This is a genomic window from Microvirga massiliensis (assembly GCF_001006805.1).
Taxonomy (GTDB): Bacteria; Pseudomonadota; Alphaproteobacteria; order Rhizobiales; family Beijerinckiaceae; genus Microvirga; species Microvirga massiliensis.
Genome location: NZ_LN811358.1, coordinates 348,905 through 404,621, shown reverse-complemented (window position 1 = coordinate 404,621; position 55,717 = coordinate 348,905). Strand labels below are relative to the sequence as shown.

Here is a 55,717-nt window from a genome sequence, read left to right as displayed (position 1 = left end):
GCGACTGACACCTTGGCGTCCGGAACGCGGTCGGACGGGCCGAGCGGCCGGTAATGGTCCTCCAGGGCTGCTGCGACCTCCGGGGCCTCGCCCTGGAGTTTCGCATAATAGCGCCCCATCAGGCCCTGCAGCTCCGGGAACTCGCCGACCATCTCGGTCACGAGATCCGCCTTCGCGAGGCGGGCTGCCCGCTCGGCAAGCCCGCGATCGGCGCCGATCCGGCCCGCAATGGCGCCTGCCAGCGAGACGATGCGCTCCACCCGGTCGGCCTGCGTGCCGAGCTTCTCGTGGAAGACGATCGACGAGAGCTTGTCGAGACGCTTCTCGAGCGGGATGCGCCGGTCGGTGTCCCAGAAGAACTTGGCGTCGGACAGGCGCGCCTTCACGACACGCTCGTTCCCGGCAACGATGACTTTGCCGCCGTCCTCGGCGACAAGGTTCGACGTCAGGATGAAACGGTTCGCCAGTCGCCCGGTCACGGGGTCCCGGACCACGAAACATTTCTGATTCGCCCGGATGGTTGCCCGAACGACCTCGGGCGGAATGTCGAGAAAGGACTCGTCGAAGCTGCCCACGAGAACGACCGGCCATTCCACCAGCCCGGCCACCTCCTCCAGGAGCGCATCGTCCTCGACGAGCTCGAGCCCAAGCGCGAAGGCAAGATCGCGCGCGTCGTGCAGGATCGCGTCCTTTCGACGGTCCTGGTCCACGACGACTCGCGCCCTCTCGAGAGCCCGGACGTAATCCTCAAACCGCCGGACGCGGATGGGCTCCGGCGCCATGAAGCGGTGGCCACGGGTGACGTCGCTGGCCGTAATGCCGTCGACCTCGAACGGGACGACGACCGGCTCCTCCGTTTCGGGCCCGAAGGTGCAGACGATCGATTGCAGCGGCCGCACCCAGCGCAGCGAGCCCGTCTCGCGCGAGGCCGCTCCCCAGCGCATGGATTTCGGCCAGGGGAAGGCTCGTATGATCTCGGGAAGGATCTCGGCCAGAACGTCGGGAGTCGGCCGCCCCGGGCGTTCGATCACCGCAACGTAGAACTCGCCCTTCTTGAGATCCTTCTGAATCCGAGCCTCATCGATCGATGAAAGCCCCGCGCTCTTGAGGAAGCCCTGAATGGCCGCGTCCGGCGCGCCGACACGCGGCCCACGACGCTCCTCGCGCACATCCTTGCCGTGCGGCGGAAGCCCATGGACCTGCAGCACCAGGCGGCGCGGTGTCGCGTAGGCGCGCGCGCCCTCGTACAGAAAGCCGCGATCCACCAGCGCATTCGTGACGAGCGACTGCAGATCCGCTGCAGCGCGCCGCTGCATGCGCGCGGGGATTTCTTCGGAGAACAGCTCAAGGAGAAGATCGGGCATTGGCAGAAGCCTGTCGTGATGGGCGCGGCGGATGGACGTGACGGGGAGAAATCTCCCGGTCAGCGCTGGGCTATGCGGGTGCTCCCCCGCCTTCCGTTCTCAGCCAGGCGGCCCCGCACGCCTTGGCGAGCTCACGCACACGCAGGATGTAGCTCTGCCGCTCCGTGACCGAGATCACGCCGCGAGCATCGAGCAGATTGAAGACATGGCTGGCCTTGATGCACTGATCATAGGCCGGCAACGCCATCGCATGGCGTTCCGAATTTGCGTCCATGGCCAGCTCGCCGGCTTCCAGGTAGCGCCTGCAGGCTGCCTCGGCATCGCGGAAATGCCGGAACAGCATCTCCGTGTCGGCAAATTCGAAATTATGGCGCGAATATTCCTGCTCGGCCTGGAGGAAGACGTCACCGTAGGTGACGCGCTCGTCACCATCGAGGCCGTTGAAGTTCAGGTCGTAGATCGACTCGACGCCCTGGAGATACATGGCGAGGCGCTCGAGCCCGTAGGTGAGCTCGCCTGAGACGGGCGCGCATTCGAAGCCGGCGACCTGCTGAAAATACGTGAACTGGCTGACCTCCATCCCGTCGCACCAGCATTCCCAGCCGAGGCCCCAGGCTCCGAGCGTCGGGCTCTCCCAGTCATCCTCCACGAAGCGCACGTCGTGCAGGCGCGTATCGATACCGATCGCCTCGAGCGAGCGCAGATACAGCTCCTGGAGATCCGGCGGGTTCGGCTTCAGGATTACCTGGAACTGATAATAGTGCTGCAGCCGGTTCGGGTTCTCGCCGTAGCGGCCATCCTTCGGACGCCGGGAGGGCTGCACATAGGCGGCCCGCCACACCTTCGGACCGAGCGCGCGCAGAGTCGTAGCCGGATGGAAGGTGCCGGCGCCGACCTCCATGTCGTAGGGCTGCAGGATCACGCAACCCTGCTCCGCCCAGTAGCGCTGGAGCGTGAGAATCAGCCCCTGGAACGAGCGCGCGGGGCTCATGGACGCGGGTTCGGTAGACATTGTCGATCCATGTCGGGAGGAGGGGCACCCTTGAAAGGTGCCCCGGGCCAAGTCAAGCAGTTACGGGCTATTCTCGGGGCTGCAGATCAGAGCCCGAGCCGTGCCCAGGCCGCTCTCGCCTCGATCGCCGCGAGGATATCCTGCGGGTCGATCCGCACCTCGGGACTGAAGGGCTGCGGGCGGAGCAGGCGCGAGAGGAACGAGGGACGCGATGGCGGAACGGTCCGCAACCGGACCTTCTCGCCATAACGCTCCCTCAGGATCGTGCGGATATCCCCGATTCCGTCGGCCAGCCCGAGTTCGACGGCTTCCGCTCCGACCCAGATCGCGCCGCTGAAGAGATCCGGCTTTTCGGCGGGCAGCCTTTCGCCTCTCCGGCTCCGGACGAGGCCGATGAAGGTCTCGTGGATGCGCTCCTGCAGGCCCTTCAGACGGCTGACATCCGCCGGATCCTCCGGGCGGAATGGATCGAGCATCGCCTTGCTCTCGCCCGCGGTGTGGACCCGGCGCTCGATCCCGAACCGCTCGATGAGGCGATCGAACCCGAAGCCGGCCGACACGACGCCGATCGAGCCGACGAGCGAGGCCGGGTCGACGAAAATCTCGTCCGCCGCGCAGGCGATCATGTAGCCCCCGGATGCGGCGGCATCCTCCACGAAGGCAAAGACCGGAACCTTCTTTTCCTCGGCCAGCACCCGGATCCGGCGGAAGATCAGGTGGGACTGCGCCGCGGATCCGCCGGGCGAATTGATCACGAGCGCGACAGCCTCGATTCCTTTCATCCCGAAGGCCCGCTCGAGCATCGGCGCCACGCTGGCGATCGAGAGACCGGACCGCAAAGGCATCACGGCGCCGATCGCACCGGCGAGCCGCACCACGGCGACCGTCGGTGCGCGGTGTCTGAAACGGGCGGGAAGAAAGGGCCGGAAGGTTGTTTCCAGGATTTCGAGAAGAGAGAAGGCCATTGTTCCGATCTAAAGACACGCGACAGCGGCCACAAGGATCCAGGCCCGCTTCCAAGATGAAGCCTCCCTGAACGCTGCCCTGCCCCGTTGTTCAGCTTAACCATTCTACCGTAGGGAGACCGAATCGGGCGGCACGCCGTTTCGTCGCCGCCCGGGAACGAGAGGGTAAAGAGAATGCGCAAGATTTTATTCGGCCTCGCCGGAGCGCTTGCCCTGGGTGTCGGTGCCCTGGCGAGCGAGCCCGTGCAGGCGCAAGGATTTTCGATCACGGTCGGTTCTCCTTACGGATATGGGCCCGCCTACGGATATCCCCCGCCCCCGCCGCGCTATGCGCCTGCCTATGGCTATGGACGGCCGGGTCCGGCTTATCGCCGCTACTCGCGCCATCCGCGGCGCGTCTACTACGCCCCGCCGGCACCGCGCTGCGTGATTCGCCGCGAGCGGCAATTCGACGGCTTCGGCTGGGTCTCGGTGAGGCGTCGCGTCTGCTACTGAGCCGAGCGGCCAATGATGTCTCGGGCGCCTTCGGGCGCCCGCTTCATTTCAGGCTTGCGGCGCCCCGGTGCACGGCCTCGGCCTCGGGCGTGAATCGACCGCCTGCGTGGAGAACGAGGGGCGGCTCGATGCGGATCGGGGCACGGCTCCCCTTCACGGCGGTCAGCACGAACCGGATGGCAGGCTCGTCCGTCTGCGGGTGAACGAACCTGAGCTGCAAGCCCCCGAAGCCCCTGCCCAGGGCGGCGAGACATTCGGGAAGGCGGTCGGCCCGATGGATCAGGACGAGCCGTCCTCGAGGCTTCAGGAGCGCCGCGGCCGCCCGAAGCCATTCCCGGATTCCACCGGACGGCAGCACATGCGCGCTGGCACGGCGCCCCTCCGGAGACGAGCGCACCCTGCCAGCCTCGAAGAAGGGGGGATTGGTCACGACGACATCTGCGGCTTCGGGAGCGACGCCTGCCCCCGCCCGGGAGGCCGGATCGAGAAGATCCGCATTCGCGACGAGACCCTCGACGCCGTTCAGGAGCAGATTCTCGCGGCAGAGGGCGGCGAGATCGGGGTCCTTTTCGAGGAGAACCAAATCGAGACCCTTGGTCGCCGCTGTGATCATGAGCCCGACGGCCCCCGTCGCGGCTCCGACATCGATCACACGTTCGCCCGGCGATGCCACCGTCGCGGCCGCGAGCAGCACCGCGTCGGTTCCGGCCCGATGGCCCCTGGCGGGCTGCAGGATGGTCACCCGGCCGCCCAGGAACTGGTCTCGGGTGACGTCGTTCCGCCCGGTGCAAGCTGCATCGCCCGGTTCAGCCAAGGCGGAGTTCCGCCTCGAAGCCGGCCTCCCGCAGGATGCGTCGGGCCTGCCTCTCATGGTCCTCGGGTACCATGAGCCGGCGCGGAAACGCCCCGATCATCCCCTCGAGCGCCGAGATGTGCGTATCGGCAATCAGGACCGGGATCTTGGCGTTTTCGAGCAGGGACTGTAGGTAGCCCATCAGGACGATGTCGTTGGTGCGGACGATTTCGACCATCGGGCGCGGGTCTCTCCTGGTGGCACGCTTCGCATTGTGGCGCGAGAGCGGCCCGTGTCATCGAACCACCATATTCCCCTCGGCGCTGGCCGCCGGCAACCCGAGATCCTGCCCGTGGGTTTGGTCGTACCCTTCGAGGACAAGAATCCTGACAAAGGCGCGAGCATCGAAAGCCTCGTCTCGCTCGTGTCGGCGGACATGGAGCGCGTCAATGCCATGATCCTGTCGCGCACGGGATCCGATGTCACGATGATCCCGGAGGTTGCGAACCACCTGATCTCGTCCGGCGGAAAGCGTCTCCGCCCGATGCTGACGCTCGCGATGGCCAATCTCGCGGGCTATCACGGAGACGGCCACGTCAAGCTCGCCGCGAGCGTCGAATTCATGCACACGGCGACACTGCTCCATGACGACGTCGTCGATGAGAGCGACATGCGCCGCGGGCGGATCGCGGCGCGAATCCGGTGGGGCAACCAAGCCAGCGTCCTCGTCGGCGATTTTCTGCTCGGGCAGGCCTTCAAGATGATGGTTGAGGTCGGCTCGCTTCGCGCGCTGGACATCCTGTCGTCGGCCGCAGCCGTGATCGCGGAGGGCGAGGTCATGCAGCTCGCAGCCGCGAAGAACACTGAGACGAACGAGGACGAGTACCTCGCGGTGATCCGCGGGAAAACCGCCGAGCTCTTTGCTGCGGCTTGCGAGGTCGGCCCGGTCATTGCTGGCCGGCCGAAGGCCGAGCAGGCAGCGTGCCGCTCGTATGGCATGAATCTCGGGATCGCCTTTCAGCTCATCGACGACGCCCTCGACTACGGGGGTACAAGCGCCAACCTAGGCAAGAATGTCGGCGACGATTTCCGCGAAGGGAAGATCACGCTTCCCGTGGTACTGTCTTTCCGGCGCGGAAACGATGACGAGCGCGCCTTCTGGCGCAGAGCGCTCGAGGAGAATGAGGCGTCGGACAGCGACCTCGAGACCGCAATCGCGATCATGCACCGCCACCGGGCGTTGGAGCACACCATCGAGCGGGCCCGCCATTACGGCGCCATCGCGCGAGATGCCCTGGAGCTTTTCCCGAAGAGCGCGATCAAGGACGCTATGCTCGAGACGGTCGATTTCTGCATCGCCCGGGCGCACTGAATCCAGCACAGGCTCTTTCGGCGCTACCGAAGGATCGTTCCCCTCACCCACCAGCCGGGCCTCGCTTGGCGCAGGTTGCGCGCTGCCGCCGCGGCTGCCTGCCAATCCACGAAGAGACCGAACACGGTTGCGCCGGAGCCCGACATCCGCGCCAGCTGGCATCCCGGCTCGTTCCGCAGGCTGGCGATGACGTCTGCAATGGCCGGAACTACCGACAAGGCTGCCGGCTCGAGATCATTCCTCGCCACGCGAAGCAGCTCCAGAAGCGGCTGCGGAGCCGGATGCGCGATCGCTGGATGAGAGGAATCCGCCCGGACTTCCCCCGGCATGAGGCCAAGCGCTGCGAAAACCCTGGGTGTCGCGACCGGAATTCCCGGATTCACGAGCACGGCAGAAAGGGGAGCGAGACCGAGTTCGGGTCCGAGGCTCTCGCCGGCGCCGCGCATCATTCGGGCGTGCGGTTCGAGGCACACGGGGACGTCGGCTCCCGTCCGCCGAGCCGCCTCGACGAGCGCCGTGTCACTCAGTGAGAGCCCGTTCAGGCGTGCGAGAAGACGCAGGGCTGCTGCCGCGTCGGAAGACCCGCCGCCGATGCCGGCGGCCACCGGAAGCCGTTTCGTCAGGGTAAAGTGGCCGACACGAATCCCTTCGATCCCGTCGAGCAAACGGTGCGCTGCCACCAGGACAAGATTATCGTCCGCCTCTCCGGACAGGTGCGCCGTCGGGCCTCTCACCTCGGCCGATAGCCGAGGCCCTGGCTGCAGCACGAGGTGATCGCCCGCGCCCGCGAAGGCTACGAGGCTTTCGAGTTCGTGATGGCCATCCGCGCGCCGCCCGAGGACATGAAGCGTCAGATTGACCTTGGCCGGCGCATGGCTTGCAAGAGTTCCCGTCACGGACAGGTGGCCGGCGCATCGGCCCGGCGCCGGCCCGCTTCGTCGTGGATTAACATCAGCCGCCGTTCTGGGCCGTTCCAGTCGGCGCTGCAGGACTGTCGGCTGCGGCCGGCTTCACATCGAGTCCGTTGTCGATCTTGCGAAGAATCCGCACCAGATCATCGTGCTCCGGATTCGAGTCACGTGCGTGGTTCCACTGGAACCTCGCCTCGCGCTGCCGCCCGACCTTCCAGTAAGCGTCGCCGAGATGGTCGTTGAGCACCGGATCACCGGGTCGCAACTCGACTGCACGCTCGAGCTCCCGCACCGCGTCGTCGTAGCGGCCGAGTCGGTAATAGGCCCAGCCGAGGCTGTCGATGATCATGCCGTCGCGCGGCGAGAGCTCGACGGCCTGCTGCAGCATCTTGAAGGCCTCGTCGATGTTCATGCCCATGTCGACCCACGAATAGGCCAGGTAGTTCAGGACCTGCGCGCGGTCGGTCGGACGGGTGTCCGGGACCAGTTCGAGAGCCTTCTTGAGATCCGGCTCGGCCTTGTCCCATTGCTTCGCGCGCTCGTAGGACGTGCCACGCTGGAAGTAGAGGAGCCAGTGACCCGGCCCCGGCTCGCCGATTTGCGCAATGGCCCGGCTCGTGACCTCGGCGGCCTCCGCCCAGCGCTTGCGCGAACGCAGCACGTTGGCAAGGGCGCTGATCACATCGACATTGTCGGGCTGCTCCTTCAGGAGCTGCTCGAGCTGCATGACTGCTTCCTCGCCCCGGCCGAGCAGCTCGTAATTGGTGCCGATCGAGATCTGCGCGCTCGTGCGCAGTGGCGAGTTCTCCGGAATGCGGGCCAGCACCTCGTTGGCACGATCATACTGCTTCAGACGCTCGTAGACGTCCGCCAGCGTCATCAAGGCGAGCTCATGGTCCGGGTCCAGGTGCAGGGCTAGCCGCAGATAGACGATGGCGGTCAGCTCATCGCTCTGAGCGCTGCCCACGACGCCCAGGCCGTAGAGAACCTCGGCCGCACCTTCCTGCGCCGTTGCAACGGCCGGTGCCATCGGTTTGCCGAGCTTCAGATCCTCCAGGGCGGCTCGCACGATCGGGTGGCGCGGCACGACCTTCTCGAAGCCCTCGAAGATCTCCTTCGCGGCGTCGCGATTTCCACGACGTGCCTCGAACCGCCCATAGGCGTTGACGATCTGAAGGGTGTTGCGATCCGCCTCATAGGCAGCCTTCAGGCGCCGCTCGGCCTCTTTCGGGTTCTTCGTGAGGTCGGCGATCAGCCCGGCATGGTATTCCCGGAACTGGGTGAAGGCGCGCTCGCTCTTCAGACGGTCCGCAGTCTCGAGGGCCTTGCGCCCCTCGCCTGCCCCGGCATGAGCCCAAGCCGTCAGAAGCGTTGCCGTCAGATCCGCGGCCCGGCCGCGCCCGCCCTTCTGAAGAGCCGCTCGCGCCGTGGCGTATTGCTTCGCGCGCAGGGCGCGAACGCCGATCGTGAACTGCGCCAGCGAGTTCGAGGGATCACGGGCGACGATCCGATCGGCGAGGCGGAACGCGTCCGCCGTCGCGCCGTCGGCGAGGAACGCCACGAAGGCGCGCTCGAGGAGTTCCGGATTCCGCGGATCCTCCTTGATGGCTTCGCGAAAGAACGTCACCGCGGCGGCCGTGTCGCGGGACACGCCGGCAATGTAGGCCGAGAGGAAATTTCCTTCGAGCGTCTCGGCGGGCTCGATTGCCTCGTTCGGCTCGGGATTGGCGGCCAGGACTGGTCCCGCGAGTGCAACCGAAAGCACGAGCGCGGACAGGCCGCGGCAGGCCGAGGACAGAAAGGTGCAAGGCACGAAGGAAGCTCCAGGTTCGCTGCCGTTTCCGCCGGACACGGCGCGCCAAATCTGGCCGGAGAATGGCGATTCAACCCCGGCCCGGCAAGAGCAACGTTGACGCTGAGGGCGCTCGGCTCGCGCAGCAAGCCCGCTCCACCCGCCGGGCTTGCCGCTATAAGGAGATATAGTTCGGCCCCCCTCCCCCTTCGGGGGCAACCCAGGTGATGTTCTGGTTGGGGTCCTTGATATCGCAGGTCTTGCAGTGGACGCAGTTCTGGGCGTTGATCTGGAACCGCGCGGTTCCGCCCTCCTCGATCCACTCGTAGACGCCGGCCGGACAATAGCGCTGCGAGGGCCCGCCATAGACGTCGTGCTCCGAGCGCTTCTGCAGCGCCATGTCCTTCACCTTGAGGTGAACGGGCTGATCCTCCTCATGATTGGTGTTCGAGAGGAAGACCGACGAGAGCTTGTCGAAGGTCAGCACGCCGTCGGGCTTCGGATAGGCGATCGGCTTTACCTCTGCGAGCGGCTTCAGGCATTCGTAATCCGGCTTGCCGTGCTTCAGGGTGCCGAAGGGCGACCAGCCGAACAGCTCGGTGAGCCACATGTCGAGGCCGCCGAGCATCACGCCGGTGGCCGTTCCGTAGCGCGACCACAGCGGCTTGATGTTGCGCACCCGCTTGAGATCGTAGCCGATCTCGCTCGACCGCCAGGCCTCCTCGTAGGACGCAAGCTCGTCCTGAGCGCGCCCCTCGGCGAGGGCGGCGGTGAGGTGATCGGCGCACAAGATCCCGGACAGGATGGCGTTGTGGCTGCCCTTGATGCGCGGCACGTTCACGAAGCCGGCCGCATCCCCCACGAGGCAGCCGCCCGGGAACGACAGCCGCGGCACCGATTGCCAGCCGCCCTCGACGATCGCCCGAGCCCCGTAGCCGATGCGCTTCGCCCCCTCGAACACGCCGCGAATGTGCGGATGGGTCTTGAAGCGCTGGAATTCCTCGAAGGGCGAGAGCGTCGGGTTCTCGTAGTTCAGGTGGACGACGAACCCCACCGAGACGAGGTTCTCGCCGAAATGGTAGAGCCAGGAGCCGCCGCCGGCATTGTTAGGCAGGGGCCAGCCCATCGAGTGCCGCACCAGGCCGGGCACGTGGTGCTCCGGCCGGACCTCCCAGAGTTCCTTGATGCCGATTCCCCATTTCTGGTGATCGCAGCTCTTGGCGAGATCGTAGCGCGCGATGACCTGCTTCGTGAGATGCCCGCGCGCACCCTCGGCGAAGATCGTGTAGCGGCCCCGCAGCTCCATGCCGCGGGTGAAGTCCGATTTCTGCTCGCCATTGCGGGCGATGCCCATATCGCCGGTCGCGATGCCGGTGACGCGGCCCTCGTCGTCGGTGAGAACTTCCGCCGCGGCGAAGCCGGGATAGACCTCGACGCCGAGCGCCTCGGCCTGCCGGCCGAGGTAGCGCGTGAGGTCCCCGAGCGAGCCCACGAAATTGCCGTGGTTGTTCATGAGCCTGGGCATGAACAGGTTCGGCATCCGGACGCCGCCGGCCGGCCCGAGATAGAGGAATTCGTCGCGGGTAACCTGCGTCTTCAGGGGGCAATCCGGATCGGAGCGCCAGTCGGGCAGGAGCCGGTCGAGGCCGATCGGATCGATCACTGCCCCTGAGAGGATGTGCGCGCCGACCTCGGAGCCTTTTTCGACCACCACGACGGAGATGTCGGAGCCCTGCTCGGCCGCCCGCTGCTTGAGCCGGATCGCCGTCGCAAGACCCGCCGGCCCGGCGCCGACCACGACGACGTCGAAGTCCATCGACTCACGCGCGGGCAATTCCATCAGCTCTCTCCTCGGGTGCCGCCGGTATCCCCGGCTCCAGGCCACAGATGAACCATCGCATGGGAACTCTCAAGGCTGGATGGCGACCGTTCCCGCCTTCCGGAGACCTTTTGCATTCGGCGGGCATGCATTGCTCGCCCGCCACGGTCCGCATACATCAGGAGCATGAGCAGCATGGACCTGGACGCGTGGCGGGCAATCCTCGATTTTCAGGTCGAGGCCGGCGTGGACCTGGCCCTCGACGAGACGCCCCACGACCGTTTCGCCCTTGCTGCCGCGCAGGCCCGGAAGCAGGCCGAGGAGCCCAAGCCCCGCACGGCCGGCCCTCGCGAGCCGGTGACGCCGGCGCGGCCGCTTCCCAGGGAGGCGGCCGGCGCTCCCGAAGACGTGGCGAGCCTTGCCCGCGAACGTGCCGCTGCTGCTGAAACCCTCGAGGAACTCGAGGCTATCCTCGCCGAGTTCGATGGCTGCACGCTCAAGCTGAGTGCCAAGAATCTCGCCTTCTCGGACGGCAACCCGGCCGGACGGGTCATGCTGGTGGGGGAAGCCCCGGGAGCCGAAGAGGACCGGATCGGAAAGCCGTTCCGCGGGCGCTCGGGCCAGCTGCTCGACCGTATGCTCGAGGCCATCGGGCTCGACCGGAACAGTGTCTACGTTGCGAACGTGGTTCCCTGGCGTCCGCCCGGTAACCGCACGCCGACGCCGCAGGAGATCGCAATCTGCCGCCCCTTCATCGAGCGTCAGATCGAGCTCGCCGCACCGGAATTCCTCGTCTGTCTCGGAGGGCCGGCGACGAGCAATCTGCTCGGGATCAAGGACGGAATCCTCAAGGTGAGAGGCCGCTGGTTCGGCTACTCCATGCGCGACGGATGCGAGATCCGGGCACTGCCGACTCTCCATCCTGCCTACCTGCTTCGGCAGCCGCTGCAGAAGCGGCTCGGCTGGCGCGACTTCCGGCTTCTCCGGCGCGCCCTCGACGGTGAGGTTTGAGCATCGCAATTACCGGATACTGCGCGGCTATGCCGCCTGTAATTCGGGAGCGATCGGGCCGCCGCCCCGGCCCTGTTGGAACTAGCGGCAGCGCTTCTGCTTTGTCGCAGCGGCTGTTCCGGCCGCCTTGAGGACGACCATGCGCTGGGAAGATTTCAGAACCTCCACCAACGTCGAAGATCGCCGCGGCATGGGTATCCCCGGCGGGCGCGGCGGGCTCGGGATCGGCACGATCGTTATCCTCGGGCTCCTCGGCTGGGCCCTTGGGATCGACCCGCGTCTCCTCATCGGCGGTGCGGAGATGATGCAGCGCGGCGGATTCCAACAGGAGCAACAGGAAGGCCGGCGCGGCGCCCCGACCGACGAGATGGGGCGCTTCGCAGCCAATATCCTGGGCAACACGGAAGATGTCTGGAGCAAGGTGTTGCCGGCCCAGGCCAATCGGCAATACGACCCACCCAAGCTCGTGCTCTTCTCTGGACAAACCCAGTCGGGCTGCGGCTTTGCGCAATCTGCCATGGGCCCGTTCTACTGTCCGCTCGATAAGTCGGTCTATGTCGACCTCTCGTTCTTCGAGGATATGCGGCGCCGTTTTGGTGCCGGGGGCGACTTCGCCTATGCCTATGTGATCGCGCACGAGGTCGGCCACCACGTCGAGAATGAGCTCGGGATCCTTCCCCGTGTGCAGCAACGCCAGAGGGAAGTCGATCAGCGCCAAGCCAACCAGCTCTCCGTTCGCGTCGAGCTGATGGCCGACTGCCTTGCCGGCGTCTGGGCTCACAATTCCGAGCAGCGCTATCAATCCCTGGAGAAGGGCGACATCGAAGAAGCGATCAATGCAGCCCAGGCGATCGGCGACGATCGCCTGCAACGTCAGACCTCCGGCCGCGTCGTGCCCGATTCCTTCACGCACGGCTCTTCACAGCAACGGGTTCAGTGGCTCACGCGAGGTCTGGAATCGGGCCAGATCTCGTCCTGCGATACGTTTCGCGCAGAGCGGCTCTAATTCAAGGCACAGGACCGAAACCGCTGGGCCAGAATTCAGATGTAAGGACCACGGATCTCTCTTACCGATGGTGTGCTTGTGATCGCAGCTTGGCGCGATGCATACTCTTGGCTTGGTCTTGCGATGTGCAGACCAGTGCCATCGCGCACGAAAAGGACGGTCCCGAGCCAGCAGTCGAAGTCATCCGCGATCCGCATAGATCTGTTCATTGGCAGCCTCGATAGCCTCCGGGATCAGGCTTTCGAACGCTTTGATCCGATCCTGGAAGGCAATGGAAAGAGCCGGGCAGACCTGAAGTGACGAGTACAAGTAGGAGATATGGGCATCCAGCGCCTTCCCTTGCTCATCGGACCCTTGCTCATCGGAGTGGGGTTCCTGTTACTGCCGTTCCGGCGTGGGCACAGGAGCCTGAGTTCAGATCGCCCGGAGGGGAGATCCTGATCCCGTCGGAGCGCGCTCTCGAGCGGGAAGCCGTGACGCAGCCTCGCAACGACTTCTCGACCGATGACGCGACGGCCACCCAACAGATAGATCAACAGGACCGCCAGAACGACCGGGAGATCATGAAAGGCATCTGCACGGGCTGCTGAGGGACCGTACTTGGTCAGCCCGGCGCATTGGTGGACGCCATCGATGCGGACCATGGGTCGTGACACGACCAGCGCGGCTTGCGGTTGCACACAGGCCGCGTCCGGAATCGTTCCCGTGCTAATTCCAGTATTCGGATGCGAACAGGGACCAAGCGGGATTGGGACGCCGGTCCGGCCGACCATTCCTCGAAGAGCGGGACGACGGGCCGGCACAAACAATCCGTAGAGCGTCACTTCCTGATCAGCTCGAGGCAATTGCCAGCAGCTTCGGCGGCCGGACGAGCATTGGCCCGGCTGAGGCGGCCCGCCATCACCATACTGCGTGTCACGTTAACGACCACATCCTTGATGCTTACGCCGGGCGAGATTTGCGCCACGGTGCTCGAATAGATCGCAGCAGGTTCCTTCGACAGCTTGGCCGCGCAAGCGTCCGCAGACTTCTGGTCAGCGAGCGCAGTGATGGGACTTGTGACGAGTAGGGCCATGAGGCAAGCGCGTTTCATCGGGCAGTCCTCGCAATCTTAATCCACTTTCTGGTACGTGTTCTGCAGTTCATCCTGCACAATCGTTGCCTGTCCGCGCGAGCCAAGGATCAGATCCTCGCTGATCATCAGCATCGAATAGTGCCATCCCGAAGGCAGCTTCAAGCGTGCGCCGAGCGTTGGGAGGGCTGCATAGGTCAGCTCCTTGTCGACGATTTGCGCATAGGCCTGCATGACATAGCGGCTGCCGTCGGGTGCATCGAGCGCGAACACAGGGCCGCCGGCTTTAAACAGATATCGCGTCTCGCGATCGACCTTCCGCTCCCGGTACGCTGTTCGCGGGAGATCAAAGATGCCGAGGTCCAGAGAGGCCCGCTCGGCCATTGCGAGTCCTCCCGCCTCGATTGTCTTGCCAGCCGCCGTTGCCCCATCCCCGCTGATCGTATCCATCAGAAAATGCCGTGGGCCGTTGAGCAGGACAGTGACAGCACCGAAATGCCTTCTCATATCCGCCTCTGTGATCGCGTTCCAGATCTCGGCTGGGCAGTCGTTCAGCCCCAGTGTGTTATAGACCGTGGCGATGAGGCGAAAACCGTCGCGGACGACCGGAATGATCTCGCAGTATCGCGCGTCACGAGCATTGGCGATGCTATGGGTTGCGTCATCCGTCACAATCGGGCCAGCGGCACGCGCCCCGAAGAACGCAAGCAGCCCGAACCACGCGAGTAGGCAAGGTCTGCGAAAGACCCTTATCATGGCGGTCCTCCATTGCTCTGCTGGCGCTTGGATTGATTGATACTGCACGTTGATTATGTCCGCATCGCGGTTTCCTAGTAGGGCTGGGGTTTGACAGAGCTCCAAAGCCGAAGCGATGAGCCGGATGATAGTCGCCTTTCAGGGGCCCTCAGCCAAGTCGACCTCATCGCGAGCGTTAGGCTATCGTCGGCTTACCCGATGCCGCTTCCAAGGGAACCTGCTCACCTTCCCAGCGCAGGTGTTTGTATTGTGCTAGGATCAGGACGGCCGCTGCTGCTCCGTAGCGAGATCGCATCATAGGGGCTGAGGCTCCGCTACTCGCCGGACGGCACAGGACGCACTCACAAGGAGGAGTCCCTATGTCACGGTGTGAACATGCTGCACGAGCCACTCTGGTCGGGGCGATCTTGAATGTCTCCTTCTTTCTCGGCACGCAGGCACTCGCAGAGACGCGCAAGTTCATCGTCATCCAGGAAGCTCCCGCCCTGACTAACGTGGATGTTGGCCTGAAAGGAAAGTCACATGGTGACATGCTCGCATTTGAGGCCGCTGTCCGATCTGAGGCCGGCAACACCGGTACGCTGAGAGGTATACTCTTCACCGTCGCATTGCCGGGGGAGCGGCATCCGCATGAGGGGCGCATCGGCCAGCTCTACTTCGATCTTGGCAATGGTGACAGCCTCGTGGTCTCTGGCGGCACAGTCTACCTAGGACAGGACACGGAAATGACCGTGAATACGCCGCAAGTCAGAGCCGTGATCGGCGGCACGGGTGCGTTCATTGGCGCCCGCGGGCAAGTAACCACGACTCGGCGATCCGACAGAACCTATGAGCATTCCTTTGAGCTGCTGAAATAAACCGGATATTGATCTATTTTGCCGGGAACGACCAAGGTCATTATAGTCCTGTCGATCCTACCAAACTGGACCGTAGAAGGGTGGATGGACATGCTATTGTCACTCCTGGCCACGGCACCGGCATGGCTGTCCAGCATCCTTCTGATCGGCGCCATGACGCTTATCGCAATGGCCGGTCCAGTTCTCGTTCGCCGACGCGTCAGCCTGGACCGATTGCGCCTCAATAATGAGGTCGCCGGATTCACGTTCGCCACCGTCGGCGTGCTTTACGCGGTGCTGTTGGGCTTTGCCGTAATCACCGTGTGGGAAAAGTTCGATGAGGCGGAGAACGCCGTGGCCCAGGAGGCAGCCGCCGTTACAACTTTGTACCGATTGGCGGAGGGAATCGGAGGTGATTCTGGTACAGCGATCCACAACGGTTTGACCCGGTACATCAAGGTGGCCATTGCGGAGGAATGGCCCGCCATGGAGCAAGGGAAGGAGAGTCACGCCGTGACACAGGCACTTAAGAGTGCCTATTCGGCGCTGATGACGTTCACCCCCGGTGACGCTCGCGGAGCAGCCCTGTTGGCCGAAGCCCTCCACCAGCTTGACGTCGTGACCCAAACCCGCCGCACGAGGCTGGTGATGGCCCCTGGCACTGTTCCCCGAGTGCTATGGTTCGTACTGTCTGGCGGCGCGGTTCTGACGCTCGGTTTCACACTCTTCTTCGGCGCCGAGAACCTGCGTGCTCAGGTGATGATGACGGGCATACTGTCTTTCCTGATCTTCGCGGGGCTGCTCATCATCACCACGATCGATCATCCCTTTGCGGGAGCAGTGAGGGTACGACCGGAGGCCCTCTCGGCCGTGCTGGATGACTTCAGCGCGGCAGCCCCCCGTGACTGACTTGGCAGCGGCATTCAACACCAGCACCATGCCAGCAATCTCACCTCAGCAAGCGCACCACGAGCGCACTCCGATCATCCCCAGCATTCCTGGCTATGCGCGCTGCTCGGCAACGCGCCGGACTCCGGCATCGCTGCGCTGGCGACAAAACCGTGCGTCACTCCACTGGCGACATGGATACCCAGGACCGTGTCATCGATGGCGGTGTTCCCATTTGTTACATCCGCTCCCGGATCAGCGATCTCGGTCCAGTGCACCTCGCCGAAGCTACCGTCCGACTGCCGCTCAACCTGAGCGAAGAACGCGCCCTCGGTTTCGCCACGGACGAAGTCGCCTGTGACGTTGTAGCCGTCCCCGTGCCGGTGATCCTGTCGAAATCCGAGATCAGCGCAGCAAGCCGCTGGTTGTCCAACTGGAAGATCGTAAAGTGGCTGAACGTGTGCATGACGGAGTCGTGGTCAACCAGGTACACAGCATCCGGCCCACGGCTGTTCAGGTCGCTGGAGCCTCTGGCGATCGTATAGGAGGTGCTGCCACTGTCGCCGTGCGCGTTGCGGGAGATCCGCGCAGCGCAGGAGGGGGTATTGGCCGAACTGCTGGAGACTTCAGGATCTGACCATGAGCGACGCCGCATTTGTTCGGTAGGCTAGATTCTGATGCGGTCTCGCACGGAAAGCTCGCGGCAAAGAAACTCATTCCACGAGCACGGTATCAAATTCAGCGAGCGTGGCCCGTAGTTGGGATCGATCGGTCAGGCTGCGCAAACTGTCGATTCGCCGATCGAGCTGCGGCGTCAGGAAAATGAGATAGCAACTGGGCTCAGTGACCCAGTAGGTGTGGAGGGTGCCGGCCGGCACGAAGACTGTCGTTCCGGCCAGGGCGTCAATCTCCCGATCCCGAAAGCGGAACCGCAGCGAGCCATGGAGCACGTGCCAGGCTTCGTCGTCCGAGCGATGGAAGTGCAGGTAGGAAGGACCGGAGTCCGACCACTCGCGAACCACGAAGGAGGCTCCGACGGCCGACATGGCCGGGAGACCGCGCCCAGCCATGATCGGCCCTAATGGCACTTCGTTGTCGTCCTGCATCATTCGGCAATCTCCCGCGCCTCGACTCACCGCGTCGGGAACCGACGTCATGCACGTCCGGCACTTTGCGGCGGCTGGCGCCTGTGGACGAAGTCGCCCCTTTCCAGATACGCCAGTTTGTCTGGCGTGGACCCTCGACCCACGACAGGATTGCGGTGCGGAAACCTGCCGAACCGCTGGATCACATCACGATGGCCACAGGCTTGATTGACGGAGTGCCAGTAGAGCGGCCTCAGATGCACCGGAGCCTCAAGCGCAACGGCTTCAGCTTCCAGGATTGCGCGCTCCAGCCGCCCCAGATGGTCCGGACCCTCCGTGTGGGCCAGAGGCATGAAGAAGAACGTCTTCTCCCACGGCCGCGTGAGCGCCTCGTAGTGGCCGTTCCGCAGTCCCTCCTCCGCGATCCGCAAAGCATCCGGATCAGAGGCATAGGCGTCGGGCATCCCGGCGAAGAGCCTCCACGGAAACTGGCCGAGGACGAGGATCACGGACGGGCGTCCGACCGGGGGGTGAGCCAATCATCCAGGCGTCCGTCCCGGCCCGCTTCGAGGAGCGGAGCAAAGGCCAGCAACTCTGCATGCGATCCCCCGCCAAACCACCAGCCGAACCTGTTCCGGTGAGCATCGAAGTCATCGTCCGCCAAGCCCGGCGGAAACCAGAAGTCGTAAACTGTCTGCCAGTCAGCCATCCTGCTCATGCTGCGCTTTTTGCCGGTTGTCATTGATGCCCGCCCACCCTTCGCCCCGGCTGGTTTCGATCATCTGGAGCCTTCGCGAGCACGCCATTGGGCGATTATGATCGTCCGGGCAGGGACGACTGTGATCCGCATCACGTGCGCGCGCGTGGTGATTGGGGCGCGATGGTTGCGGTCGCTTCTGGCACACCCAGAAAATAAGCTGAGTATCCTTGTAAGACGAAAATCGAATGTTCCTGACGCGTGGGAGAGTTCCCGGTTCGATCTTTGGGTGACCTTGAGTCCGCTCCATGTGCTGTAGCAGTCGCAAGCGCAAAAAGACGTTAAGCCCCGCCGCTCAAGAAATGCCAGCAGGCACTCTGCCCTTCATGTTCGTATCCTGATCTCGCTCAGAACGAGCCGAAGATGGAACCGAGCACAATGACCGCGGCCAAGGCGAGGATAGCGCCGACAATGCCAACCATGACGATATCGCGGTAGCCTTCGCGATGCGTCGATCCGCAGACGGCGAGCAACGTGACGACAGCACCGTTGTGCGGCAGGCTGTCGAGCGTGCCCGATCCAATCACGGCGACGCGGTGCAGGAGGTCCGGACTGATGCCTTCCTCTGCTGCAAGAGCCATGTAGGTCGGCGCAAGGGAATCGAGCGCGATGGTGAGCCCTCCCGACGCAGAGCCCGTGAGAGCGGACAGGGCGTTTGTTGCGACGGCGAGCGAAACGAGCGGGCCGCCTCCGATTGTCAGCACGCCATCGCGGACGATCTCGAAGGCCGGCAGAGCAGCCACCACGGCCCCAAAGCCGACGAGACTTGCGACGCTGAACGCCGGCAGCACGGACGCATTCGCGCCGGCATCCATGCTGTCCCGGAGCGCTGGCAGTCGCCGGCGGTTCACCACGATCACCACGATGATGGCCGCAGCCAGCGCCGTGATCACGGACCAGACACCTCCAACTCCGGCCAGGGACGTGCTGCCCCATTGCGCCTCCGAGAGAAAAGCCACATCCAATCGCGGGAGCACCACGAGAGACATCAGCAGATTGACGGCAACGACGACGATCAGCGGCAGGGCAGCCTGAAGAATCGGAGGCACATCGTTTCCGTGCTGTCCATGCCGCATCTCGGCAGGGTCGAATTCACGCGCGGTGGTTGCGCGCTCTCGCAATACCTGATCCTCCAGGATCGCCTCAAGGGACACCTCGCGTTCGCTTCCAAAGCCCTCACCCGATCGCCTCGCGGAAGCCTCGGCCCGGCCCAGCCACCACAATCCAAAGCCGAGCATGATGGCCGATGCGACAACACCCAGGCCCGGCGCCGCAAAGGGCGTCGTGCCGAAGAACGGCATCGGGATCGCATTCTGGATCGCTGGCGTTCCCGGCAAGGCTGACATGGTGAAGGTCGAAGTCCCCAAGGCGATCGACGCCGGCATCAGGCGCCGGGGAATGGCTGCCGCGCGGAACAGCGCCTGCGCCATCGGAGCCAGCACGAAGAACGCGACGAACAGGCTGACCCCGCCATAGGTCACGAATGCGCCTGCGAGCACGACGGCGAGGACGGCCCGCTCCTTGCCGAGGCGTTGGGTCAGGAATCCCGCAATGGCCGTCACCGAACCGCTGTCGTCCATCAGCTTGCCAAAGAGCGCGCCGAGCAGAAAGATCGGGAAGAACTGTGCGATGAAGCGGGCAGCGCTGCCCATGAAGGTCTGGGTCCAGTGCGCCAGGAGTGGCTCACCGGCAGAGGCCGCAGCGAGGAGAGCGGCTGCCGGTGAGAGCAGCAATACGCTCCAGCCCCGAAAAGCGAGCACCATCAGCAGCAGAAGGGCCACCACGATGCCGAGAAGGCCCATTGCGTCACACTCCCTCGAGCAACTGATCGAGGTCGAGGGATGAGCGTCGGCCCAGATCGGCACCGTGACTAGCCAGGAATTCCTCGGCGCGCCGACGTCCCTCATCGCGCAACATGACGAGAAATTCCCACTCGGCATTCAGTTTCGACGACGAGCCGAGGCTCGTCATCATGTCGCTTGTCACACGATGCATCCGCATCGCCGCCCATTTGGCAGCTTCGGAGCCGCTCTCGTGGGCGACCTGCCGCAGCAGGGCAATCATGCGGAGTTCCTTCAGAAGGACGGCATTGAAGGACACTTCATTGAGACGGTTAAGGATCTCCCGGGCCGTCCGCAGTGAGTTCGTGCGCTCCACGGGATTGATCTGTACGAGGATGGTGTCACTCGATGAGCATTCGCGAATAAGCGGCGTGATGGTCGGATTGCCGGAATACCCGCCGTCCCAGTAGAGCCCGCCGCCGATCTCGACCGCCTGAAAGAGAGTGGGCAGGCAGGCCGAGGCGAGCAGCACGTCGGGTGTAACTTCATTGTTCCGGAAAACTCGGCCGCGGCCTGTCTGCACGTTCGTCGCGGTGACGAAGAGTTTGATCGAGCTCTGTGACAGCCGTGTAAAATTAACACAGGATGCAAGAATTTCGCGAAGCGGATTGGCTCCAGCCGGGCTAAGATCGTAGGGTGAGAGGAGCCTCGCCATCATGTCAGCGGCGATGAACACGGGAGAATAATCGAGCGTCCAGCGGCCGAGCAGTACGTCGAGAGGACTCCGCCGAAACGGGCTGTACATCGCTGCCCGTGAAATGAGTTTCCAAAACGCCTCGAGAGCTTCGCGTGCTCCTTCCGGCCCTCCTTGCGCATACCCGTCGACCAGCACGGCCGCGTTCATGGCTCCGGCGGAGGTGCCCGAGATCCCCTCGATGCGAAGTCGCTGCTCCTCCAACAGGCGATCGAGCACGCCCCACGTGAAGGCGCCATGCGCACCACCACCCTGAAGTGCAAGGTCTATCAAGATCTGGTCAGTCATTTGAGCCTAGCCTTAAGGCAAGACCTGAATATCGTTCGGAGTGCTGCGGCATCCGAAACCGACCCAAGAACGGCACTATCCACCATAAGGGGGCTCCTGGATAGGCTGTCACTTCAAAGTCACGTCACGCAGGATACTTCGCGTTATCGGGCGGACATGATCGGGAGGTCGTCGACAGCGACACAGCCTCGGAGATGAATGTCGAGACCCAGATTGATCATAGCAATCATGAAAGATGGCAATACTAACGGCGAGAAACCCTCGGCAGGAATTCGCGAATGCGCTGCGAAAAATCGGGCGCTCCATCGGCGGCTTGCGCGGCCTCGTTGATCAGTGAGCGTCGGCGCAACTCCTCAAACGGCAGCGTCGTGTTCACGCGGCCCGAGTGGTAGAGATAGCTGTCGACAAGACCGTTGAAGAGATGCCGGATGTCGAACCGGCCCTGCCGGCCGGCGGCATTGGCGTAGCGCACGATGTTGATCGTGCAGCTATTGCTCAGAAGGTGATAGAACTCCGGCCGGTCGGCGAGTTCGTTGATCCGTGCGAGATAGATCAGCAGAAGCCGGCGTGCATCTTCAGGCCTTGTGTTGAGGCGATAGAGGTACACTGCCTCGTGACGGTAATTGGTGCGCACGCGGACGATGTCGCGCTCATCGCCCACCACGTAGATCAGCTCGAACTGCTTAAAGAGGGAGGCGAGCGGGTCGAAGCCCTCTCCTATCTCCGGCCGGGTCTCGATCGAGATGCTCAGTGGTGGCGCATTGTCGAAGAGAAAGCTCAGGAACGTGTGGCCAACGAGTCCCTCGGCCCAGTACGATACGTAGAAGTCGAGGCCGGTCAGGTGCGAAAGCTGCACCTCGCGTTCTTCGTAACGCACCGTGAAATCGTCGAGGCTGCGATAATCGAAATTGCGCACGCCGGTAAGATGCACGCTGTCGCCGTCGATAACCGCTCGTGGCATCACGGCGACCTCCGGCCGCCAAGGACGATCATGTGAGGGCTGGATGGTGATCCACCAACCGACCACGCCCAGGAAGAGGACAGCCAGAACCACGCGCATGCGTCGCTGATACGACCGCAGGTAGACCCATATCGCGAAACCTGCAAACGCAATCGACAGGGCCAAGCGCAGCCCTGGCCACGGAAGATTCGAATAGAAGATCGCGAAGCTGGCCCATGTAATCAAAAGTGCCCGGACCAGAAATCCTAGTCCTGTGCCGAGCCATCCTAGTGGCCTGGACAGAAGTCTGCGGGGCGAAACTATTGCATCTCGCATTGTTCAACGATGCCGGAAGCACGGCGCGGGCAGCGTCGCTCGCATCACTCGCGATCGAGATCGACACCACTTTGCGTCATTGATCTGAGCTGATGTCTTGGTTGCGTCGAACGATCCGGAGCACCAGCAGGATTACGCCTCCGGCCAACAGGATACCAGGAACGTTAAGTCCAGTCGTGCCGTCGCTGTAGGCCAGCGCCGCCAGCAGGCTTCCGCAGATGAGGAGAAGTCCTCCGAGTTTCTTGCTCAAGAAGACGGGCTTGTCTTTTGCATATGCCGCCATGGCGCATCTCCTGCAATGAGACCCGACCTACAGCAACCTGCCTTCGATAGTAGCCCGCGGGAACTTGGCGACGTCAGGGGGTGCGCAAACAGACGCCGCCCAGCGGACCCAAGACAGAAGAGCCAAGCATAACTCGACTCGTTAAGACACGCAATTTTGTCATGCGGACGTCCGGGACGACCAGGAGCCTCCCCTCCTCAGGAAGTGGGGAACTCCAAAGAAAGACTTTCGCTCCGCCGAAAATTATCAAGACGCTTTCATAGCGATTTGGCCAGAGCGCCCGATAAAGCAGTACGAGGAAGGTCACAGCCATGAAGAACGATAGCAGGCATGAAGGCACAGTCTTCAACAGTCGCTGAGTTGGCGGCTCGCCGGCCCATCACCGTCGAACCGGAAATTTGCGATTCGCATTGTAGCGCCGCCGATGCTTTCGTTTCGCTCCGAACACCTGCTCGCATCATCTTGGCATGTTCGGTCCTGACCCGCGACCTGGATATTCGGGCAGTCAAGCCGCTCCCACATGGATTCTCGCCGATAGTGAGGGCTTCATCCGGCAAGGTGGGAACTCATTGCTTGCCGGAGAACGGCCAGGACTCGCGGATCACCCGACTGCGCGACGTTAAAGCGGAGGAAGGAGGTGGCCGTCTGAGAGACGCTGAACACGTTGCCCGGCGCCAGAACAACGTTCTCCTCCACGGCCATGCGGGCGAGCACAGCGGAATCCTGGCCCTCTGGGAGACGGCACCACAGATAAAAGCCGCCGCGCGGCATGAGCCAAGGCCGGATGCCAAGGGGCTCCAGTCGGGTCGCCATTTCGTGTCTGGCCCGGGCAAGGCGCTGGCGTAATTCCTCCATGTGCTTGCGGTAGCCGCCCCCCGCGAGAACGCTGGCAATGAGCTCGGTCGCGACCGGGCTTGGTCCGCCGAAACAAGTGGCAACCTGGAGATCGACCAGACCTTCGATCCAATCTGTCCGTGCGGCGATGTAGCCGCAGCGGACCGAGGCGGACAGCGTCTTCGAAAAGCTTCCGATCCGAATGACGCGGTTGAGCCCGTCGAGCACGGCGAGACGCGGCGAGGGCTCCGGCTCAAAATCGGCGAAGATGTCGTCTTCGACTATTGTAACGTCGTGAACGGAGGCTGCGCTCAACAGCCTGTAGGCGATCTGCGGTGAGAGGGTAGCGCCGGTCGGATTATGGAGCGCGGAGTTGGTGATATAGAGCCGCGGCCGTCCAGCGGTTAGCACCGCCTCGAAGGCCGTAATATCAGGTCCGGAGGGCGTGTAGGGCACGCCGACGATCCTGACTTGGTGCGCCCGAAGCAGGGCCTGAAAATTGAAATAGCATGGGTCGTCGACCAGCACCGTGTCGCCGGGACGAAGCAGGTAGCGGCAGATCAGGTCAATGGCTTGCGTTCCAGAGCCCGTCAATAGGAGCTGTTCGGGCGAAGCTTCTATCCCCTCTTCGGCAAACCGGCTGAGCAGTAACCGGCGCAGGGCTGGCGAACCGCGTGTGCTGCCATAGCCGGCGAGAACTGCATCCTCAGTTCGCGCGAGCGCCCGGAAGGCTCGGCGAAGAGCGGTATTCGGCATCCAGTCCGCCGGTAGCCAGCCGCAGCCAGGTTTCATGACCGCGGGATCTGCATCGAGCGACTGCCGCGACACCCAGAACGGATCAACGGCCCGTTCGCGCCGCGGCTCTGCCTCCGCAAGCGCCAGCGGTGGCAAACCGGTGCCGGCGACATAGAAGCCGGAACCGCGCCGGGCACGGATCAGGCCCTCGGCCACAAGACGCTCATAGGCCTCAACGACGGTGGACGGCGATACGCCCATGGTCGCGGCAAAGCTCCTGATCGAGGGCAGCCGATCGCCGGAGACCAGGGTACGGCCCGACACCTTCGATCGGATGGCCGCCATCACCTCACCGGTACGTGTCAGTTCTCCGTCCTCCACTCGCGCTCCGCTGATTGTATGGCCGCTTGCACTGATACAGTTCCGTCGGATTGTATTGTACTGTCTGGCACAGTCTCGAAATCCTAAGGTACCCCTTCGAAAGAGAGGTGACATGGATCGGACAATGGACGGGTGGGGCAGCGGCCTCCTGGGCGTCATCATCTTCAGCGGCTCGTTACCGGCCACGCGGGTCGCTGTTGGCTACTTCTCTCCCCTGTTCCTGACCTCGGCCCGTGCGGTGATCGCCGCACTCCTTGGAGCAATCTTCCTCCTGGTGCTCCGGCAGGTGAGGCCCGGGCGCGCTGATCTCAACTCGCTTGCCGTGGTCGCGCTCGGCGTTGTGGTAGGCTTCCCATTGCTGTCCGCGCTAGCGCTCCAGCACATCACCTCGGCGCATTCCATTGTCTTCATTGGCCTCCTGCCGCTCGCGACGGCCATCTTCGGTGTCCTGCGCGGGGGCGAGCGGCCCAAACCTGTCTTCTGGCTGTTCTCAGGTCTCGGTAGCGCAACGGTCGCTGGCTTTGCCTTTTTCAACAGTGGCGCAAGTTCGCTCACGGGCGATCTGCTGATGGTGGCCGCGATCCTTCTTTGCGGCCTCGGTTATGCTGAAGGAGCCACGCTGTCACGAAGGCTGGGCGGCTGGCAGGTCATCTCGTGGGCCCTGCTCCTGGCGCTGCCCATGATGGCGGCTATCGCGCTGATGACGATGCCGGAATCCTGGAGCGGGATTGGCGGCCCGGCTTGGCTCGGGCTCGCCTATGTTTCGATCTTCAGTATGTTGGTCGGCTTCGTCTTCTGGTATCGCGGCCTCGCGCTCGGGGGCATTGCGGGCGTTGGACAGTTGCAATTGCTCCAGCCCTTTTTCGGCCTGGCGCTGGCGGGCCTGCTGCTTCATGAGCCGGTCGCGTGGACGATGGTCGCGGCAACAGGCTTGGTTGTCCTTTGCGTCGCCGGCGCCAAGCGTTTCGCCTGAGACGGCGAAAAGAGAACACGAACCATCCTTTTGTTTCGTTAGTGCTGTCTTGAGGAAGGTCCGGAATCTGCCCGAATCCCGACCTCCACCCGCATGGTATTCCTCCATCACGAGGCAAGAGGCTTGGGCAAACGGCTGCTTGGCCGGTGCTCAATTCAACGCCAATCAAGTGAGCGTCTTCTGCGTGGAGGCTGAGAGAAGATACCACTAATCAGTTGCCGCCGACACATGCCGAAAAGGCGCCTTGCTGGATCACCTCAGCGGTGCGAGGCCTCAAGTTGGGGCCTCACAGATGTCCGTCCCATGGGATCAGGTCGGCCGACATCAAGATCTCGTCACAGGCATCACCAATGCTGTGAACTTTCATCTCGTGATATCAGCTACGCAATGCTTTTGAGTCAGCCGGACGGAACTTTAAACGGGACGGATCATGTTCCTGATGTTGCGCAGACTAGGGAGGAGCTAGATTGAGCCTATCGCCTCCGTTCCAGCGACGGCTTTTCATCTAGCCTGCTCCGGTCGTTCCGAGTTGCTCGCGTGTCGGCATGCCGGCCTGGGCGCCATGAGCAAGGCAAGACAGAGACGCTCCGTGGCAGGCTCGCTCGAGAGCCGTCGAGAAGGGCAGCGCCTCATCGAGGCCGCTGGCCAGGATGCCGACGAAGGTATCGCCGGCACCAGTCGTATCGACAGGCCGAATCATTTTCGCTTGGACCGTCTCGCTATGCCCGTCGGGGTGAAACGCAATGGCCCCACGCGCACCCGCCGTGACGACGCAAATGCAGCCGCTCCTCGATAGAAAGGCTCCAGCATCTTCGAAATCGTCGGTCTTGCGGCCGAGGAGTGCGGCCGCCGCAATAGCCTCGTGCTCGTTGACGACGAAAATGTTGGTCTCTGTTACGAGGTCCGAGAGATCCCTGGCCAGAAATGCCGACGGAGCCGGTGCAAAGTTCCAGATGACGCGGCCGCCGGCCGCCCGCACGCGCCGGGCGACGTTGAGGGACGCTGGGAAAGGGACTTCCATTTGGAAGACGGCGGTCGTCGCGGCATCCGCCTCAATATTGCGAACCAGCACTTCCGTCAGCGTGGCATTTGCCCCGCTGGCGACGGTAATCGCGTTCTCGCCGCACTCATCGACGGTGATGAAGGCGCAGCCGGTCGGTTCGGTGCTGTCGGCGACGAGATCGGCCACGACACCATTGCGGATGAGGTTGTCGCGTGCAGACCGGCCAAAGGCGTCGTCGCCGACGCAGGATGCGATCGCGACCCGATGCGGCAAGGATACCCGCGCGGCAGCGATCGCCTGGTTCGCGCCCTTTCCGCCAAACAAGGTCTCATAGCCCAGCGAGAGGACGGTCTCGCCCGGGCGCGTGATTGAGGCTACGCGCGCGACAAGATCAATGTTGATCGAACCAAAGACAAGGATCATGTCACACGCGCTCTCTTCCCAGAGTGGCTGGCTTCAGCCTTCGGCATCCATGATACGGTCACTCCCAGGCTGCTGGAGCCCGCGCATGCATCTCGCGATCATCCCCGCGGAGTTTACCGCCTCAACCGCGATTGGGAGCTGGGGAGTACGCCGGCGGACATGTGCGGCCCGAGAGCAAAGCCGGGAATCGCGTGGATCGTCGCTGGAAGGAGAACCGCAATCCGGACCGTATCTCCCGCGCCGCGCAGGTCTTCGCGGAGGGACGCGCGCTACAACAGCCAGCATTACAGTTGTAGGTCGCTCCATTGTCGTTCGCCGGCATCGCGAAGATGCCGGCGGACTCGTCGAGGCAGCTTCCACCGCCAGTGGACGTCCCTACTGACCAGTTGAGGCTCGCCTCTTGGACGGCTCTAACTCGCCGCCTTCTTGACGAACCGATCATCGAAGGTCGCTGCGAGATCGACCTTGGCGTCCTTCAATTCCGGATCGAGCAGCTTGAGCATATCCATCACGCTCGCCATTCCCTCCGGGGGAACGATGCCAGTGCGGGAATAGCTCTCCAGCGAGTTCTGCACCGCCTTGAGGTAGAGCGGCTTGTCGCCGAGGTGATACTCAGGCGGCACGGTCGCGGCAACATCCTCTGGCGTGGCCGTCTGGAGCCATTTGAGTGACTTCATGAAAGCATTGACGAGACGCTGGGTCGTCACCGGATTGGCGTCGATGAAGTCCTTCTTGGTATAAAGGGTTGCGGCCGGGTTCGATCCGCCGAAGAGCGCCCGTGTGCCTGCTTCGGTGCGCGTATCGATCAGGATCGTAATATCGCCGTCGGATTCCAGTTTTGAAATCACTGGATCGAGGTGCGAGATCACATCGATTTCGCCTTTCTGCACGGCAGCAACGGCACTTGCACCCGACCCAACGCCGATGAAGGCGGCGTCCGTCGGCTTCAAACCAGCCTTCACCATAGCATATTGTGCTGTCAGAGCCGTGGACGAGCCGGGTGCGGTCACACCGATCTTGAGACCCTTGAAATCGGCTGCAGACTTGACCTGACCCGCCTTGTCCTTCTTGACCGCGATCACGATGGCCGGAAACCGGCCGAGCTCAGTGACGGCGCGGACGTCTTGGCCCTTAGCCTGCATGCGGATGGTATGCTCATAGGCACCGGTCACCACATCCACGGAGCCGCCGATGAGCGCCTGGAGCGACTTGGCACCTCCGCCGAAATCGTTGATCTCGACATCGAGACCTTCTTCCTTGAAGAAGCCCTTCCGTTCCGCGATCGTCAGCGGCAGGTAATAGAGCAAGGGCTTGCCGCCCACACCCAAGGTGACCTTGCTCTTCTCGGGCTTCTCCTGCGCGAAGGCACTTGGGCTGAGCCCTGCAGTCAGAGCAATTGCGCCCGTTCCAATGAGAAATGTACGGCGTTCCATTCTGTTCTCCCGGCTTGAATGCGGTTGTGGCGGCGAAGATTGCCTAACCCTGCACGTTTGTCGATGGGGCGGGACGCCAGACCAGGAGACGCCTTTCGATCAGGGTCACGAAGGCATCGATGAGAATGACGAAGATCGAAAGGATCACCATCCCTGCAAAGACCCCGGTGACGTCGAATACGCTCTCTGCCTGTTGGATCTTGTAGCCAAGCCCCGCCGACGAGCCGAGATACTCGCCCACGACTGCGCCCACGAGAGCGAACCCCACGGAGGTGTGCAGGGACGAGAACACCCACGTCAGTGCCGCCGGCCAATAGACGTGCCGCAGAAGCTGGCGCTCGCTCATGCCGAGCATTCGCGCATTGGCCAGCACCACGGGGCTCACCTCGCGCACTCCCTGGTAAACGTTGAAGAATACGATGAAGAAGACCAGGCTGAAGCCAAGCGCCACCTTGGACCAGATGCCCAAGCCGAACCACAGGGCGAAAATGGGCGCGAGCACCACCCGTGGCAGAGCATTCGCGGCCTTGATGTAGGGGTCGAATACGGTCGACAGCATTTCGCGGCGGGCGAACAGGAAGCCGAACAGGATGCCGCCTCCGGCTCCAAAGACGAAGGCGAGGATCGTCTCCAGCAGCGTGATCCAGAGATGCCCCCAGATCTCGCCGGAGGTGAATTCTTTCCAGACTCGCGCCAGCACGTCGGCGGGGGTCGAGAAGAAGAACTGCGTCTGCTTCGTCGGTGCGAGGATGGGATAGGCAGTCAGGATATGCCAGAGCAGCAGGAAGCCGAGACCAACCGCGACCTGGAGCAGGACCAACTTCACCCGGTTCATGCAGACGCCCCCTCTCCATGCGCATAAGCCTTCTGCACCTCGACGCGGAGGCTGCCCCAAATCTCCTTGTGAATGTGGTGGAAGGCAGGCTCGAGCCGGATCTCGGCAATGTCACGTGGGCGCGGCAGTGTGACCGGAAAGTTTCCGATGATACGTGCGGCTGGACCCGCCGACATGACCACCACTCGATCGGAGAGGGCAATCGCCTCTTCCAGGTCGTGCGTGACGAAGAGCACCGCCTTGCGATTGGCCGCCCAGAGATCCAGGAGCAGGTTGCCCATGATCTGCCGGGTCTGTGCGTCAAGCGGCCCGAAAGGCTCATCCATCAGAAGGATTTCAGGATCGCGAATCAGCATCTGGGCCAGAGCGACCCGCTTTCTTTGCCCCCCTGAGAGCATGTGCGGATAGCGGTCGACAAAGGCAGCCAGGCCAACCCGGCGCAGCCACTCGCGTGCCTTCGTCTCGGCATCGATGCGGGATACACCCTTGGGTTCCAGAGCAACAGCCACATTCTGAAGCGCCGTCTTCCACGGCATCAATGCATCTTGCTGGAAGAGATAGCCTGCACGGGCGTTGAGGCCCAGCAATGGCGCACCGAAAATTTCGACGTGCCCGCTCGACGGCCTGAGCAGCCCCGCAGATGCATTGAGCAGGGTGGATTTCCCACAGCCGGTCGGTCCGACAATCGCAATGAACTCGCCCGGCTCTGCTGCAAGATCGATCCCCTGCACGGCCGTGTAGCTGCCAGCCTTCGACCCGAAGGTAATGGCCATACTACGGAGCGAAACGGCTGGAGAAGTCAATGAGGTAGCCATAGAGTGAGTGATTCCCGCGCCTGTCGGCGGCGCTTGCCGCCATCCTAGACACCCACACCTCGATAGCAAGGAGACATGGCCTGCAGGAGTGGCCTGCCCCACAGACTTGTTGGTCTATGGGCAGGGATTCCCAATTCAGGCTCCCCGCAAGTTCAGGGCTGCCGTTCCATCCGGGATATAACGGACACGAATGTCACATCCCGGCACGAGGCTGAAGTTGGCAAAAGCCCTGGATGCTGGCGGTGAGCAATCCTTCCATTAATCGGCCCTACATCGGGCTTCAACCTGATGTGGTCGTCCGGCCTGCGCCGCGCTTGCTCTCTGCGACTGATTTCTTCGTCCCGCAGACATGTGGAAGGCGTCAGCCACTACAGAAAGCGCTCGTGCTTACGTATTTAAATCGCGCGGGACACGACAGACCATCTGAGATCAGCCACTCATAGAGATTGCTGCAATGGACGACCCAGGCGGGCAGACGCTCTCAAAGGGAGCCCAGGGTCCAGAGCACGAGGTCCGTCGAAGCCTTGCCGAATGCTGCATCAAGACCGGCGGCCGCCATCGGTGGGTCAGCGGCCGCAATGGGAGTGTGTGCGTGCAGGAGGCGCGCATCGATGATGCGGCCATCCGCGGCCAGGATCTTAGCCGTGAATTCCACCTCTGCCCTCGGCTCGGGAATCATTACTACCTGAAAGCTGCGGACATCGATCAGGAGCTGGTAGTCGGCCGTCAGGCCCTCCAGGGGCCGCGCCACAGCACGCATATAGCCTGCATTTTCGAAACTCTGGATGATCTTGGTTTGCAGGAGCTTCGGCAGGCTGTCGCTCCACTGCGCGTCCAAGGCCACGGTCTCCGTATCCCGCAGCCGCACGAGGATCTTTTGCGTGTCGAACAGGACGAGCGCGGTCGGCTCGGGGACAACCAATTGCCCATTCGGGGCCTTTTCGAGCTGCGGAAAGTCGCGAGGTGCCGTCAGATCATAGACTGGGACGGGCGCTTTGGCGGGTCCACCCCCCAGGCGCTCCAAGGACGCCAGAATCGTGTCGACGCGATTGGAATTACGTGCAAGCGCTCCTGCGAACGTGCTGAGATTGGTGATCGTATCGTGCAGCGGCTGCGCATTTTCAGCAATGAGGCTATCGAAGCGCCGCAGCGCCTCGCGCGCCGCGTGGCTCAGACTCTCGGTCGCTGCCGGATCGGCCTCAAGGACGCCTACGCCGCCCTGGACTTCGGCGGGTGACGATGTTGCCATTCCACCCCGGAGCGTCAGCGCAGGCTCGCCCAGGAAGCCTTGTGTGTCGATTCCGACCTGTGTGTCCGACCGAACCGGTGTAGTCCGGCCAACGGCAATCGTCGCCATCACCCGGCTGGGATTGGCCGAATCGAGCTCAAGACTGGTGACCTCCCCGACCCTTATGCCGTTGAACAGAACCGACGAGCCAGGCACCAGCCCGGTTACGGGGCTTTCAAAGCGGACTTGATAGATCGCACGCTCGGCGAAGCCACCCCCGCTCCGAAGCCAGTAGGCGAAGCCGAACGCAGCAACGATCACTCCCAGGGTGAACACTCCGATAAGGGCATACCGCGCCCGCGTCTCCATGGTTCGGCCTCACATGCCAGGGCATGAATTTGCACCCATCGTTCGCATCTGGATGCGGAGAGGAGGCTCGAGTCCGGTCGAGAACTCGCACCTACCGCGTCCGGGTGAGATCGACCGAGACTTGCGACAGCTCGGTCCCCTCCGAGCGGATGCTCACCGACTGTCGTCCGCCACGGGTGTTCAATATGATTCTGGCCGAGAAATTCGGACCCTCGGCCACGGCATCGATGCGACCGGCATTGGCTCGGCCGGAGATCCGTCCTTGCAGATTGCGTGTTGTTTCCGCCCACAGGCCCGCGATGCGGCCGCCCTCGTAGTCGATGTCCGTCCTGAGTTCGAAAGTGTAGCTGTCGCTCGCACAATTGAGACTCTGCTGAAGGGTGGAGCCGGCGGAAGCCACCGCATATGCGGCCCGGCAGCGAAGGCGTTCAGTCGTGCCGTTGGAAAGCCCGATCGTGCCGCTGCCCGACCACGATCCGGACATGCCTGCAAAGGGTCCGGGCGATACGGCGCCTTGCTGGGCATAGGCTAGGGGGCCAAACGACAGCAATACCCATGCAAAACAAAGGAGCCGGTATGCGTCAGCAAAGGCCCACTTCGATCTGGCAGCCATGGCGCGGCACCTGCCAAGAGATACCCCTTCAGCGTATCGCTACTGGACCGACTTGGCGAGGCGTTACAGCTCGAGCCATGCTCCTATAAGAAGCCCTCCATCGCGTCAGATGCTGTCACGCTCTCCTGTAAGGAGATGTTCTACGCGGAGGTATCCGAACGATGTGCAGAAACCGGTTTCGGATCGATTCCGCCGCTTTTCGCCGGGGTTGGGAACCAGCTTGCATTCCGGGCAAAGCGAGTCCATGCATGGGCCATGATGCCCGACCATGTTTGGGCAGCATGCTCTGCGCCGCGACCACGGCATAGAATCCGCTGATGAACCACGATCTCCCCCGTGCCGGCCTTGGCCGCACCCAGCGAGCCGGGCAATCTCGCATGCTCCTGTGCGCAGCGCTGCCCATGCCTTTCCTGCGGGCGTGAGCGAGGGCCGAAAACTCCCATGCTCCTCCTCGTCATTTCCGTGGTTCTCCCGATCCTGATCACGGTCGGGATCGGATTCGTCTGGACGCGCCTCGGGTATAAGCTGGACTCGCGAGACCTGACGGCTCTCATTGCCGACGTGGCGACGCCGTGCCTGGTCATCAGCACCTTCCAGACGTCCCGCCTGTCGTTCGAGGCCTTTACGGCGATGGCGGCGGCAGCCGGAACCGCCATCGCGTGCTTTGCTGGGATCGGAGCGCTCCTCCTCTGGGCAACCGGACTGCGCATCCGCACATTTCTGCCGTCGATCTCTTTCCCGAATGCCGGCAATCTCGGCCTGCCCCTCTCGCTCTATGCCTTCGGTCCCGAGGGGCTCGGCTATGCCATCGCGTTCTTTTCGATCTCCTCGGTCGCGAACTACACGCTCGGACAGGCCATCGCAGCCGGCCAGGCGAACTGGCGAGGACTTGTGCGCCTGCCACTCCTGTATGCCGTCGCCATCGGCATTGCGCTGTCCTTCTGGAAGATCGAGTTGCCGTCGCCCATTGACAAGACCATCACGCTGATCGGCAACCTGACAGTTCCTCTAATGCTGTTGATGCTCGGGGCCTCCTTGAGCCGCTTGAAGGTCTCCTCGTTCGGCCGTGCCACCGCCGTCTCGGCCGTGCGGATCGGCGGAGGCGCGCTGGTCGGCGTTCTGGTCGCAATGCTGTTTGACCTTGCCGGGAGCATGAAGGCGGTGCTGATCCTGCAATCGGCGAACCCGGTTGCAGTCTACAATTACCTGTTCGCACAGCGCTGGAACAATGAGCCCGAGGAAGTTGCGGGCGTGGTCGTGCTGTCGACCGTGGCATCCATCGTAACGATCCCACTCCTGCTCGTCTGGCTGACCACCTCACCATAGGGCAGCGACCCGATCAGAGGGTCCAACATCGCAGAGTTCGGACGGGTACGAGAGCCGTGAGGACATTCCGTGCTCGTGGTCATGGCGTGTGGAAGCCCGCTGAAACTTTCCGAGCGCCAATTCATGCGCTCAACGCAATTGCACCGCTGACATGCTTGCTGGACGACAAAACGCACTTCTCGCGGCTACGAGGCAGATCAAATCCGGTCGTCGTTGCGACTTAATGCCGGGTCCACCGAGCAAGGCTGAGTGCCCTCTCGGTGTGTGATACCATGAACCATCACTTCGTATCCCGGGCTGGCGTAGTCGGGTCGTCCACCCCATCGCCAGAGCCACAATCCTCTCGCGTATCACCATGCCGATCGACCAGAACCTACCTTTCATTCCGCTTGCCATCGCGGTCCTCACGATGTCCGACACCCGCACGCTCGAGAGCGACCGGTCAGGCGATACTCTGGTGGACCGCCTCACCGCCGCCGGCCACAAGTTGGCGGCGCGAGCCATCGTGCCCGACGACATCGAAACGATCCGTGCCCAGGTGAAAGCCTGGATCGACGATCCGTCGGTCGACGTCATCATCACCACGGGTGGAACGGGCTTCACCGGCCGTGACGTTACGCCCGAAGCGATCGAGCCCCTCTTCGAGAAGCGGATGGACGGGTTCTCGGTCCTCTTCCACCGGATCTCCTACGACAAGATCGGCACCTCGACCCTCCAGTCCCGGGCCACCGGTGGCGTTGCGGGCGGGACCTACATCTTCGTCCTGCCGGGATCTCCCGGCGCATGCCGTGACGCCTGGGACGGCATTCTCGCCTCGCAACTCGATTACCGCCACAGGCCCTGTAACTTCGTGGAAATCATGCCGCGTCTCGACGAGCATCTGAAGCGCGGCGCGACTCCGTAGACTGCGCTCATTCCGCGAGGACGTCCCGTTCCAGAACGGCCGTGAGCCGGATCGGCCGGATTCGTCGTCCCGCCTGCGCGAGAAGCGTGTGGTGGACGAGATCGCCGGCGCGCACATCCAAGGACAGCCAGGCCGATAGGCGGTCGCCAAGTCCTGACGGGCTCCGAGTGAATCGACCGAAGCGTCGATCCGACGGGCAATGCGCGATGAAGCGCTCGAGCGATCTCTGCCATCCTTCTCGCGGTACGTCTCCGGCATCGAGACACAGGATCCAGTCCTGCCTCGCCCTGGCGGCCCCTCGTCGCCACGGATCCTCTGCCGAGATCACTAGGCTGGCCCCCATCGCGTCCGCGATGCGTTCGACCTCAGGCGACCGGGCCGGAGCCACGATCACGGCGTCGCCAACGAGGCCGTCGACCACTCCGCCGACGAGGGCGCTCAACGTCACCCCCAGGCCTTCGATGGAACCTCGTGCGGATATGACAGCCGTAATCATCGGCGCACGTTAGCCGCTGGTCCGAAGGCTAGCGAGCGGAGTTGATTTAGTTCCTGTTTTGTTCCTATCTAGTGGTGTCCGATCAACGATTCTGTCTGGCGAGAGGCGCATGGGCATGGGGACGGCAAGGACTCACGCGAGCCCGCTCCGTCGAAAGCCTGCCCATGCGGTAGAGGACGCGGTAGCTCATATCGAAGGGGCATCGCGGCGAGGCCGTGGAGCAGTGTCGAATCCAGCCGGGCGTTACGAGATCGTCACGCGCGAGGAATTTTCCGACGGGTGGGATCTTGAAAAAGAGGTGCCCTCGATCGCAACCGAGGTCACGATCGAAAAGGCGCGGAGGATCATTACCCGGAACGACTCGCCGGACATCCTGTTCGACCGCTCGATCAATCCGTATCGCGGTTGCGAGCACGGCTGCAGTTATTGCTTCGCGAGGCCGAGTCACGCGTTCTACGGTCTCTCCTCCGGACTCGATTTCGAGACGAAGCTCTTCGCCAAGACGAACGCTCCGGAACTCCTTCTGAAAGAGATCAGTTCCCGGAATTACGAGCCGCGCACCATCGCGCTCGGAACCAACACGGACCCGTATCAGCCGATCGAGCGCCGTTTCCGGATCACGCGCTCGATTCTCGAAATTCTGTCGCGCGTGAACCACCCCGTCGGAATCGTCACGAAATCCGCGCTCGTCACGCAGGATCTCGATATCCTGCGGAGTCTGGCGGAGCGCCGGCTCGTGAAGGTCGCGCTCTCGATCACGACACTGGACCCGAAACTCGCGCGTCGGATGGAACCGCGCGCCGCGTCTCCCGCGAAGCGCCTCGCTGCGATGCGGATGCTCGCGAACGCAGGCATTCCGGTCACGGTGCTCGTCGCTCCGGTCATTCCGGCCCTCAACGACCACGAGATCGAAGCCATTCTCGACGCCTCGCAGAAGGCCGGAGCAGCCGAAGCGGGGTATGTGCTGCTGCGATTGCCGCACGATCTCAAGGACCTCATGCGCGATTGGCTGTTGCAGCATTTTCCGGACAGGGTCGATCGCGTGCTCTCCATTCTTCGCGAGAGCCGCGGAGGCCGGGATTATGACTCCCGCTGGAAGGCTCGGCAGACCGGAGAAGGCCCTTTCGCGTGGATTCTCGGCCGCCGGTTCGAACAGGCGACGAAGCGCTTGGGGCTGAACGAACGGCGCCTGTCTCTGCGCACCGATCTTTTTCGCGTTCCCGAGCCGGAGCCGGTCCAACTTGCGCTCTTCTGACGGGATGACAGAGCCGTTCCGCTGGTCTCTTCTCGCGGTATGACGATTGCGATTCGATCACGCCGCCCGAGCCTTTGCCTCCAGCGCGAGCACGGGATGCGCGCCAAGGGCTTCCACTGTATCGCCGGCCTCGACGAAGTCGGAAGAGGGCCGCTGGCCGGGCCGGTCGTGGCCGCCGCCGTGGTCCTGGACCTCGATCGTGCCCCGGGCGGACTCGCGGATTCGAAGTGTCTGTCCGCGGATCGGCGGGACGAATTGTTCGCCTTGATTCTCGCGACGTCCCGTGTCGGCATCGCTAGTATCCCGAGCAGCGAAATCGACCGGATCAACATCCGGCAGGCGACCCTCTCGGCCATGTGCAAGGCTCTGGCTGCGCTGCCCTGCCATCCCGACCTCGCTCTCGTCGATGGGAACGATCCACCCGCCCTGCCCTGCGCGACCGAGGCCATCATCGGCGGCGATGCGACGGTCGCCTCGATCGCGGCCGCCTCGATCGTCGCGAAGGTCGTGCGCGATCGCCTCATGCGACGCCTCGCCGACCGGTTTCCGGCCTACGGATTTACAACCAATGTCGGCTACGGGACTGCGGAACATCGGGCGGCACTCGATCAGAACGGACCGACACCGTTCCACCGCCTCACGTTCGGACCCTGCGCCAAGGCGGCCTCGAGCCTGTCCAGGTTAATCGGCGTTAACTCGAAAAATGCAACGGAATCAACTGGTAGGCAGGAATTGCCGACCTAAAAAAGTACGATTGCGAGGGGCGTCTTAAACGACATCTTTACCCTACCGGCCGCACTATCCGGATCGTCAGTTGCGTAACCGGTGATCACCCATGGGTACCTCGCGTACCGGGGCCGCCGACGCCGCTGCCCGGATTCAGGTCTCGCGTACCGGGCGGTCTGCGTCGGCACCTCGGACGGGGCGCATGCGCCCCCATCTCGTACCGTCGCCTCTGCCCCGCGACGAGATTCTGGTCGGAGACTGCATCGCTCATCTAGAGAGCCTGCCCCCGGAGAGCGTCGACCTCGTCTTCGCCGACCCGCCATACAATCTGCAGCTCGAGGGAGCACTCACGCGCCCGGACCAGTCCCTGGTCGATGCGGTCGACGATGCGTGGGATCACTTCGACAGCTTCGCGGAATACGACCGCTTCACTCGGCGTTGGCTCGCCGGAGTAAGGCGGGTCCTGAAGCCGAACGGGACGCTGTGGGTCATCGGCTCCTATCACAACATTTTCCGGGTCGGCACGGCGCTCCAGGATCTCGGGTTCTGGGTCCTGAACGACGTCGTCTGGCGCAAGGCGAACCCGATGCCGAATTTTCGGGGGCGGCGCTTCACAAATGCCCACGAGACTCTGATCTGGGCCTCACGTTCGGCGTCGGAAAAGAGCTATACCTTCCATTACGAGGCCATGAAGGCGGCCAACGAGGACTGCCAGATGCGGTCCGACTGGTTCATTCCCTTGTGCACGGGTGACGAGCGCCTGAAGGACGCAAACGGCCAGAAGGTCCATCCCACTCAGAAGCCCGAGGCGCTCCTCGCGCGGATCCTGCTCGCCTCGACGAATCCGGGCGACGTCATCCTCGACCCGTTCTTCGGCACCGGAACGACGGGCGCGGTCGCCCGGCGTCTCGGACGGCACTTCGTCGGGATCGAGCGGGACCAAGGCTATATCGCGGCTGCCCGGGCACGGATCGACGCCGTCGAGCCGCTCGCGGAAGATGCCGTATCGGCCCCGCCGGCGCGGCGCGCCGAGGCCAGAATCCCCTTCCTTTCGCTGATCGAGGCCGGCCATCTCTCCCCCGGAGAAGGCCTCCAGGACGAGCGCCGGCGCTACAAGGCGACGATCCGTGCCGACGGGACGATCGCGCTCGGCGCCATCACGGGATCGATCCACAAGATCGGCGCACTGGCTCAGGGCCTCCCGGCCTGCAACGGCTGGACGTTCTGGCACGTCGAACGCGAGAACCGGCTCGTTCCGATCGACACCCTGCGAGCCGCCTTCCGGGCCACGATGCCGGCAGCCGGCTGATCAGCCGCTGGCTCCTTGCCGGGGCGGAGTCTTCGACGTCTTCCACGGGCTCAACTCGCCGAGGCCATGCGCGAGCACCTTGCGCATGACTCCGGGCAGCGCCTCATTGGCGAGGTCCCGGCGGGCTACCCACCGCATCCCCTCCGGAGCCTCGGTCCGCGCCGAGATCCGGGCTGTCAGCACCGTGAGTTCCAAAGGAAAGTGCGTGAAGACGTGGCGAACGACGCCGGGCTTTCTCTGCCAGCGTGCCTCGAGCGGCGCATCGAGTATCGCCTGCGCGGGATCATAGTCGATCTCCCAGGCGCTCGTCGGCGGTTCGGCCATGCCCCCGAGAAGCCCTTTCGGGGGACGGGTGCGCAGGAGTACCGTGTCATCCGAGCGGATCACCACGAAGGCCGCTCCGCGGCGAAGCGGATTCTGAACCTTCTCGAGCTTGCGCGGGAAGGTTTCCTGCAAGCCGGTCGCGCGGGCCCGGCATGGCTGCATCCAGGGGCAGAGCGCGCAAGCGGGGCGCCGCGGCGTGCAGATCGTCGCGCCGAGATCCATGATCGCCTGCGCGAAGTCCCCGGGGCGGTCACGCGGGACGAGCGGCTCGACGAGCGCCCGGATGGCGGGCTTCGCTGCAGGCAGTGGCTCCTCGATTGCGAACAGTCGGGTGATGACCCGCTCGACGTTGCCGTCCACGGCAGCGGCGGGCTCGTCGAAGGCGATCGCGGCGATGGCCGCCGCCGTATAGGCGCCGATGCCCGGAAGCGTTCTCAATTCCGCTTCGGTGCTCGGAAAAACCCCGCCATTTCGTTCGGTGACCGCCTGGGCACAGGAGTGCAGGTTGCGGGCCCGTGCGTAGTAGCCGAGCCCCGCCCAGGCCTGCATGACTTCCTCGGTCGGCGCTCGGGCGAGACTCGCGACGGTTGGAAACCGCTCGAGAAAGCGCTCATAGTAGGGCTTCACGGCCGCGACCGTGGTCTGCTGCAGCATGATTTCCGAAAGCCAGACCCGGTAGGGATCGGGCTTCTCGCCGGGCTTGGCGCGCCAGGGCAGCGACCGACGGTGACGGTCGTACCAAGCCAGAAGGTCGAGCGCAACGGGATGAGCCGCCTCCGGCGGGGCGGATCGGCACGATGAGGCTGCAGCGGCATGAGCCATGCGTGTTGCCTGAGGGGGTTGGCTTCACGGGGTTTTCGGGAAGCCGATTCGAGAGACTGGACCGGAAGGCGGAGACCCTATCGGGTGCTCCCGCGAGTTCCAACGCGGTATTTCGGACGGAGCGATGCGCAAACCCAGACCTCTCGCCGATCTCCTCGATAGCTGTCTGGGCCCGAGCCTCGCGGCACAGGGCTTCGCGGCCTCGGATATCCTCGTCGCCTGGCCCGAGATCGTCGGTGCCCGGCTGTCCGAATTCACGCAGCCCGTGCGGGTCCAGTGGAAGCGGCGTTCCTCCGGGATCGACCCGGACAGACGCCCCGAGCCCGCGACCTTGATCGTGCGGGTCGAGAGCGCCTTCGCGCTCGAGATGCAGCACCTCGCGCCGGTCGTCATCGAACGGGTCAACAGCCATTATGGCTGGCGCTGTATTGGCCGGATCGTATTGAAGCAGGGGCCGGTCCGCCGGGCCGAGCCTCCCCGTCGTCCCTCACCACGGCTCGCTCCGGAGGACGCCAAGGCCATCGAGGCAGCCCTCGAGCCGATTGTCGAAGATTCCCTTCGTGATGCCCTCGCCCGATTGGGCACGGCGGTCGTCGGCTCTTCCACAAAAGGAGAACGCACGAAACCGTGACACCCAATCGGCGAGTCTTGTCACGGTCCAGTTCCGGAACTACCCAAATGCAGAACCGCTCAGGAGTTAGGGGAGCAAGTATATGATTACCCGGCGTCAGACACTCGCGCTCATTGGCTCGGGAGCCGCCCTGGCTCTTCTGAGCTCGTATTTCCCTGCTCTCGCGCAAAACGTGTCGATGCAGGACCTCGCCGTGCCGGGCCCGCTCGGAGACGCCGCCCAGGGCGCTCCCGATGCAAAGGTCACGATCATCGAATATGCGTCGCTGACCTGCTCCCATTGCGCCGCCTTCCATAAGGAAACCTATCCGGCTCTGAAGGAGCGCTATATCGATACCGGGAAGGTTCGGTATGTGCTGCGGGAATTCCCGCTCGATCCGCTCGCCACGGCCGGCTTCATGCTCGCCCGGTGCGATGGAGACTCGAAATATTATGCGATCGTCGACATGCTGTTTCAGCAGCAGCGGGCCTGGGCCTTTACCGACAAGCCGCTCGACGCTCTGCGGCAGATGATGCGCCAAGCCGGTTTTTCACAAGAGAAATTCGATTCCTGCTTGCGCGATCAGAAGCTTTATGACGCGGTGAACACCGTGAAGAACCGGGGTATGGAGGCCTTCAAGGTGGACTCGACCCCCACTTTCTTCATCAACGGCCAGCGCTTCGCCGGCAACATGTCCATCGATGAGCTCGAGAAGATCATCAAGCCGATGCTTGGCGCCTAAGTCTATAGGATCGCCGTTCCACCACGGAACGGCGCAGGTCCAGGCGCGCCGATGAAGCTCACGCGCCTGCGGATCGTCGGGTTCAAGACCTTCGTCGAACCGACGGATTTTCTGATCGAGCCGGGTCTCACAGGGGTCGTTGGCCCCAATGGGTGCGGCAAGTCCAATCTCGTCGAAGCCCTGCGCTGGGTGATGGGCGAAAGCTCTCACAAGAACATGCGCGCGACGGGCATGGACGACGTGATCTTCTCCGGGTCCGGTACTCGGCCGGCGCGCAACGCCGCCGAGGTGATGCTCACGATCGAGAACGACGATCGAACCGCCCCTGCAGCTTTCAACGATTCCGACCAGCTCGAAGTCTCCCGCAAGATCGAACGGGAGGAAGGATCGACCTACCGCGTGAACGGGCGAGAGGTCCGCGCGCGCGACGTGCAGCTCCTGTTCGCCGATGCCGCGACCGGCTCCCGTTCGCCGGCCCTCGTCCGTCAGGGGCAGATCAGCGAGATCATTGCCGCGAAGCCCCAGGCGCGCCGCCGCATTCTGGAAGATGCTGCGGGCATCGCGGGCCTCCACGCCCGCCGTCACGAGGCGGAGCTCCGCCTCAAGGCCGCGGAGGACAACCTCCTGCGTGTGGAGGACGTCCTTCGCGAGTTGTCGTCGCAGATCGACAGCCTCAAGAGGCAGGGCCGGCAGGCCTCCCGCTACAAGAACATCTCGGCCGAGATCCGGCGGCTCGAGGCCCTGATTCTGGCGATCCAGTTCGCCGAGGCCCGAGAGGATTCGGCCGAGGCGGAGCACCAGGTCGCCGAGGACCTCAGAAGGGTCGCGGAGTGCACCGAAGAGCAGACGCGCGCCGCGACCGCGCAGGCAGTGGCGGCCCATGCGCTTCCGGCCTTGCGCGAGGCCGAGGCCGCCGCGACAGCGGCCTTGCAGCGGCTCAACCATGCCCGCAGCGAACTCGATGCGGAGGAACGGCGCGCCAAGGAGCGGCAGAGCGAGCTCGAACGCCATCTCGCCGATCTCGACCGCGACCTCATGCGGGAGCAGTCGCAGCAGACCGACGCAGCAACCACCATCGAGCGGCTCCAATCCGAGGCGGCCGAAATCGCAGCAACGCTGGAGAGTGCGAACGAGGAAGAGACGGAGAGCGCGTCGCGCGTCGCCGAGTTCGAGGAGGAACTCGCTGCCGCAGAAGCATCTCTTTCCGCACTGCAGGGCCAGATCTCGGACCTCAATGCGCGCCGCGCCGCTCTCGAGCGGTCGGTTCGGGAGGAACAGGACCGCGCGGCCCGCTTCGCAGCCGAGAAGGGCCGAATCGAGCGGGATCTCACGGCGTTGCTCACGAGCGCCGGCGACGGCCCCTCGCCCGAATCCCTTCGGGAGGAGGCCGAGGCAGCCGAGCAGGCCGCGAATGATGCTGAAGAGAGGGTGATGGGCGCGCGCGCAACTCTCGCGGCGGCGCGCGAAGCCGAGACCCGCTCGCGTGGCCCGCTCGCCGAGGCGGAGCGTCGGGCCCAGCGGCTCGAGACGGAGGTCCGAACTCTCGCGAAGCTCCTCACCGGCACCACCGGGGATCTGTGGTCTCCGGCGCTCGATTCGATCCGAGTCGCGAAAGGCTTCGAGACCGCGCTCGGCGCGGCGCTAGGTGATGATCTTGAGGCCTCGACCAACGTCTCGGCTCCCGCGCATTGGGTCGATACCGGTCCGGGTGAAGAGGATCCGCCGCTTCCTGAAGGCGTAATGGCGCTCGCGGAGGTCGCCTCCGCCCCCCCTGCCCTCCTACGGCGGCTTCGCCAGATCGGTGTCGTGGCACGAGTCGAGGGGGCCCGCTTCCGAGAGGCGCTCCGCCCGGGTCAGCGGCTCGTGTCCCGTGAGGGAGATGTCTGGCGGTGGGACGGTTTCACGGCAGCAGCCGAAGCTCCCTCCGCGGCAGCCCGCCGTCTGGCCGAGAAAAATCGCCTCGGCGATCTGGAGGTCGAGGCCGCGGAGGCTCGGGAAGCGTGCGAGAATTTCCGCGCGGAAGCCGAGGTTGCGCAGGTTGCCATCCGCAATGCGGCCGCGGCAGAGGCTCAGGCCATCGAGGCCGCGCGGCACGCCCGCTCCGCGCTCGACTCGGTTCGCTCGCGGCTTGCCGCAGCGGAGCGCCGCGAGGCGGAACTGTCGTCACGCCGGTCAGCGCTGCAGGAAGGCCTCGCCCGAATTGCCGCGAACGAAGCGGAAGCCCTCGGCCGTCTCGAGGCCTCTCGCCATGCTCTCGAGGATCTCGCTCCGGCGCCGGACCTCGAAGGCCAGCTTCTCGAGGAGCGCGCTCGGGTCGGCGAGCGGCGTGCCGCAGCCGCGGAAGCCCGGGCCAGCCTGCAGGCCCTCCGGCATGAGGCTCAGCTGCGCCGGCGCAGGGAGGAGGCGATCGCGGCCGAGATCGGGTCGTGGACGCAGCGTGCTGCGCGCGCCAGAGCTGCCGCTTCCGATATCGAGGGCCGACGCGCCAGGGCACGCGACGAATACCAAGCGCTCCTCGAAGCCCCGAACACGCATCTGCTCCGGCGACGGTCCCTGACCACGGAGATCGAAGCGGCCGAGGCACGCCGAAAGGAAGCAGCCGACCAACTCGCGGACGGCGAAACGGCGCTCGCGGAAACAGACCGGGCTGCTCGTGCAGCCCTCGAGGCTCTGGCGACCGCTCGTGAGGCTCGGGCCGGAAGTCAGGCGCGCCACGAGGCTGCAACACGCCGGATGGCGGAAATCACGCATGCGATTGCCGAGAATCTCGGAACGACGCCGGTCGGTCTCATCGAACTTGCAGGCCTGAAATCGGAGACCACCCTGCCCTCCGCGGCCGAAGCAGAAGCGCGGTTGCAATCGCTCAGAGGCGACCGCGAGCGTCTCGGTGCGGTCAACTTGCGGGCGGACGAGGAACTCGGCGAGCTGACGACCAAATTCGACAGCATCACTCACGAACGCGACGATCTCGTCGAAGCCATCAAGCGCTTGCGACACGCGATCGGCAGCCTCAATCGGGAGGGACGCGAGAGGCTCCTCGCTGCTTTCGGCACTGTGAACGCCCATTTCCAGCAGCTCTTCACGACCCTGTTCGGGGGAGGAACCGCAGAACTGACGCTCATCGATTCGGACGATCCGCTGGAGGCGGGCCTGGAGATTCTCGCACGGCCTCCCGGCAAGAAGCCGCAATCGATGACGCTGCTCTCCGGCGGCGAGCAGGCCCTCACGGCGACGGCCCTGATCTTCGCGGTCTTCCTCACGAATCCGTCGCCGATCTGCGTTCTGGACGAGGTCGACGCTCCGCTCGATGACGCGAATGTCGAGCGCTATTGCGATCTGCTCGAGGAGATGGCCAGGCAGACGGAAACCCGGTTTGTCGTGATCACGCACAATCCGATCACGATGGCGCGGATGAACCGTCTCTTCGGCGTGACGATGGCGGAGCGCGGCGTGTCGCAACTCGTCTCCGTCAGCCTCGAAGCCGCGGAGACGATCCGCGAGGCCTCCTGAGCCGCGTCTGTGCATGATGGTGCGACGTGCGCCGCGCTCGGCACCCGAAAATCAGTGAATTTACTTGCCTGACAAATACTTAGGTGTTTTTCTGTCTGTCTTGACAGGGGGGACCCCCCTCAATATGTTGCGCGCGGCTTTCGGGGCCGGGTTTCGTGCCTTTTGACTCAGCCGCTGACGAGGAGAACGCCATGGCGGATCCCACCGGGCGGCCGGATCAGGAAGGTGCGAAGTCGACCAGTTCCGACGAAGCCGACCTGTCGGCGAGACTGAAATCCCTCGATGCGCGGCTTGGCAAGGCAACCGCGGATCGGCGGGAAAACACGCAATCTCGCACCCGCGCGCCGTCCGACTCGACCGCTCTCGGCCAAGCCTTCAGGCTCTCGGCCGAATTCGTCTCGGGTGTGGCTGCCGGCGGGATCGTCGGTTGGCTCGTCGACAAGCTGTTCGGCTCCTCCCCGTGGGGGCTTATTGTTTGTCTCATCCTCGGCTTCTGTGCCGGGATGCTCAACCTGATGCGGGCTGCCGGTGTGGTCAAGCCCGCGCGGTACGATGACGACAAGCAATAAGGCTCCTCCTGCGAGCCACGTGAGCGATTGAACACATCCCGCAGAGCGAGCGCAATGGCGAGCCCGATCGAACAATTCCAGATCAAGCCCATCATCCCGGCGCTCGGCTTCACGAACTCGGCGCTGTTCATGGTCGTCGCGACCGGCGTCGTCGTCGGCGGCCTCATGCTGGCCTCGCGCCACCGGGCCGTTATCCCCGGAAGGGCGCAGTCCATCGCGGAAATGCTGCACGACTTCGTCGCCAACACGGTGCGAAATTCCGCCGGCGAAGAGGGGATGAAATTCTTTCCGTTCGTGTTCTCCCTCTTCGCCTTCGTGCTGACGGCAAATCTGCTCGGGATGATTCCGGGCTTCTTCACCGTCACGAGCCATATCATCGTCACGTTCGCACTCGCGCTGCTGGTGATCGGCACCGTCGTGATCTATGGCTTCATGAAGCACGGCAGCCATTTCCTGGGGCTGTTCGTCCCTTCCGGCGTTCCTGCCTGGCTCTTGCCCGCCATTGTCGTGATCGAGGTGATCTCGTTCCTCTCGCGACCGATCTCTCTCTCGCTCCGCCTCTTCGCCAATATGCTGGGGGGCCATATCGCCCTGAAGGTCTTCGGCGGCTTCGTGGTGTCGCTCGGCGCTGCGGGCGGTCTCCTGGCGGTCCTCGCTCCGCTTCCGCTCCTCATGGCGGTCGCGCTCACGGCGTTCGAAATCTTCGTCGCCGCCCTGCAGGCCTATGTCTTCATGGTGTTGACCTGCATCTACCTCAACGACGCGCTTCATCCCGGCCACTAGGCCAGAGCGCGCCGTCCTCTTTCCTCCCCGATCATCACTGTCCTCTAGGAGATCACGATGGACCCGACTGCTTTCAAGTTTCTCGGCGCAGGCCTCGCCTGCATTGGCATGGGCCTCGCCGCCATGGGCGTCGGCAACATCTTCGGCAACTTCCTCTCGGGCGCTCTGCGTAATCCGTCCGCAGCCGACGGCCAGTTCGCCCGCGCATTCATCGGCGCGGCGCTGTCGGAAGGTCTCGGGATCTTCTGCCTCGTCGTCGCTCTCGTTCTGCTCTTCACCTGAAGACGCGACATGATCGGGAGGGTGGAGCACACTCCACCCGCAGGACAATGACGGCGGCTTGGCCGCCGTCATTGCTATCAGGCTGGCTTACCATCCAGGATCACGGCGATGGCTGAAGTTACCTATACCGGCGCCACCGCGCCGGGCGACGCCGCCGAGCACGTCGGGTTCCCGCCTTTCGAGACGGAAACATACGGAGTCCAGCTGCTCTGGCTCGCGATCACCTTCGGAGCCCTCTACGTTGTGCTCTCGAAGATCGTGCTTCCTCAGTTGAGCGGGATCATCGAAAACCGCCGCTCGACGATCGCTCGCGACCTCGACGAGGCCGCTGCGATGAAGACGCGGGCGGAACAGGCAGGCGTTGCCTACGAGAAGTCGCTCTCCGAAGCGAAGGCGAGGGCGCAAAAGCTGGCACAGGAAACTCACGATCGCCTTACGGCGGAGACCGAGGCCAAGCAAAAGGTCGTCGAAGCCGATCTCGCAGAGCGCATGGCCGAGGCAGAAGCCACGATCACGAGTCGCAAGGCCAATGCGATGGGCAATGTCCGCGCGATCGCGCTCGACACCGCAACCGCGATCGTCGAGCACATCACCGGACGCGCGCCTGCGCCGAAGGCCGTCGAAGCGGCTCTCGACCAGACCAGAGCTTGAGGAGACCGAAACATGTTCTCGAGCGCCGAATTCTGGGTCGCCGTTGCTTTCGTGATCTTCCTCGGGGTCCTCTACTATTACGGAGTGCCCAGCTACGTTCTGAACTCCCTCGACAGCCGCTCGAAGAGAATCTCGGACGAACTCGCCGAGGCCCGTCGTCTGCGCGAGGATGCCGAACGCCTTCTCAAGGAGTTCGAGGCGAAGCGGGCCGCAGCCGAACGAGAGGCCGAGGAGATCGTCACCACGGCTCGCGAAGAGGCCGAACGTCTCGCGCGCGAGTCGCAGGAGCGTCTCGCCGAGTTCGTACGGCGCCGCACGGCTGCCGCAGAAGCGAAGATCGCTCAGGCTGAAGTGCAGGCTTCTGCCGAAGTGCGTGCCGCCGCCGTCGATGCCGCGATTCGCGCTTCCGAGCAGGTACTCCGTGGCGAGATCAGCGGCCCGTCGGCCGAGCAGTTCGTCAAGCGCAGCCTCGGTGACGTGAAGGCGAAGCTGCAGTAAACCGCTTCCAAAACCAAGCTTACCTGCGATGCGGCCGCTCCCGAGCGGCCGTTTTCGTTTTGGCGGGCGGGAAAGCAGTGCAGCAATTGCTGACGTGGGCCCCTGTCCGCGAGACCCGACTCACGCCGAGGGTGCCGCCTTTCGGGAGAATGCCGAGAGGACAAGCCGCAGCAGCCGTCCATCGATTGCTGCGAGACCTAGGCCGATCAGGCCCATTCCCGCGAAGTGCTTCGGGTCGAGCCGCTCGCCCAGGACGAATGAACCGAAAAGAATGGCGCTGACCGGGATCAGGAAGGTGACGAGCTGGATGTTGGTGGCTCCCGCCGTTGCCAGAATGCGGAAGTAGAGAATGTAGGCGAGTGCTGTCGACAGCGTCGCAATCGCAATGACAGCCCCCCAGGTCGACAGGCTAGGAGCAGCCAGAGTCCATGGCCGGTCGATCAGGAGCACGATCGGAATCAGAATGATCGTCGAGGCGGTGACCTGCCCCGTTGCCGTCACCACGGGCGCAATACCGAGATTTCGAAAACGGCGACCGAATACACTCGCAAACGCGTAACAGAGCGCGGCAGTCAGACACGCAAACTGGGCGACAATATTCGTGCCGAGACTGTGGACCGCGGCCGGCCCGATCATCACGACGACACCGGCAAACCCGATGATAACGCCTGCCAGTCGGTTGCCAGTCATCTTCTCGTCGGCTGTCAGGAACTGAGCAACGATCACCGTAAACAGCGGAGCTATCGCGTTCAGAATCGAAGCAAGCCCACTCGCGATATGGCTCTGCCCCCAGACGATGAGCGAAAACGGGACAACGTTGTTCAAAAGCCCCATGCCGAAGAATGCAGCCCAGAGATGGCGATCCCACGGCATGCGGAGGCCTATGGCCCGGACGAACACATGAAGAACCAGGGCTGCGAGCCCAACCCGCAGGACGACGATGGTGAAGGCCGGCAGTTCCCTGACAGCAATTCCTGTGAAGAGAAACGAGCCACCCCAGAGCAACGAGAGGACGAGGAGCATTCCCCATTCGCGCGGCGACATCGAACGATTGATCGGTGATAAGGTCACTTGGGCTTTCCGCAATTGTCCGGCGCGAAGCATAGAAGAACGCGCGGGCGCCGCGCGATCCGATTCCTGCGGCCGAATTCTAGGGGTGATACACAGCCCTTTCCGCCGCCTCCTCGTCATTGCGAGCCGCAGGCGAAGCAATCTACCCCTCGACGGATGCGCTCCTGGATTGCTTCGCTCCGCTCGCAGTGACGAAGAGGGCATGAGGACGCGAGGAGCAGGGCCGGGAGCGGAAGTGGTGCCAGACCCACTGCGGCATTGCGAAAAAACTGAGGCAATCCAGGGCTACGCAAGGTGCTGCACTGGCTCTCAACAGCGACGGGCAAGCATGACAGCACATCGCGTGGCCCTCCGCTGGAAGGCCCTTGGCGGTGAGCGCGGAGACTCCCCGGCGCTCAGGTGAACGTCCCTACTCCGCTGCCTCCGCAACCGGCTGCGGTGGCGTGTAGGTCAGGATCGGATTGCGGGCTGCCCGGGTCTCGTCGAGCCGCCGGCGCGGGGCGTAATATGGGGCTCCGGAGAAGCGCTCGGTCTCGCCTCGCTTTGCGCTCATCGCGAGATCACGCATCGTGGCGATAAACAGATCGAGCGAGGCCTTCGATTCCGATTCGGTCGGCTCGATGAGCATCGCGCCGTGCACGACGAGCGGGAAATACATCGTCATGGGATGATAGCCCTCGTCGATGAGCGCCTTCGCGACGTCGAGGGTCGTCACGCCCGTGTCCTTGAGCCAAGCGTCGTCGAACAGCACCTCGTGCATGCACGGCCTGTCACCGAATGGCTGCGAGAGCAGATCTGACAAGCCGGCCCGTACATAATTGGCATTGAGGACGGCGTCCTCCGAGGCCTGCCTCATCCCGTCCGAACCATGGGACAGCATGAAGGCCAGCGCACGGACATACATGCCCATCTGCCCATGGAATGCCGTGATGCGCCCAAACGACTGTACGGCTGCGGGATCATTCTTGTTTTCGACGAGAGTGAATTCGTTACCATCGCGATGCACGAACGGCACGGGCGCAAAGCTCGCGAGCCGATCGGACAGCACGACTGGTCCGGAGCCGGGGCCGCCGCCGCCGTGCGGAGTCGAGAAGGTTTTGTGCAGGTTGATGTGCATGGCGTCGATGCCGAGATCGCCCGGCCTCACCTTGCCGACGATCGCGTTGAAGTTTGCGCCGTCGCAGTAGAAGTAGCCGCCCGCTTCGTGGATCGCCGCGGCGATCTCGACGATCTGCGGTTCGAACAGCCCGCAGGTATTCGGGTTCGTAAGCATGATCGCAGCGATGTCGGGCCCGAGCAGCGCGCGCACGTCATCGACATGGACGGTCCCGTCGGCTCGCGCGGGAACGGCCTTCACGACGAAGCCGATCAGCGCAGCGGTTGCCGGATTAGTACCGTGCGCCGAATCAGGGACGAGAACGGTTCGACGCGTTGCGCCCTCCCCGCGGGCCTCGATGGCGGCCTTGATCGCCATCATGCCGCAGAGCTCGCCGTGGGCTCCGGCCTTGGGCGAGAGCGCAACGGCGCTCATGCCCGTGAGCGTCAGGAGATAGCGCGCGAGCTCGTCCATCAGCTCGAGGGCGCCCTGGACGGTCGAAACAGGTTGAAGCGGGTGAATGTCCGCAAAGCCCGGCAGACGCGCCATGCGTTCGTTCAGGCGCGGATTGTGCTTCATCGTGCAGGAGCCGAGCGGGAACAGGCCCGTATCGATCCCGTAATTCATCTGCGACAGGCGCACGTAATGCCGCATCGTCTCGGGCTCCGAAAGCCCGGGAAGACCGATCGGGTCCTGGCGTTCCAGCCCGCCAAGTCGAGATTCGAAATCGTCCGGCTCATCGAAATCGACGCCGGTCGTCTCTGGACGGCCGATTTCGAAGATCAGCGGCTCGATCTGCGCGAGCGCGCGGTTTCCGGTGAACGTCGACGACTTCACGTCAATACCATCGGTATCGTTCAAAGCGGTCGGGCGACCCTGACGGTTGAGCATTAGAGGACGTCCTCGAGAGCTGCTGCGAGTGCAGCGCGATCGTCGTCGGTGTTGACCTCGGTCGAGGCGAGGAGAAGCAGGTCGTCGAGCCCGGCGCCGGGCAGCAAGCGCGAGACCGGAACTCCCCCAAGGATGCCGCGCTCGGCCAGCCGCTCGACGGTCTCGGCGGCCGGACGGCGCAGGCGCACCGTGAATTCGTTGAAGAAGCTCTTGTTGAGCACCTCGACGCCGGGCACCGCCGCGAGAATCCCGGCGAGCTTTACCGTATTCGCATGGTTGATTCGCGCGAGACGACGCAGGCCCGCTTCGCCGAGAAGCGTCATGTGAATCGTGAAGGCGAGACTGCACAGCCCTGAATTGGTGCAGATATTCGAGGTGGCCTTGTCGCGGCGGATGTGCTGCTCGCGCGTCGAAAGGGTGAGCACGAATCCGCGCTGTCCGTCCGCATCGACGGTTTCACCGCACAACCGTCCCGGCATCTGGCGCACGAAGCGGGAGCGCGTCGCGAAGAGGCCCACATAGGGGCCGCCAAAATTGAGGGCATTGCCGATCGACTGACCCTCGCCGACGACGATGTCGGCACCCATGGCGCCCGGGGCGCGGACGAGGCCAAGCGACACCGCCTCCGTGAAGACGGCGATCAACAAGGCTCCATGGCGGTGCGCAGCTTCGGCAATCGCCGAGAGATCCCGCAGATTCCCGAACGCGTCGGGCGTCTGCACGACGACGCAGGAAACGGTGTCGTCGATGCTCGCAGCGAGATCCTCCGTTGCGCTGACATCGGCCGGAAGCGTGACCACCTCGTCGCCCGCCATGTCGGAGAGCGTGCGAACGACCGCTGCATAGTGCGGGTGCAGTGCGCCCGAGAGGATGGCCTTCCGGCGCTTGGTGAGCCGGTGAGCCATCAACACGGCTTCGCCGGTCCCGGTCGAGCCGTCGTACATCGATGCATTCGCGACTTCCATGCCGGTCAGTCGCGCAACCTGAGTCTGGAATTCGAAGAGGTATTGCAGCGTGCCCTGCGCGATTTCCGGCTGGTACGGCGTGTAGCTCGTCAGGAATTCCGAACGCTGGATGAGATGATCGACCGTCGCCGGCACATGATGCTTGTAGGCGCCCGCGCCGACGAAGAACGGTACCGATGAGGCCGGAATGTTCCGTGCCGCCATGCGGCCGAGGATGCGCTCGACCTCGAGCTCTCCCCGGCGCCGCGGCAGGTCGACCGGTTCGCGCAGCAGACGATCGGACGGGACATCGGCGAACAGGTCGTCGACTTGCCCGACTCCGATGCGTGCGAGCATCTCGGTGCGGTCGGTGTCGGAGAGAGGCAGGTAACGCATTGTGTCTTTACATCCCTGGAGAGGCGCTTGCCGCGATCAGGAGATCGATTTCAGGAAAGCTTGGTATTGCTCCTCGCTCATGAGAGCATCGAGCTCGGCCGGATCCTTCAGCTTGATCTTCATGAACCACCCGCGGCCTGCAGCATCCTCGTTGATGGTTGCCGGAGCACCCTCGAGCTCGCTGTTGACGGCAACGACTTCGCCGGAGACCGGGGCATAGACTTCGCTCGCCGCCTTGACGCTTTCGACAACCGCGGCCTCGTCTCCCTTGTTGACCGTCTTCCCGACGCTCGGCAGCTCAACGTAAACAACGTCGCCCAATTGTTGCTGCGCATAATCCGTAATTCCGATCACGCCGGTGTCGCCCTCGACCCGGACGTATTCGTGATCCTTCGTGTAACGCGTGGTCATCGTGTCCTCCCTCTCGTTGCTGGCTGCCGCGGAATCCGGGTTAGCGGCGATATCGATGTGGTGTGAACGGCATGGGCGCGATCCGGGCGGGGATCGGCTTCCCCCGAACAATCAGATGAAGCTCGGTTCCGGGTGTCGAAACGTCCGGGGAGACGTAGCCCATGGCCACGGGGCCGTTCACACTGGGGCCGAATCCGCCGGAAGTGACGATGCCCACCTCCCGGCCGTCGGGCGTCGTAATGACGACACCTTCGCGAGCCGGGGCACGTCCCTCCGGCCGCAGTCCGACGCGTATGCGCTGCGGACCCTCCGCAATCTCGCGCCTCACGCGGTCCGCGCCGGGAAAACCTCCCTCCTCCCGCCGACGCTTCTGGATAGACCAGAGCAAGCCCGCCTCGACGGGCGAGGTCGTCGGACCGATGTCGTGGCCGTAGAGGCAGAGCCCGGCTTCCAGGCGCAGGGAATCCCTGGCCCCGAGCCCGATCGGCTTCACCTCCGGATCCGCGAGCAAGGCCCGCCAAACCTCCACCGCGCGCTCGGCAGGCGCCGAAATCTCGAAACCGTCCTCGCCGGTATAGCCGGAGCGAGAGACATAGGCGTCGATGTCGCCCACCCTGGCCGGGTGTGCGCTCATGAAGGCCATGTCGACGACCTCGGGGGCGAGCTTCGCGAGCGCCGCCTCGGCGGCCGGCCCCTGCAATGCGAGGAGAGCCCGGTCGTAGACACGAACGAGCCGCACATCCGAAGGAAGATGGGCCTCGATGTGAGCGTAATCGGCCTCCTTCATTGCGGCGTTCACCACGAGCATAAGGCGGCCGTCCTCCGCAGTATCCGCGGGGCGCGTGATCATGAGGTCGTCGAGAATCCCGCCGTCCTCGCTCAGCAGTTGAGAATAGCGCTGCCGGCCAGGTGCCAATGCCGTGACGTCGGCCGGCACGAGCGCCTCGAGAGCCCTTGCCGTCGTCGCGTGATCGGGCCCGATGAGGAAGGCCTGTCCCATATGCGAGACATCGAACAAGCCTGCATGATCCCGTGTCCAGAGATGCTCGGTCAAAATCCCGGTCGGATATTGCACCGGCATATTGTAACCGGCGAAAGGGACCATCTTCGCGCCAAGTGCCAGATGCTCGGCATGGAGCGGCGTGTGGAAAAGCGATGCCTCGGAGGCGGCGAGTTCGGCCATCGGGTCCTCGTTAGAGACGCGTCAAACCGGGCCTTCCGGCCCGCTTCGCGCCCCCTCTGTCCCGTGACCTGAGAGATTTCCCCTCGCATCAGAGAGGGTTACCCCCGTCGGTGGACGCCCCTTGCGAAGCGTCGCTTTCCAGAGTGCCAGCTCCCGCGCGGTCCTTTGGCCTGAGCGTTTCCGGGGCGGTTGCGCCTTCGGCGCCGGGCGATGAGCCCGGACTCTCCCGCGGGGATCAGCGGCTGTTCTATCCTCTGGAGCCCACGGCCGTTCCTGTCAACGTCTCGCCAGCGCGACCTCGATGGTGAAGCGGTTGGCGGCGGCCGGCGGCACGACGATTCCGTCCTCGACGAAGACGAACGAGCCCTGCGTCTGGCCGCTCGGGATCGTCACGCTGGTCTGACGCAGCCGGTTGGCGATGACGGTGTCTCCATCCTTGATTTGAACGCGGAGCGGCACGTCGAACCGCCCCGAAGTCCCGCCGGCGCCGATGAGGGCGCGCCCCTCGACCCCGACTTTCACGATGGTCGCTCCGTCGGGCCCTGGAGAGCACTCACGGGCAAGCTGGCCGAGGGCGATCTGGTTGCGCAGCGCCTGCGCATCCCCGACGCGCCCGCCCGCATAGGATTGCAGCGCGGCACCGCCCTCGGTGACCTCGACGGCCGGACAGTACAGATCCTCTGCCCGAGTCTCCTGGATCGGGGGAGGCGTGAATCCGGCATAGAGAAGCGTATCGAGCACGCTCTGCCCGCTCCCGGACGAATTACAGCCGCTCAAGGCAGTCACGGCCGCGATGCTGAACGCCAAACCCAACGGTCTCATGCTCGTCTCCCCATCTTCGTGCCAAGGCCCGTATTCTCACTCACGGCAGGGCGTCAAAGCCGGCGCCGAAGCCCTCAAGCGAGATCGGGATGCCGATGCCCTCCTCCGGAGTCTGGAAGACGACGAAGGTCGCGTGCTGCCCGCTCCGGAGTTGATCGATGAGACTGTCCTCCATCACGACCTCGGCGACGCAACCGCTCGTCAGGCAGCGCACGAAACCGGCCCGGCCAATATCGGTCTGGTCGATCCTGAGACCGAGTCCGGAGGGGAGCAGAACGCCCAGAGGCGCGACGACCCGCAGTAACCGGCTCTTGCCGTCGGCCGTCTTGAGGATGATAACGACGAGGCTGATATTGGGCCGATCCTCGGCCGCGACGTTCTGCACGAGCGCGCATTGCTCGGCCTGCGCTCCTGCCGGTGTCTCGCAGCGCAGCTGCCAATCTCCGAAAGTGTTCTTCACGGCGCCCTGCGCCAGTGCGGCTTGAGGCGCCGCTGCGGCCGACGCGACCAGAGCCGCGAGGCCCGCGAGTAGATTTCGCAACAGGTTCACAGCCCTCTCCGTCAATCCCGGGTGCGGTGACTGCACCGTTCCGGCGGCGTGACTGGCCATCCGGCCCGTGTTCGTCCATAGGATCGACGAAGCCGAATGCCTGTCGCCCCGCTTCCGGGTGCTAGCAACATTCCCTCAGCCGACCTTCTCGGCGCGTTCCGACCATGGGCTACGGGGTCTGTCAAGCGAAGGCCTTTTGCGAAGTCGGCTCCGAAACCCTTCCGGATCGATGAATTCAGGCATTCCGCAAGGGGCGGTTATGACGCATGAATCAAATCTTTGAACCGTTGCGCTAGAGCTTATCCTGTGATCATACACGCCGGTCATGGGTGAAGGCCGGACCCCGGTCCGATTTTGCTCGTCCGCTCTCAGGATGACGCGTTTTCCGGCCGGCCCTCACCAGCAGATAGGAGCGCAGAGAATCCGATGATGCGGATCGAGAGGGCTGGACGAAATTCAATGAAGCGGTTGGCCACAGCGGGAGTCCTGCTCGCCGCAATGGGGGGTGTGGCGGTTGCCGGCACCGGTGTTCCGTCGGAATGGCAGATGAACATGCAGGGCCAGGTGACGGAGCTCGGCCGCGGCGTGAGAAGCTTTCACGATCTCCTTCTCTGGATCATCACCGGGATCTGCCTGCTCGTCGGTGTTCTGCTAGCCATCGTCATCGTCAGATTCCGCGAGGATAAGAATCCCGTCCCGGCCAGAACGACTCACAATACGCTACTCGAGGTCGCCTGGACGGTCGCGCCCGTCGCGATCCTCGTCGCAATCGCGATTCCGTCCTTCCGGCTTCTTCGTGAGCAACTCGTCATCCCGCAGGCCGATGTCGTCGTGAAGACGACCGGGTATTCGTGGTACTGGGGTTACGAGTACCCGGCCGATCAGGGCGGCTTCAAGTTCGATTCCAACATGGTTCCGGAGTCTGATCTGCAGCCGGGTCAGCTGCGTCTCCTGGCCGTCGACAACGAGATGGTCGTGCCGGTCAACAAGGTCGTCAAAGTGCAGGTCACGTCGGCCGACGTCCTCCACTCCTTCGCAGTGCCCGCCTTCGCCATCAAGGTCGATGCCGTTCCGGGGCGCTTGAACGAGACCTGGTTCAAGGCCGATCGCGAGGGGATCTATTACGGCCAGTGCTCCGAGCTCTGCGGTAACGGCCACCCCTACATGCCGATCGCAGTGCGTGTCGTCAGCGAGCAGCAATATTCTGCATGGCTCGCGGAAGCGAAGCAGAAATACGCTGCCGTCCCTGCCCCGACCCGCGTCGCCAACGCTCAATGATCGCAATTAGGTAAGAACAAACCATAGGGTCTCACATTATGGCCACAGCTGCTGACGCTGCCCACGCAGACCATCACGGCGCTCCCCCGTTCTGGCGCCGCTGGTTTTACTCGACCAACCACAAGGACATCGGCACGCTCTACCTGCTCTTTGCCTTCACGGCCGGGCTGGTCGGGGCGGGGCTGTCGATCCTGATGCGCATCGAGCTCCAGGAGCCCGGGCTGCAGCTCTTCTCGAATCCGCAGACCTTCAACGTGATGGTCACGAGCCACGGCCTCATCATGGTGTTCTTCGTGGTGATGCCGGCCCT

Annotated in this window: 56 protein-coding genes and 1 riboswitch (1 of these 57 only partly in view); of the genes, 23 read left to right on the top strand and 33 right to left on the bottom strand. The window is 63.8% G+C overall.

Annotated elements, in window-relative coordinates; genetic code table 11:
- From glyS to BN1233_RS26105, 3 genes are all read right to left on the bottom strand, one after another.
- On the bottom strand, positions 1-1,364 hold the 5' portion of the coding sequence (gene glyS / locus BN1233_RS26115; protein ID WP_046866515.1) for a glycine--tRNA ligase subunit beta. It extends 742 nt beyond the left edge of the window; only the first 1,364 of its 2,106 coding nucleotides appear in the window; its start codon is at positions 1,362-1,364; the stop codon falls past the left edge of the window.
- Positions 1,365-1,434: 70 nt separating this feature from the next.
- Entirely contained in the window at positions 1,435-2,355 is a 921-nt protein-coding gene (locus BN1233_RS26110) for a glycine--tRNA ligase subunit alpha (RefSeq protein ID WP_082145655.1), read from the bottom strand.
- Between the two features lie 107 nt (positions 2,356-2,462).
- Entirely contained in the window at positions 2,463-3,341 is an 879-nt protein-coding gene (locus BN1233_RS26105; protein ID WP_046866513.1) for a S49 family peptidase, read from the bottom strand.
- Positions 3,342-3,515: 174 nt separating this feature from the next.
- Between BN1233_RS26105 and BN1233_RS26100 the strand changes: the two genes are divergently transcribed.
- Complete coding sequence (locus BN1233_RS26100; RefSeq protein WP_046866512.1) at positions 3,516-3,836, top strand: hypothetical protein; 321 nt, start codon at positions 3,516-3,518, stop codon at positions 3,834-3,836.
- 43 nt (positions 3,837-3,879) lie between these two features.
- Here the strand turns inward: BN1233_RS26100 and BN1233_RS26095 are convergent, their stop codons facing one another.
- Together BN1233_RS26095 and BN1233_RS26090 are read right to left on the bottom strand one after the other, a co-directional pair.
- The gene (locus BN1233_RS26095) at positions 3,880-4,650 is read right to left on the bottom strand and encodes a tRNA1(Val) (adenine(37)-N6)-methyltransferase (RefSeq protein WP_046866511.1); all 771 of its coding nucleotides are present in this window, start codon (positions 4,648-4,650) and stop codon (positions 3,880-3,882) included.
- Positions 4,643-4,867 (bottom strand): putative signal transducing protein, encoded by a 225-nt coding sequence (locus BN1233_RS26090; protein ID WP_046866510.1) that lies wholly within the window; start codon positions 4,865-4,867, stop codon positions 4,643-4,645. Before BN1233_RS26090 ends, BN1233_RS26095 begins: the two co-directional genes overlap by 8 nt.
- 114 nt (positions 4,868-4,981) lie before the next feature.
- Between BN1233_RS26090 and BN1233_RS26085 the strand changes: the two genes are divergently transcribed.
- Positions 4,982-6,001, top strand: a complete 1,020-nt coding sequence (locus tag BN1233_RS26085) for a polyprenyl synthetase family protein (protein ID WP_046866609.1) — start codon at positions 4,982-4,984, stop codon at positions 5,999-6,001.
- A gap of 23 nt (positions 6,002-6,024) precedes the next feature.
- On the opposite strand, the gene BN1233_RS26080 is transcribed toward BN1233_RS26085, so the two are convergent.
- From BN1233_RS26080 to BN1233_RS26070, 3 genes are all read right to left on the bottom strand, one after another.
- Positions 6,025-6,897, bottom strand: a complete 873-nt coding sequence (locus tag BN1233_RS26080; RefSeq protein ID WP_046866509.1) for a 4-(cytidine 5'-diphospho)-2-C-methyl-D-erythritol kinase — start codon at positions 6,895-6,897, stop codon at positions 6,025-6,027.
- 55 nt (positions 6,898-6,952) lie between these two features.
- Positions 6,953-8,725 carry a tetratricopeptide repeat protein gene (locus tag BN1233_RS26075; protein WP_046866608.1) on the bottom strand — a complete coding sequence of 591 codons (1,773 nt, stop codon included), beginning with the start codon at positions 8,723-8,725 and terminating at the stop codon, positions 6,953-6,955.
- A gap of 154 nt (positions 8,726-8,879) precedes the next feature.
- Positions 8,880-10,544 carry an electron transfer flavoprotein-ubiquinone oxidoreductase gene (locus BN1233_RS26070; protein WP_046866508.1) on the bottom strand — a complete coding sequence of 555 codons (1,665 nt, stop codon included), beginning with the start codon at positions 10,542-10,544 and terminating at the stop codon, positions 8,880-8,882.
- Between the two features lie 174 nt (positions 10,545-10,718).
- On the opposite strand from BN1233_RS26070, the gene BN1233_RS26065 reads away from it, so the two are divergent.
- Positions 10,719-11,534, top strand: coding sequence for a uracil-DNA glycosylase (locus BN1233_RS26065; protein WP_244470721.1), 816 nt, complete (start codon positions 10,719-10,721; stop codon positions 11,532-11,534).
- 139 nt (positions 11,535-11,673) lie between these two features.
- Positions 11,674-12,540, top strand: a complete 867-nt coding sequence (gene ypfJ / locus BN1233_RS26060) for a KPN_02809 family neutral zinc metallopeptidase (protein ID WP_046866506.1) — start codon at positions 11,674-11,676, stop codon at positions 12,538-12,540.
- Positions 12,541-13,360: 820 nt separating this feature from the next.
- Here ypfJ and BN1233_RS26055 read toward each other — a convergent pair.
- Together BN1233_RS26055 and BN1233_RS26050 are read right to left on the bottom strand one after the other, a co-directional pair.
- Positions 13,361-13,633 carry a hypothetical protein gene (locus tag BN1233_RS26055; RefSeq protein ID WP_046866505.1) on the bottom strand — a complete coding sequence of 91 codons (273 nt, stop codon included), beginning with the start codon at positions 13,631-13,633 and terminating at the stop codon, positions 13,361-13,363.
- Between the two features lie 18 nt (positions 13,634-13,651).
- Entirely contained in the window at positions 13,652-14,368 is a 717-nt protein-coding gene (locus BN1233_RS26050; protein ID WP_052763937.1) for a hypothetical protein, read from the bottom strand.
- Positions 14,369-14,727: 359 nt separating this feature from the next.
- Between BN1233_RS26050 and BN1233_RS26045 the strand changes: the two genes are divergently transcribed.
- The 3 genes from BN1233_RS26045 (at position 14,728) to BN1233_RS26035 (ending at position 16,637) form a co-directional block, all read left to right on the top strand.
- Positions 14,728-15,225: a hypothetical protein gene (locus BN1233_RS26045; RefSeq protein WP_048708177.1), complete on the top strand. Its 498-nt coding sequence runs from the start codon at positions 14,728-14,730 to the stop codon at positions 15,223-15,225.
- Between the two features lie 90 nt (positions 15,226-15,315).
- A complete protein-coding gene (locus BN1233_RS43335) occupies positions 15,316-16,113 on the top strand; it encodes a bestrophin-like domain (RefSeq protein WP_187144369.1) in 798 nt (265 codons plus the stop codon).
- Positions 16,114-16,265: 152 nt separating this feature from the next.
- Complete coding sequence (locus BN1233_RS26035; RefSeq protein WP_147707531.1) at positions 16,266-16,637, top strand: hypothetical protein; 372 nt, start codon at positions 16,266-16,268, stop codon at positions 16,635-16,637.
- 168 nt (positions 16,638-16,805) lie between these two features.
- Here the strand turns inward: BN1233_RS26035 and BN1233_RS26030 are convergent, their stop codons facing one another.
- From BN1233_RS26030 to BN1233_RS26000, 8 genes are all read right to left on the bottom strand, one after another.
- Positions 16,806-17,201 carry a cupin domain-containing protein gene (locus BN1233_RS26030; RefSeq protein ID WP_048708183.1) on the bottom strand — a complete coding sequence of 132 codons (396 nt, stop codon included), beginning with the start codon at positions 17,199-17,201 and terminating at the stop codon, positions 16,806-16,808.
- Between the two features lie 44 nt (positions 17,202-17,245).
- Positions 17,246-17,686 (bottom strand): DUF924 family protein, encoded by a 441-nt coding sequence (locus tag BN1233_RS26025; protein ID WP_048708186.1) that lies wholly within the window; start codon positions 17,684-17,686, stop codon positions 17,246-17,248.
- Positions 17,683-17,895 carry a DUF924 domain-containing protein gene (locus BN1233_RS46105; RefSeq protein WP_147707529.1) on the bottom strand — a complete coding sequence of 71 codons (213 nt, stop codon included), beginning with the start codon at positions 17,893-17,895 and terminating at the stop codon, positions 17,683-17,685. Before BN1233_RS46105 ends, BN1233_RS26025 begins: the two co-directional genes overlap by 4 nt.
- Positions 17,896-18,281: 386 nt before the next feature.
- The gene (locus tag BN1233_RS26020; protein WP_046866503.1) at positions 18,282-19,736 is read right to left on the bottom strand and encodes a GntP family permease; all 1,455 of its coding nucleotides are present in this window, start codon (positions 19,734-19,736) and stop codon (positions 18,282-18,284) included.
- A gap of 4 nt (positions 19,737-19,740) precedes the next feature.
- Positions 19,741-20,757 (bottom strand): patatin-like phospholipase family protein, encoded by a 1,017-nt coding sequence (locus BN1233_RS26015; protein WP_046866502.1) that lies wholly within the window; start codon positions 20,755-20,757, stop codon positions 19,741-19,743.
- Positions 20,758-21,001: 244 nt separating this feature from the next.
- Positions 21,002-21,817 carry an Lnb N-terminal periplasmic domain-containing protein gene (locus BN1233_RS26010; protein WP_244470722.1) on the bottom strand — a complete coding sequence of 272 codons (816 nt, stop codon included), beginning with the start codon at positions 21,815-21,817 and terminating at the stop codon, positions 21,002-21,004.
- A gap of 292 nt (positions 21,818-22,109) precedes the next feature.
- Positions 22,110-22,316 carry a hypothetical protein gene (locus tag BN1233_RS26005; RefSeq protein ID WP_046866500.1) on the bottom strand — a complete coding sequence of 69 codons (207 nt, stop codon included), beginning with the start codon at positions 22,314-22,316 and terminating at the stop codon, positions 22,110-22,112.
- 546 nt (positions 22,317-22,862) lie between these two features.
- Positions 22,863-24,230 (bottom strand): aminotransferase-like domain-containing protein, encoded by a 1,368-nt coding sequence (locus BN1233_RS26000; RefSeq protein WP_046866499.1) that lies wholly within the window; start codon positions 24,228-24,230, stop codon positions 22,863-22,865.
- A gap of 148 nt (positions 24,231-24,378) precedes the next feature.
- Between BN1233_RS26000 and BN1233_RS25995 the strand changes: the two genes are divergently transcribed.
- On the top strand, positions 24,379-25,239 hold the full coding sequence (locus BN1233_RS25995; RefSeq protein WP_046866498.1) for a DMT family transporter: 861 nt from the start codon (positions 24,379-24,381) through the stop codon (positions 25,237-25,239).
- A 505-nt stretch (positions 25,240-25,744) separates the two neighbouring features.
- Here the strand turns inward: BN1233_RS25995 and BN1233_RS25990 are convergent.
- The 6 genes from BN1233_RS25990 to BN1233_RS25965 form a co-directional block, all read right to left on the bottom strand.
- On the bottom strand, positions 25,745-26,665 hold the full coding sequence (locus tag BN1233_RS25990) for a ribokinase (protein ID WP_046866497.1): 921 nt from the start codon (positions 26,663-26,665) through the stop codon (positions 25,745-25,747).
- A gap of 410 nt (positions 26,666-27,075) precedes the next feature.
- On the bottom strand, positions 27,076-28,098 hold the full coding sequence (locus tag BN1233_RS25985; protein WP_046866496.1) for an ABC transporter substrate-binding protein: 1,023 nt from the start codon (positions 28,096-28,098) through the stop codon (positions 27,076-27,078).
- Between the two features lie 43 nt (positions 28,099-28,141).
- A complete protein-coding gene (locus BN1233_RS25980; protein ID WP_046866495.1) occupies positions 28,142-28,933 on the bottom strand; it encodes an ABC transporter permease in 792 nt (263 codons plus the stop codon).
- On the bottom strand, positions 28,930-29,706 hold the full coding sequence (locus BN1233_RS25975) for an ABC transporter ATP-binding protein (RefSeq protein ID WP_187144368.1): 777 nt from the start codon (positions 29,704-29,706) through the stop codon (positions 28,930-28,932). The genes BN1233_RS25980 and BN1233_RS25975 overlap by 4 nt, the downstream gene beginning before the upstream one ends.
- Before the next feature lie 523 nt (positions 29,707-30,229).
- Entirely contained in the window at positions 30,230-31,345 is a 1,116-nt protein-coding gene (locus BN1233_RS25970) for an ABC-type transport auxiliary lipoprotein family protein (protein ID WP_046866493.1), read from the bottom strand.
- Between the two features lie 91 nt (positions 31,346-31,436).
- On the bottom strand, positions 31,437-31,958 hold the full coding sequence (locus BN1233_RS25965) for a hypothetical protein (protein WP_244470723.1): 522 nt from the start codon (positions 31,956-31,958) through the stop codon (positions 31,437-31,439).
- Positions 31,959-32,399: 441 nt separating this feature from the next.
- Between BN1233_RS25965 and BN1233_RS25955 the strand changes: the two genes are divergently transcribed.
- The gene (locus BN1233_RS25955; protein ID WP_046866491.1) at positions 32,400-33,284 is read left to right on the top strand and encodes an AEC family transporter; all 885 of its coding nucleotides are present in this window, start codon (positions 32,400-32,402) and stop codon (positions 33,282-33,284) included.
- A gap of 355 nt (positions 33,285-33,639) precedes the next feature.
- The gene (gene moaB / locus BN1233_RS25950) at positions 33,640-34,188 is read left to right on the top strand and encodes a molybdenum cofactor biosynthesis protein B (RefSeq protein WP_046866490.1); all 549 of its coding nucleotides are present in this window, start codon (positions 33,640-33,642) and stop codon (positions 34,186-34,188) included.
- A gap of 7 nt (positions 34,189-34,195) precedes the next feature.
- Here the strand turns inward: moaB and BN1233_RS25945 are convergent, their stop codons facing one another.
- Positions 34,196-34,636 (bottom strand): hypothetical protein, encoded by a 441-nt coding sequence (locus tag BN1233_RS25945; RefSeq protein WP_048708192.1) that lies wholly within the window; start codon positions 34,634-34,636, stop codon positions 34,196-34,198.
- A gap of 163 nt (positions 34,637-34,799) precedes the next feature.
- On the opposite strand from BN1233_RS25945, the gene BN1233_RS25940 reads away from it, so the two are divergent.
- The 3 genes from BN1233_RS25940 (at position 34,800) to BN1233_RS25930 (ending at position 37,974) form a co-directional block, all read left to right on the top strand.
- A complete protein-coding gene (locus BN1233_RS25940; protein ID WP_046866602.1) occupies positions 34,800-35,939 on the top strand; it encodes a PA0069 family radical SAM protein in 1,140 nt (379 codons plus the stop codon).
- Between the two features lie 96 nt (positions 35,940-36,035).
- Entirely contained in the window at positions 36,036-36,683 is a 648-nt protein-coding gene (locus BN1233_RS25935) for a ribonuclease HII (protein WP_244470724.1), read from the top strand.
- 91 nt (positions 36,684-36,774) lie between these two features.
- Complete coding sequence (locus tag BN1233_RS25930; protein WP_048708194.1) at positions 36,775-37,974, top strand: site-specific DNA-methyltransferase; 1,200 nt, start codon at positions 36,775-36,777, stop codon at positions 37,972-37,974.
- Here BN1233_RS25930 and mutY read toward each other — a convergent pair whose 3' ends face one another.
- A complete protein-coding gene (gene mutY, locus BN1233_RS25925) occupies positions 37,975-39,120 on the bottom strand; it encodes an A/G-specific adenine glycosylase (protein ID WP_082145651.1) in 1,146 nt (381 codons plus the stop codon).
- A gap of 124 nt (positions 39,121-39,244) precedes the next feature.
- Between mutY and BN1233_RS25920 the strand changes: the two genes are divergently transcribed.
- The 8 genes from BN1233_RS25920 to BN1233_RS25885 all read left to right on the top strand — a co-directional run bounded on the left by BN1233_RS25920 (position 39,245) and on the right by BN1233_RS25885 (position 46,765).
- Positions 39,245-39,751, top strand: coding sequence for a DUF721 domain-containing protein (locus tag BN1233_RS25920; RefSeq protein WP_046866487.1), 507 nt, complete (start codon positions 39,245-39,247; stop codon positions 39,749-39,751).
- A gap of 82 nt (positions 39,752-39,833) precedes the next feature.
- Positions 39,834-40,472, top strand: coding sequence for a DsbA family protein (locus tag BN1233_RS25915; protein WP_046866486.1), 639 nt, complete (start codon positions 39,834-39,836; stop codon positions 40,470-40,472).
- 51 nt (positions 40,473-40,523) lie between these two features.
- On the top strand, positions 40,524-43,982 hold the full coding sequence (locus BN1233_RS25910; RefSeq protein ID WP_046866485.1) for a chromosome segregation SMC family protein: 3,459 nt from the start codon (positions 40,524-40,526) through the stop codon (positions 43,980-43,982).
- Positions 43,983-44,173: 191 nt separating this feature from the next.
- On the top strand, positions 44,174-44,551 hold the full coding sequence (locus tag BN1233_RS25905; protein ID WP_046866484.1) for an AtpZ/AtpI family protein: 378 nt from the start codon (positions 44,174-44,176) through the stop codon (positions 44,549-44,551).
- A gap of 54 nt (positions 44,552-44,605) precedes the next feature.
- Positions 44,606-45,334, top strand: coding sequence for a F0F1 ATP synthase subunit A (locus BN1233_RS25900; protein WP_046866483.1), 729 nt, complete (start codon positions 44,606-44,608; stop codon positions 45,332-45,334).
- A gap of 57 nt (positions 45,335-45,391) precedes the next feature.
- Complete coding sequence (locus tag BN1233_RS25895; protein WP_046866482.1) at positions 45,392-45,616, top strand: F0F1 ATP synthase subunit C; 225 nt, start codon at positions 45,392-45,394, stop codon at positions 45,614-45,616.
- Positions 45,617-45,724: 108 nt separating this feature from the next.
- Positions 45,725-46,267 (top strand): F0F1 ATP synthase subunit B family protein, encoded by a 543-nt coding sequence (locus BN1233_RS25890; RefSeq protein WP_046866481.1) that lies wholly within the window; start codon positions 45,725-45,727, stop codon positions 46,265-46,267.
- A gap of 12 nt (positions 46,268-46,279) precedes the next feature.
- Entirely contained in the window at positions 46,280-46,765 is a 486-nt protein-coding gene (locus BN1233_RS25885) for a F0F1 ATP synthase subunit B family protein (RefSeq protein WP_046866480.1), read from the top strand.
- Positions 46,766-46,885: 120 nt separating this feature from the next.
- On the opposite strand, the gene BN1233_RS25880 is transcribed toward BN1233_RS25885, so the two are convergent.
- The 7 genes from BN1233_RS25880 to BN1233_RS25850 all read right to left on the bottom strand — a co-directional run bounded on the left by BN1233_RS25880 (position 46,886) and on the right by BN1233_RS25850 (position 54,189).
- The gene (locus BN1233_RS25880) at positions 46,886-47,809 is read right to left on the bottom strand and encodes a DMT family transporter (RefSeq protein ID WP_046866479.1); all 924 of its coding nucleotides are present in this window, start codon (positions 47,807-47,809) and stop codon (positions 46,886-46,888) included.
- A gap of 436 nt (positions 47,810-48,245) precedes the next feature.
- Positions 48,246-49,823 carry an aminomethyl-transferring glycine dehydrogenase subunit GcvPB gene (gene gcvPB, locus BN1233_RS25875; RefSeq protein ID WP_046866478.1) on the bottom strand — a complete coding sequence of 526 codons (1,578 nt, stop codon included), beginning with the start codon at positions 49,821-49,823 and terminating at the stop codon, positions 48,246-48,248.
- Entirely contained in the window at positions 49,823-51,163 is a 1,341-nt protein-coding gene (gene gcvPA / locus BN1233_RS25870; RefSeq protein WP_046866477.1) for an aminomethyl-transferring glycine dehydrogenase subunit GcvPA, read from the bottom strand. Before gcvPA ends, gcvPB begins: the two co-directional genes overlap by 1 nt.
- A gap of 36 nt (positions 51,164-51,199) precedes the next feature.
- Positions 51,200-51,574: a glycine cleavage system protein GcvH gene (gcvH, locus tag BN1233_RS25865; RefSeq protein WP_046866476.1), complete on the bottom strand. Its 375-nt coding sequence runs from the start codon at positions 51,572-51,574 to the stop codon at positions 51,200-51,202.
- A 40-nt stretch (positions 51,575-51,614) separates the two neighbouring features.
- Complete coding sequence (gcvT, locus tag BN1233_RS25860) at positions 51,615-52,757, bottom strand: glycine cleavage system aminomethyltransferase GcvT (RefSeq protein WP_046866475.1); 1,143 nt, start codon at positions 52,755-52,757, stop codon at positions 51,615-51,617.
- Positions 52,758-52,905: 148 nt separating this feature from the next.
- A riboswitch (glycine riboswitch) is annotated at positions 52,906-52,996 on the bottom strand.
- Positions 52,997-53,033: 37 nt separating this feature from the next.
- Positions 53,034-53,579 carry a hypothetical protein gene (locus BN1233_RS25855; RefSeq protein WP_053086445.1) on the bottom strand — a complete coding sequence of 182 codons (546 nt, stop codon included), beginning with the start codon at positions 53,577-53,579 and terminating at the stop codon, positions 53,034-53,036.
- Between the two features lie 40 nt (positions 53,580-53,619).
- Positions 53,620-54,189 (bottom strand): invasion associated locus B family protein, encoded by a 570-nt coding sequence (locus BN1233_RS25850; protein ID WP_082145650.1) that lies wholly within the window; start codon positions 54,187-54,189, stop codon positions 53,620-53,622.
- A gap of 369 nt (positions 54,190-54,558) precedes the next feature.
- Here BN1233_RS25850 and coxB point away from each other — a divergent pair, with 369 nt between their 5' ends.
- Both coxB and BN1233_RS25840 read left to right on the top strand, forming a co-directional pair.
- Positions 54,559-55,407 (top strand): cytochrome c oxidase subunit II, encoded by an 849-nt coding sequence (gene coxB, locus BN1233_RS25845; protein ID WP_046866598.1) that lies wholly within the window; start codon positions 54,559-54,561, stop codon positions 55,405-55,407.
- 38 nt (positions 55,408-55,445) lie between these two features.
- A partial coding sequence (locus BN1233_RS25840) for a cbb3-type cytochrome c oxidase subunit I (RefSeq protein ID WP_048708198.1) occupies positions 55,446-55,717 on the top strand: 272 nt, incomplete at its 3' end.

Bases quoted from the DNA above. Each gene is read 5' to 3' on its own strand.
- BN1233_RS26110 (WP_082145655.1), bottom strand. From the start codon at position 2,355: ATGAGCCCCGCGCGCTCGTTCCAGGGGCTGATTCTCACGCTCCAGCGC.
- BN1233_RS26105 (WP_046866513.1), bottom strand. From the start codon at position 3,341: ATGGCCTTCTCTCTTCTCGAAATCCTGGAAACAACCTTCCGGCCCTTT.
- BN1233_RS26100 (WP_046866512.1), top strand. From the start codon at position 3,516: ATGCGCAAGATTTTATTCGGCCTCGCCGGAGCGCTTGCCCTGGGTGTC.
- BN1233_RS26090 (WP_046866510.1), bottom strand. From the start codon at position 4,867: ATGGTCGAAATCGTCCGCACCAACGACATCGTCCTGATGGGCTACCTA.
- BN1233_RS26070 (WP_046866508.1), bottom strand. From the start codon at position 10,544: ATGGAATTGCCCGCGCGTGAGTCGATGGACTTCGACGTCGTCGTGGTC.
- BN1233_RS26065 (WP_244470721.1), top strand. From the start codon at position 10,719: ATGGACCTGGACGCGTGGCGGGCAATCCTCGATTTTCAGGTCGAGGCC.
- ypfJ (WP_046866506.1), top strand. From the start codon at position 11,674: ATGCGCTGGGAAGATTTCAGAACCTCCACCAACGTCGAAGATCGCCGC.
- BN1233_RS26055 (WP_046866505.1), bottom strand. From the start codon at position 13,633: ATGAAACGCGCTTGCCTCATGGCCCTACTCGTCACAAGTCCCATCACT.
- BN1233_RS26050 (WP_052763937.1), bottom strand. From the start codon at position 14,368: ATGATAAGGGTCTTTCGCAGACCTTGCCTACTCGCGTGGTTCGGGCTG.
- BN1233_RS26045 (WP_048708177.1), top strand. From the start codon at position 14,728: ATGTCACGGTGTGAACATGCTGCACGAGCCACTCTGGTCGGGGCGATC.
- BN1233_RS43335 (WP_187144369.1), top strand. From the start codon at position 15,316: ATGCTATTGTCACTCCTGGCCACGGCACCGGCATGGCTGTCCAGCATC.
- BN1233_RS26030 (WP_048708183.1), bottom strand. From the start codon at position 17,201: ATGATGCAGGACGACAACGAAGTGCCATTAGGGCCGATCATGGCTGGG.
- BN1233_RS46105 (WP_147707529.1), bottom strand. From the start codon at position 17,895: ATGAGCAGGATGGCTGACTGGCAGACAGTTTACGACTTCTGGTTTCCG.
- BN1233_RS26020 (WP_046866503.1), bottom strand. From the start codon at position 19,736: ATGGGCCTTCTCGGCATCGTGGTGGCCCTTCTGCTGCTGATGGTGCTC.
- BN1233_RS26015 (WP_046866502.1), bottom strand. From the start codon at position 20,757: ATGACTGACCAGATCTTGATAGACCTTGCACTTCAGGGTGGTGGTGCG.
- BN1233_RS26010 (WP_244470722.1), bottom strand. From the start codon at position 21,817: ATGCGCGTGGTTCTGGCTGTCCTCTTCCTGGGCGTGGTCGGTTGGTGG.
- BN1233_RS26005 (WP_046866500.1), bottom strand. From the start codon at position 22,316: ATGGCGGCATATGCAAAAGACAAGCCCGTCTTCTTGAGCAAGAAACTC.
- BN1233_RS26000 (WP_046866499.1), bottom strand. From the start codon at position 24,230: ATGGCGGCCATCCGATCGAAGGTGTCGGGCCGTACCCTGGTCTCCGGC.
- BN1233_RS25995 (WP_046866498.1), top strand. From the start codon at position 24,379: ATGGATCGGACAATGGACGGGTGGGGCAGCGGCCTCCTGGGCGTCATC.
- BN1233_RS25990 (WP_046866497.1), bottom strand. From the start codon at position 26,665: ATGATCCTTGTCTTTGGTTCGATCAACATTGATCTTGTCGCGCGCGTA.
- BN1233_RS25985 (WP_046866496.1), bottom strand. From the start codon at position 28,098: ATGGAACGCCGTACATTTCTCATTGGAACGGGCGCAATTGCTCTGACT.
- BN1233_RS25980 (WP_046866495.1), bottom strand. From the start codon at position 28,933: ATGAACCGGGTGAAGTTGGTCCTGCTCCAGGTCGCGGTTGGTCTCGGC.
- BN1233_RS25975 (WP_187144368.1), bottom strand. From the start codon at position 29,706: ATGGCCATTACCTTCGGGTCGAAGGCTGGCAGCTACACGGCCGTGCAG.
- BN1233_RS25970 (WP_046866493.1), bottom strand. From the start codon at position 31,345: ATGGAGACGCGGGCGCGGTATGCCCTTATCGGAGTGTTCACCCTGGGA.
- BN1233_RS25965 (WP_244470723.1), bottom strand. From the start codon at position 31,958: ATGGCTGCCAGATCGAAGTGGGCCTTTGCTGACGCATACCGGCTCCTT.
- BN1233_RS25955 (WP_046866491.1), top strand. From the start codon at position 32,400: ATGCTCCTCCTCGTCATTTCCGTGGTTCTCCCGATCCTGATCACGGTC.
- moaB (WP_046866490.1), top strand. From the start codon at position 33,640: ATGCCGATCGACCAGAACCTACCTTTCATTCCGCTTGCCATCGCGGTC.
- BN1233_RS25940 (WP_046866602.1), top strand. From the start codon at position 34,800: ATGGGGACGGCAAGGACTCACGCGAGCCCGCTCCGTCGAAAGCCTGCC.
- BN1233_RS25935 (WP_244470724.1), top strand. From the start codon at position 36,036: ATGCGCGCCAAGGGCTTCCACTGTATCGCCGGCCTCGACGAAGTCGGA.
- BN1233_RS25930 (WP_048708194.1), top strand. From the start codon at position 36,775: ATGGGTACCTCGCGTACCGGGGCCGCCGACGCCGCTGCCCGGATTCAG.
- mutY (WP_082145651.1), bottom strand. From the start codon at position 39,120: ATGGCTCATGCCGCTGCAGCCTCATCGTGCCGATCCGCCCCGCCGGAG.
- BN1233_RS25920 (WP_046866487.1), top strand. From the start codon at position 39,245: ATGCGCAAACCCAGACCTCTCGCCGATCTCCTCGATAGCTGTCTGGGC.
- BN1233_RS25915 (WP_046866486.1), top strand. From the start codon at position 39,834: ATGATTACCCGGCGTCAGACACTCGCGCTCATTGGCTCGGGAGCCGCC.
- BN1233_RS25910 (WP_046866485.1), top strand. From the start codon at position 40,524: ATGAAGCTCACGCGCCTGCGGATCGTCGGGTTCAAGACCTTCGTCGAA.
- BN1233_RS25905 (WP_046866484.1), top strand. From the start codon at position 44,174: ATGGCGGATCCCACCGGGCGGCCGGATCAGGAAGGTGCGAAGTCGACC.
- BN1233_RS25900 (WP_046866483.1), top strand. From the start codon at position 44,606: ATGGCGAGCCCGATCGAACAATTCCAGATCAAGCCCATCATCCCGGCG.
- BN1233_RS25895 (WP_046866482.1), top strand. From the start codon at position 45,392: ATGGACCCGACTGCTTTCAAGTTTCTCGGCGCAGGCCTCGCCTGCATT.
- BN1233_RS25890 (WP_046866481.1), top strand. From the start codon at position 45,725: ATGGCTGAAGTTACCTATACCGGCGCCACCGCGCCGGGCGACGCCGCC.
- BN1233_RS25885 (WP_046866480.1), top strand. From the start codon at position 46,280: ATGTTCTCGAGCGCCGAATTCTGGGTCGCCGTTGCTTTCGTGATCTTC.
- BN1233_RS25880 (WP_046866479.1), bottom strand. From the start codon at position 47,809: ATGTCGCCGCGCGAATGGGGAATGCTCCTCGTCCTCTCGTTGCTCTGG.
- gcvPB (WP_046866478.1), bottom strand. From the start codon at position 49,823: ATGCTCAACCGTCAGGGTCGCCCGACCGCTTTGAACGATACCGATGGT.
- gcvPA (WP_046866477.1), bottom strand. From the start codon at position 51,163: ATGCGTTACCTGCCTCTCTCCGACACCGACCGCACCGAGATGCTCGCA.
- gcvH (WP_046866476.1), bottom strand. From the start codon at position 51,574: ATGACCACGCGTTACACGAAGGATCACGAATACGTCCGGGTCGAGGGC.
- gcvT (WP_046866475.1), bottom strand. From the start codon at position 52,757: ATGGCCGAACTCGCCGCCTCCGAGGCATCGCTTTTCCACACGCCGCTC.
- BN1233_RS25855 (WP_053086445.1), bottom strand. From the start codon at position 53,579: ATGAGACCGTTGGGTTTGGCGTTCAGCATCGCGGCCGTGACTGCCTTG.
- BN1233_RS25850 (WP_082145650.1), bottom strand. From the start codon at position 54,189: ATGGCCAGTCACGCCGCCGGAACGGTGCAGTCACCGCACCCGGGATTG.
- coxB (WP_046866598.1), top strand. From the start codon at position 54,559: ATGCGGATCGAGAGGGCTGGACGAAATTCAATGAAGCGGTTGGCCACA.